The organism is Acinetobacter sp. GW821-FHT01C12 (assembly GCF_059422625.1).
Window position 1 is genome coordinate 95,209 of sequence record NZ_JBWKXD010000007.1, and the last position, 57,671, is coordinate 152,879.

A 57,671-nucleotide genomic window follows, 5' to 3' on the forward strand; every position below is an offset into this window, starting at 1 on the left:
GCGGAGTCTGTCCAATTTTTTAAATAAAAAACTGAATAAAAAAATTTGAGCGGGAAAGGAGACTCGAACTCCCGACCCCAACCTTGGCAAGGTTATGCTCTACCAACTGAGCTATTCCCGCATGCGGTGTATAATACATCAACAGATGGTAGGGTCAAGATTTTTCTGCAAAGGAAAATACTAATTGCATAAAATAAAGACATTTTTATGAAAAAAACTTCAAAATTTAATTTAAAAAATCAAATCGAACAGCAAAAGCTTTGCTGAACACACAGCGATGCTCAAAGAATCCGCTATACTATGTCATTCACCCATTGATCGATCTCTAAGGAATCTGTATGAGTTTAGAACAACAATTGATTGAAAGTTTAAATCAACTTGAGCCATCACATTTAGAAGTGATCAATGAGTCTGCTGGTCATGGCGGGTATTTTCCTGGAAAAGAGTCGCATTTTAAAGTGATCATTGTCAGTGAACAATTTGCAGGGTTACGGTTGGTACAACGCCACCAAAAAGTGTACGCAGAAGCCAAGGCCTTACTCAGCCCTGGAAAAATTCATGCCTTAGCCATCCATGCTTATCTTCCTAGTGAGTGGCAAGGTCAAGCCCCAGCAAGTCCAGACTGCGCTCATGCACCTAAAGTATAAAGTGCAGAGTAATTAAAATGGATACACATTTACTGATCAAAATCATTCATATGACCAGTGTTGGGTTATTAATCCTGGTCTTTGTTTTACGCGCTTCAACATTATTTATTGGAACACACAACCAGCAGCCGAATCCTAAAGGGCGGGTGGCTTTTGTTGCCTTGCAACATCTTTCCCTCACGGTGGTTATATTTACAGGGCTAACTTTATTGATTATGAATGAGTTTAAAGTGCAGCCTTGGTTCTATGCGAAAATTATTTTGTTTATGGTTTTCCTTTCCTCACAAATAAAAGCCTATAAAAAGGATGATACCGTTCTTTTAACACAACGCAGAGCAGGTTTAGTGATTGGTGGAATTGCTTTGTTTGCAACTTTAGTTTTGGTCGTGCTTAAACCAGTTTTTAGTTGATTGTTAGACATGAATTTCACACTTGTATAGCGTCTAGGTTAAACTAGATACAAGTTTAAAAATAATGATAGCTTAGGGAACTTGTATGCTAACTCGTGTGGTATTTAACCAAAAAGGCGGTGTAGGAAAATCAAGTATTACGGTGAATCTTGCTGCGATTAGTGCGTATCAAGGTTTTAAAACATTGGTGATTGATTTAGATCCTCAAGCAAATTCTAGCCAATATCTTTTGGGTGATGACGCCACCTATTCTGCTGAAAAAACTGCATTAGAGCCGAATATTGAAAACTTTTTTAATGACGTACTTGGAAATCATCAACAAAAAGGATTGATTGGCAATGCCATTGGTAGCCTTTTAAAAACAAAAAATAAAGGTTTTGAGCAATATATTCATCGTTCACCTTTTAAAGATTTGGATGTATTACCCGCCAGCCCGAGCTTAGGCGAGTTAGAACATGCGTTAGAATCAAAACATAAAATTTATAAGTTACGTGATGCGATTCAGACCTTAACCAGTCAATATGAGCGTATTTATATTGATACACCGCCAGCATTTAACTTTTTTACCTTATCGGCACTGATCTCAGCGGATCGTGTTCTGATTCCGTTTGATTGTGATGTATTTTCAAAACGTGCATTACAGACGCTTATTCAAAATGTCATTGAAACTCAAGATGATCATAATGATCGACTTGAAATCGAAGGCATTGTGGTCAATCAATATCAAGCTCAGGCAAAATTACCACGCGAAGTGGTCCAACAGCTTAAAGATGAAGGTTTACCAGTTTTAGAAAATATGTTGCCACCTTCTGTATTAATGAAAGAATCGCATCATAAAAATCTGCCATTAATTCATTTGGCTACAGATCATAAATTGACTCAAGCCTATCAATCATTGTTCAATGAGATTGATAAAAAATAATTTCGAGATCGTGATGAAATCATTGAAAATGACTTCTGTTAAATTATCAGTCGTTGCCTTAACGGCGCTTGTCGTATCTGCTTGTACGACGACGGTTAAACCCACTTATGTGTCGCCTACGCAGTATCAGGCGATGAACTGTTTGCAATTGACGACAGAATTTAATCGTATTCAGCAATACATTAATAATGGTGTACAACCTGCGAAACGTACAGGCGTGGGTGTTGGATTAGGTGTTGGTGGTGGTTGGGGCAGCGGTGGCTGGGGTTGGGGGATTGGTCCAAGTATTTCTGTAAACTTAGGGCAATCTTCAAATACCAAAAATACTGAGCTTTCCCGACTGTATGGTGAGCAAGATGCCTTGTCTCAGGCGGCTCAATTTAAAAATTGTCCTTATGTTCCTAAACGTCAGGAAGTCAAAAAATAACGGGTTTTACCCATAAAAAAGCCGATTTTAGAAATCGGCTTTTTTATCATTTTTAAACATGCTGTTTATTGACTGTTTGGCATTTTATTTTTATTAAAAAATTTATGACGTATATAACCAATCACACCAGGTAACACGCTGAGAATAATGATACCGAAAACCAAATGGGTGAAATTATCTTTCACAATTGGCATATTCCCGAATAAATAACCCAAGGTAATAAACGAGCCAACCCAGCAAATTGCACCGACTGCATTATAGGTTAAGAAATATTTATAATTCATGCTTCCTGCACCTGCAACAAAGGGTGCAAAAGTACGGGCAAAAGGGATAAAACGGGCAAAGATAATGGTTTTTCCACCATGCTTTTCAAAAAACTGTGAGGTTTTCAGCAAGTGTTGTTTGTTGATAAATTTAGAATCAATTTCAAAAACACGCGGTCCGACATATTTCCCGATATGATAATTGAGGGTATCGCCGAGCACTGCTGCAATAAATAGCAGAGTGATTAAAACCACAGGATCCATTGCACCCGTCGAAGCAGCTAAAGCGCCGGCAGCAAAAAGTAAGCTATCCCCAGGCAGGAATGGCATCACCACGAGACCTGTTTCAACAAAAATAATCAGGAATAAAATTCCATATACCCAGATACCATAATTTCTAATAAATTCAAACAGGTGTTCGTCTACGTGCAAAATAAAGTCAATCAGATCCATAAGGCAGAAACTATGCGAATTGGTGCACAAATCCTAGCAGTGTGAGTTATGAAAGTCAGTATTAAAAAGTAATTTTTTAAAACTTATTATTGTTCTTAATTTGCAACGATGAGTTTAGTTTTTAAGTATTTAACTTGAAATGTTTAGTGATTAATATATATACATCTTCAGAACGAAATACAAATTAGGTCACACCATGTTTAATCCAAATGTTGTTGTTAAAAATATTGTGAATCAACCCACCGCCAATGCGAGCATAGCATTGATTGCGCGTATTCTTATGGCATATATCTTTCTTGTTGCTGGTTGGGGCAAAATCACGGCTTACAGCGCAACTGTCGGTTATATGGAATCAATGGGTGTACCAGGTGCCATGTTACCTTTAACCATTCTGGTTGAGTTCGGTGGTGGTCTGGCATTGCTATTTGGTTTTCAGGCACGCTTTGCAGCATTTGGTTTGGGCGTATTTAGTTTGATTACTGCATTCCTATTTCATGGTGGTGAAGCAGATGCAATTAACTTTATGAAAAACTTCGCAATGGCAGGTGGTTTATTTTTCTTGATGTTGCATGGTGCAGGGAAATTGAGTCTTGATCATCTAATAGAAAAATAATTTAAACATAAATAAAGCTTTGAAAAGCCAGATCTGTATCTGGCTTTTTTGTGTGTTCATTTAGCACTATTCGAATGGATCAATTGGTTTATGCTATCTAAAAATATTCAATTCAGTTTTAACAATGAAAAAAGAAATTCTAGACAGAATAAAAGCACTGGGCGGAAATATTGATCAAGTCAAAGGTGTGTCATGGGTTGATGATCTATGCGCTATCTCCTTTAATACTGTTTTATATGAACGGCCTCAGGATACACCTTGGGCGGCAGCCGATGATCAAGAACCGATTTATGGCTTGGGTGACTATATTGATCAACATCAAGCCGAGCTAGACCTAAATCCAGATGGATTTTTTAATCAGTTGATTCAAGAGTATTACCAATTAACAGAAGAAGGGCGTGGGCAAACCTTTTGGCAAGCTGTGCGCTTTACTCCATATCAAGCTGGTACAGCTGATTTTGATGAATGGAACCGTGATTTTTTAGAGGATGATATTGATTTCAAAGCAGTGATCCAACTGACCCAAAATCCAAAACCTGATTTTCTACAGTTGTTTTATCGTTATAGTTTCCCTGATCGGTATTATATCTGCTTGTCTGATCCAGACCCTGAAAATCCAACATTATTTGGCACAGATCATGAGGTGTTTTTTACAGAGGTGATCCATGAAGGCTCCTTAGAAGATTTTTTAAATCGTTGTATGACCCCCAATGAACTGATGAGCATCATTAAAGCCAAAATGAACCTATAAGCTGATTATTTAAAATGATTTTTTACAAAGCTAAGGAACTTGATTGAATGGAGTGCGTACGGCTTATAAAAATGATAGAATATGGCGCTTATATTCGTTTGCCTGCATAGTTGTTGACTCATGACTACCAATACTCAAATTACTGAAGATCGTATCCTTATCTTGGATTTCGGTTCTCAATATAGCCAGCTTATTGCACGCCGTGTACGTGAAGCTGGTGTATATTCTGAAATGTATGCTTTTGATATGTCTGAAGAAGACATTCGCGCGTTTAATCCGAACGGTATCATCTTGTCTGGTGGTCCTGAAAGTGTGCATGAGGAAGGTAGTCCACGTGCGCCAGAAGTTGTGTTCAACTTGGGTGTACCTGTATTGGGGATCTGCTATGGTCTGCAAACCATGTCAGAACAACTTGGCGGTAAAGTAGAGCCAGGTACTGTACATGAATTTGGTTATGCAGCAGTTGACGTTTTAGTACGTGATCAATTGCTTGGTGATTTAAATGATGGTGATGACAAACTCAATGTTTGGATGAGCCACGGTGACAAAGTTTCTGCGATTCCAGCAGGTTTTAAAGTGACTGCAAGCACACCAAGCTGCCCATTTGCTGCCGTGAGTGATGAAACGCGCCGTTTCTACGGGGTGCAATTCCACCCAGAAGTGACACATACTGCCAAAGGCGCAGAGTTACTGTCTAACTTCGTTCACAGCATTTGTGGTTGCCGTAATCTTTGGAATTCTGAAAACATTATTGATTTACGTGTTGAACAATTACGTGAACAAATTGGTGATCAAAAAGTTCTTTTAGGTCTTTCAGGTGGTGTTGACTCATCTGTAGTTGCAGCATTGTTGCATAAAGCAATTGGTGACCAACTGACTTGTGTATTCGTAGACAATGGCTTACTTCGTTTAAACGAAGGTGAGCAAGTGATGGATATGTTTGCGAAAAACATGGGGATCCGTGTGATTCGTGCTGATGCAGAAGAGCGTTTCTTATCTGCACTTGCAGGCGAAGTTGATCCTGAGAAAAAACGTAAAATCATTGGTCGTGAATTTATCGAAGTTTTTGCTGAAGAAGCGCGTAAGCTTGATGGCGTAAACTTCCTTGCGCAAGGTACGATTTACCCTGACGTGATTGAGTCTGCGGCAACAAAAAATGGTAAAGCGCATGTGATTAAATCACACCATAACGTGGGTGGTTTACCTGAAGATTTAGCATTTGAATTGGTTGAGCCAATTCGTGACCTATTTAAAGATGAAGTACGTCGTTTAGGTACAACTTTAGGTTTACCACATGAAATGCTTTATCGTCATCCATTCCCTGGTCCAGGTTTGGGCGTACGTATCTTGGGTGAAGTGAAAAAAGAATATGCTGATATTCTTCGTCTTGCTGATGACATCTTTATGCAAGAGCTTCGTGCAAGTGGTTGGTATGACAAAACTGCTCAAGCATTTGCAGTATTCCAACCAGTAAAATCGGTGGGTGTCGTGGGTGATGGCCGTCGTTATGCATGGGTCATTGCACTTCGTGCCGTGGAAACGGTTGACTTTATGACAGCTCGTTTTGCCCATCTTCCATATGAGTTGGTGGATAAAATCTCAACACGTATCATGAATGAAATTAAAGATGTTTCTCGTGTGGTGTATGACGTTTCTTCTAAACCACCAGCAACAATTGAATGGGAGTAATTCAGGGATTTCAAGAAGCGAAGCTTCTTGCCTGAATTACGCCAAGGGCTATGCCCGCGGTAGAATTCGATACATTACTTTTAAAAAGAGCGCTTAGGCGCTCTTTTTCTTTTATACTTGAATTATTTAAAGCAAAAAATATTAAGAGAAATAGAATGTCTTTGCCTAATCATCAGGAATTAATGCTACCACTATTGAAACTCCTCAATACGCAAGGGCAAGCGATCCAAATTAGTCAAGTTGGTAAATTGTTGGCAGAACAATCAAATTTGACTACAGATGAATTAAATCAAATGATTCCGAGTGGGAAAAGAACAGTTTTTTATGATCGTGTGGGATGGGCCAAAACATATTTGGTTAAAGCAGGCTTAGTTAATCAGCCTGATTGGGGGATGTGTGAATTATCTGAAGAAGCGAAAAAATTAGATTTAAATATATTAGATAAAATAGATAATAATTTTTTAATGCGTTATGAAAGTTTTCGTGAGTTCAAGGTTCCAACAAAAATAAGGCAGAATAAAGAAAAGATTATTTGTATTGAAGAAAATGATGATATTGAAACACCTGAGGAATCATTACAAAGAATTAATGAAATGCTACTTACCAATTTAAAAGATGATTTATTGAATTTGATTCAGACAAAAAATCCATATTTTTTTGAAAGATTAGTTGTCGATTTACTGGTTGCTATGGGCTATGGCGGCTCACATCAAGATGCGGCCCAAGCCATTGGTAAAACAAGTGACGGTGGGATTGATGGAATTATTAGTGAAGATCGTTTAGGTCTAGATAAAATTTATATTCAAGCCAAACGTTGGAAAAACACTGTTGGACGACCAGATATTCAACAATTTAAAGGCGCTTTAGCAGATCAAGTCGCAAAAAAAGGGGTGTTTATTACAACCTCAAATTTTAGTAAGGAGGCTGTTGAATCTGCAAAGAAATCGGGAATTGTTTTAATTGATGGAGATAAATTGACTTCTTTAATGATTGAATTTGGTTTAGGTGTTCAGGTTGAAAGAAGCTTTAATATTTATAAGATAGATCAAGATCGGTTTGATGAAGACAATTTTTAGAAGTGTTTAAAAGAATTTTAATATTCTGACATTTACTACAAATTTAATAAAACGTATTTACTTAATCTTAATGATGTATACAGATATAAAAAAGCCAGTCAACTGACTGGCTTTTGTTGCTCCAAAAGAGCGATTGCTAATTGGATTTAAACTTAGAAACGGTATCCTGCACGAACGCCGTAAGTGTTGTAGTCATCACCAAAACCTACACGACCTTCTAAGCTAACGTTTTGATTAAAGAATTTCTTCGCAGAAATACCCCATTCATCACGATCAGTTAAATCATTGTTGTAGTAGTCAGCACCTACACTTAAGGTCTTATCTAAATACAAGTCACCACGTACTTTGTACTCATCCAAGTCGCCGAATGCACCAAAAGCTTCAAAGTTAGCGTCATATTGACCTACTTTGGTTACATATTTAGCACGAACAGTTGGGTCTGCGCCGTCATCACCATTTTTAACATCATAACCCGTTACACCAAGTGCAAGTAATAAACCAGGAGCTGGTAAATAACCTACTTCAGCGCCATAAGTCGTTACTTTATTGTCGATGTTGGTGTTATCAACTTCAAGTTCATCACGACCTACACGACCACTTACATAGAAGTCTGAGTTAGGTACATAGTATTCAAGACCCGCACCATATTGGCTGTCTTTTACACCATCATTCTTGGCATAATTTACATTGGCTTTTACATTACTTGCGCGATCTAAGAACGCAGCCTCATTAAGCGGTGAATTACGAGTTTGTACTGGTTTGAAATAATAAGTACCATCTACACCAAAGCTATGAGTTGCATCAAAATTATCTGGATCATTATATGTATATGAACCACCAACTTCGGCTTGGTAAGCATGTGCAGTGCCAGTTAAAGCGGCTACGGAAAAGATTGCAGATGCGATTGCTAATTTTTTCATGGAATTCGCCCCTATGAAGAATTGATTGATTTATACATGTTTGGTTACAATTTCGAGTCTAGGGCAAATATAAAAATCGTCAACCACGCTATAGTAACTGGAATGTAATATTAGTGAGTTTATGTAAGAATATTAACTTAAGATATTAAAAATAAACAAATAAAACTTATGTGTTGTTTTATTAAGATTGTGTAGATAGTATGGATATTGGTACACTTTGAGTAAGAGCTGGACATAATTTGTAATAAAAAAGGCATTTCAGAAAGGAAATGCCTCAAAGTTTTTTGGCTTTCTAAGTGCTTAAAAACGGAAAGTTCCATTCACATTATAAAGATTCATACCACTGCTAAAACCTGCTTCGGCACCAATAGCAACATTTTCATTCACAAAGTATTTGCTACGGAACCAGAGGAAATTATTATTGCTTTCATCATCATCTTTTAAACTATATGCACTGCCGATACTGAAAGCATGGGTCAAATAGTAATCTGCAGCAAAGATAACATTATTCTCATCGCCAAACACCCCATTCGCTTCAAGATTTAAATAATGTCCATTTTGACCAATTGGCATTACATATTTAATTTTAGCGGCAAAATCCGTTTCATCATCAAGATATTTATCACCACTGAAACCATCGACACCTGCTGCAATGAGCAAATTGCTGATCGGCATATAGCCCACCAATGCGCGATAAGTGGTGACGTTATAATCATTTTTATAACGAACTGAACCATAATTTGAATCTATGTTGCTTTTTATTTTGACTATGCCAAGCCCAATCTCACCATTGAGATAGAATTGTTCATGAAAATATTCTAAGCCACCTGTAAAGTAATGAAGATCTTTTTCATCTTTTGCTCGAGCAAGCTCATAAAATGTGCTTGTAGATAAAGGATCATAGGTTAAGTAGTCCTGACTTTCGATAGTACGATAAGCGTAACCACCATAGACATTGCTATTACGGCCTAAAAATGCTGCCTCATTCAATGGGTTGTTTTTGATTTGTACAGGATCAAAATAGTATTTGCCTTTAATATCGGCTTGATAGTCTTGATCAATGTAATTGTTATCATGATCAAAAGATCTAAACCCAGCATCAAATTGCACATTGTAGGCAAAACTAGAACAGCTGATTGCGGTTAAAGCGAAAAATAAAAGAGATTGTTTCATAAGTATCCTAAATTTTTTTGTGGTGTTGTAAGGTTAGAGCTTTGTTACAAAACAACAACACTGTTCACAAAAACTACACTGTAGTCAATTGTGTTGTCTAAAAAATGCCATATCTCAACTTTTTCCACTCTGTGGTAGAATGCGTTCGAATTAAAAGACGTCAAATGTGAGATTAAAACTCGTGGAAATTAATCCTTATCTAGTTCAGCTAAAAGACTTAAATGACCGTGGTCTAACACTACGGGGGTATCTTTGACTACGATCTAAAGAAAGAGCGTTTAGAAGAGGTTCTCCGCGAGTTAGAAGATCCAGCGATCTGGAATGATCAAAGCCGTGCTCAGGCGATGGCAAAAGAAAAAGGCGAGCTTGAAAACGTGATCAACGTTTTAGAAGGCTTGGCGACACAGCTTGATGATGCACAAGCCATGCTTGATCTTGCTGTTGAAGCAGATGATGAAAGCTTATTGGCAGATGTTCAGTCGGAATTGACTGCAGCGGAAGAAGAGTTAGCAAAACTTGAATTCCGTCGTATGTTTAGTAATCCAATGGACCCAAATCCATGTTATGTGGAAATTCAAGCTGGTTCAGGCGGTACAGAAGCACAAGATTGGGCTTCAATGCTGTTACGTATGTATATGCGTTGGATCGAACGTCATGGCTTTAAAGCAGAATTGATGGAAGAATCAGATGGTGATGTTGCTGGGATTAAATCTGCAACAATCCGTGTTGAAGGCGAGTATGCTTATGGTTGGTTACGTACCGAATCTGGGGTACACCGTTTAGTACGTAAGTCACCATTTGACTCAGGTAATCGCCGTCATACCTCATTCTCGGCAGTATTTGTATCGCCTGAAGTGGACGATAATATTGAAATTGATATTAATCCTGCTGACGTGCGTACAGATACATATCGTGCATCTGGTGCAGGCGGTCAGCATATTAACAAAACCGACTCAGCGGTACGTTTGACTCACGCACCCACTGGGATTGTGGTGGCATGCCAGAACCAGCGTTCACAACATGCAAACCGTGATCATGCTTGGAAACAATTACGTGCAAAATTGTACGAATTGGAAATGAGTAAACGTAATGAAGCTGCTCAAGCACTTGAAGATTCAAAATCGGATATCGGCTGGGGCAGTCAGATTCGTTCATATGTACTGGATGACTCTCGTATTAAAGATTTGCGTACTGGTGTTGAGAACTCGAACACGGGTGCAGTATTGGATGGCGATCTAGATAAATTTATTGAAGCCAGCTTAAAACAAGGTCTTTAATTTAAATTTTTAACAAAAGCAAAGCTTTATCCGTATTTTTGCAATATATCTAAAAAAATCGATATTAAAATCGAAAAAATGCGATATATTGGGTGCAAAGATGCTGAATGGAGCTTTGCTCTGAATTGAATGTGTCTAAGATGGATATTGATTTAATTTCTAAAGCATTAGCGAATCCGACTCGCCGACAGATTTTGGAATGGCTCAAAAAGCCACAACAATATTTGTCGGAAGAGCAGTGCGGTGGCTTTGGTCGTGGTGTGTGTGCAGGGAATATCGAGAAGCTCGGTAATGTCTCTCAATCTACGATGTCAAATCATTTGTCTGTTTTGCAACAGTCAGGATTAATTCAGGCCGAGAAGTATGGTCAATGGTCATATTTCTCGCGTAATGAAGCTTTAATTCAGCAATATATTGATTATCTACAAAACTCGCTTTAACGCCTGATTTCAATCAGAAAGCGAGTGATGAGGCAAATATGGCTGAACTTAACTCTCCCCTTGTACTTGGCGATTTACATTTAAAAAATCGTGTCGTAATGGCGCCTTTAACCCGTAGCCGTGCTACCACTGATCGGGTACCCACGGCAATCATGGCTGAGCACTATGCACAGCGTGCCAGTGCGGGTTTAATCATTACTGAAGCAACAGTGATTTCTGAACAAGCCAATGGTTATTTAAATACACCAGGGCTATTTACTGATGCACAAGTTGAAGGTTGGAAGTCTGTAACCCAAGCGGTTCATGATCAAGGTGGCTTGATTGTGGCGCAGTTATGGCATGTGGGACGTGTCTCTCATCCAGATTTACTCGATGGTGAAACACCTGTATCTGCAAGTGCAATACAACAAGCAGGACAAGTCAGCTTATTACGTCCAAAACGTGACTATGTTGTGCCACGCCCTTTGGAAATTTCTGAAATTCACACCATCACTGAACAGTTTAAACAGGCTGCAATTAAAGCCAAGGCGGCTGGTTTTGATGGTGTTGAATTACATGCTGCCAATGGCTATCTGATTGATCAGTTCTTACAAAGCTCAACTAATCATCGTGAAGACGAATATGGTGGTTCTGTTGAAAACCGTGCACGTCTTTTACTTGAAGTCATGGATGCTTTAATTGAAGTATGGGGCGCAGGCCGTGTGGGCATACATTTAGCGCCTCGTGGCGATGAGCATGATATGGGGGATGCTGATCCACGTGAAACCTTTGGTTATGTCTTGGAACAATTAGGTAAACGTAAAATTGCGTTCTTCTTTACACGTGAATATTTAGCCGATGACAGTATCAGTGAATATATGAAACAACGTTCAAATGGTGTGCCTTATATTGCCAATATGCGTTTAAGCCGTGAAGATGCCATCAAACTCTTGGCATCAGGTCAAGCAGATGCGGTGTCTTTTGGTAAGGCTTATATTGCTAATCCTGATTTGTATGAACGTCTAATTCAAGACGCACCTTTAAATGAATTGGTGTTTGAAAATATGATTGGTTCACAAACTGCGGAAGGCTATATTGATTATCCTGCTTTAGGATAAAACAAAGACTGTATTTTCTCTGGATGTGAATGGAATACTCATTCACATCCACAACTCAGATAAATTTAACCATTTTTCTTTTTGTATCGTTGAATCTTACAAGGCATATCTATTATACGATGGCATGGATATCGCCATTGATTAAGGCGTATAACACTACCTCTTAACCAATAAGCGTTTTTCATCCTTGTGAAGCCAAGCTTTGCCAGTACTGTTGTTGCTGGTTGATGGATCAGATTTGCTCTAGCATGAAGTCGACTACCATACTGACAACAAATCGTTAAATATTATTCATTAACAACTGAATATGGCTCTGTTATATTTGCCCATTCATCTATATTGAGACATTCTGTTTGGCTACTCCTTTTTGGTATAACACAGCACTTAAAATCGTTAAGCCTTTGTATCAATGGCGTATCAAAAAACGTGCGAAAGATAGCGCAGAATATCAACAAGAATGTCTTGAGCGGTTTGGTCCCTTTCAAGATGTAAAGAATCAGCATGCCATTTGGTTTCATTGTGTTTCAGTCGGAGAAACCAATGCGGCTCAGCCTTTAATCGAACATTATTTAAAAGCAGGTCATACTGTTTTAGTCACCAATACGACAAAAACAGGGCAAGCGCGAGCCAAATCATTATTCTTAAAAATACCTTATCAAGCATTATTTCAAGCAGTATATTTGCCTGCTGATCAGTGCTATTTAGTTGCTGATTTTTATCAGAAATACCAACCCAAATTATTGATTTTGGTTGAAACTGAACTATGGCCAAATCTTATTGACCAAGCTAAACAGTTTAAAGTGCCTTGTATTTTAGTGAATGCACGGCTTTCGGAAAAATCTGCCAAAGGCTATGCCAAAGTTCCAAGCCTGACCCGTCCAATGCTACAGAAATTAGATCAGTTATTGGCGCAAGATATTGCAACACAGCAGCGCTTTATTGATCTGGGTATGCCGCAAGATAAAACACAAGTACTTGGAAGTATTAAATTTGATATTTCTGCACCTGAACAATTTATTCATAAAGCACAACAGTTGCAGCAGGACTGGAACTTAGAAAATCGAAAAATCATTACTATCGCCAGTACACACGCACCTGAAGAAGAAAAATTATTTCTCGCATTTAAAACCTATTTAGAACAATATCCAGATTGGTTGTTGATCGTTGTCCCGCGCCATCCTGAACGTTTTGATGAGGTTTTTGCTGCTGCACAAAGTTTAAATTTAACAACACAGCGCCGTAGTTTAGAGCAAGCAATCGAGTCGAATACCCAAGTCTATTTGGCAGACAGTATGGGTGAAATGTGGCTGTGGTATGCATTGAGTCAAGCATGTTTTGTTGGCGGGTCGTTAAATGAACCTGGTGGTGGGCATAATATTTTAGAAGCTATGGTTTTAGATGTACCCACTGTGATTGGACCGCATTATTTTAATTTTCAAGCCATTGTGGATGAGTTCTTACAGGCAGATGCATTAAAAGTAGGGCAAACTGTTGATGAGGTGGTTCAGTTGTTGGTGCGCTGTTTGGAAGATCAAGCTTTTGCCCAGCAATTAAGCCAGCATGCGATTGATGTTTTAAAGCGTAATCAGGGTTCTTTAAACAAACATATTGCAGTGATTGATCAGTATTTATAATTTATACATAGCTGATGAATAAACACCATCAGCTAAAAATAAAACGAACCAGAATTTTTTATGAATATCGTCCTTCTTGATCCTCGTCAAACACAAGCTGAAACTTGGACAATCAGTTCAAAAAGGCAAGTTGAACATTTGCACACGCATCTTGCTGCCAAAGTTGGAGATACGCTTAAGGTTGGCGTTCGGGGTGCCAGTCGTTATTTAACTGAAATTGTTGATATTTCAGAACATACGATTTTACTTCGACCGATTCAAGAAGAGCCTGTTCCTGCAAAATTGCCTGTAACTTTAATTGTGGCATTACCACGTCCCAAAGTGTTACGCCGCTTAATTATGGATGCAGTGACACTGGGGGTCGAAAAATTAATTTTGATTCATAGTTATCGAGTCGATAAAAGTTATTGGCAAAGCCCTTTTTTACAGCAAATTGATCATTACATCACCTTGGGATTAGAACAGGCGGGAGATACCATCGCGCCCCAAATTGAGCTATACAAACGCTTTAAGCCTTTTGTTGAAGATGTCTTACCTAGCTTCATTACGCCACAAAATCCTGCTTATGTGGCGCATCCGTATACTGAACAGAAAATGCCATTTGCTATCGATCATTCATGTACTGTGATCATTGGACCTGAAGGGGGTTTTATACCTTATGAGGTAGATTTACTGATAAAAAACGGCTGCCAAGCAGTGAGCTTAGGCAACCGTATTTTACGTACTGAAACCGCGATCCCTTATGTATTGGGGCGCTTATTTAGCACGAGCTGATTCGATGTCATCTGCTGATGGATCACCGCGGTAAACTTTGACTTCCTGAACAGGATAAGGAATCGAAATATTATTATCCGCAAAGGCTTCTAGCACACGTTCTTGAATTTCACTGATCGAAGCCGCTGTAACCACTTGCGTGGTATCTACCCACCAACGAACGGTTAAATTGACAGAGAAATCCGCCAAAGCAGAAACATTCACAGTAAAGCCCGGCTGGCTTAAAATACGTTGATCTTTATCAAGTAATTTAAGAATAATGTCTTTGGCTTTCTGTACATCGTCTTCATAACCAATCCCAACCACAAACTCACAACGACGGCGTTGGTAAGCGGTATTTACCGTCACGGCGCTGGTATACACAGTTGCATTTGGAATCACGATACGTCGTCCATCAGGGGAACGTAAAAAAGTTGCACGAATTTGAATATCTTCGACAGTACCTTCCATATTGTTGACAATGATGTCATCACCAATTTTGAACGGTTCACCCAAAAGAATCAAAATTCCAGAAAGTAGATTTTGGAAAATATCTTTAAATGCAAAACCAATCGCGACCGAACCAATCCCCAAAGCACTCATCAGTTGAGCAGGAGTAAAGCCTGGAATTGCGATAACCATGGCAATTAAAAAACCAAAAAAGATAATTGCGGTACTGCCGACACGATTCAGTACCAGAACTAAATTTTGGCGCGTATAGGTACGGTTTTCGAGTGTTCTACGGACAAAGAATTTAAAAAGCTTAGACAGCAACCAAAAAATAGTGATGACGATCAGCGCAATACATAAATATGGCATACGCTCCCAAAAACCATCGACAAACTTGTCGATGGTTGAGTATGCGTCTTTATATTTTTCAGTATGTTGAATCACTGTTTGTGCAGTTTTTTCACCTGCAGAATGGATCAATTGAGTCGTGTCTTGTGCAACGGTACTCAATGCATTTGCTTCTTCAGCCACAATCATGTCCAATAAAATAATTGGCATATTTTGCCTGAAATTTCAAAGAAGTTAAGCTTTGATTACAGTTTTTCTTATGACGGACAAATAAAAATAATATTTGTGAATCAATATTCAACTCATGTTAAGGCATCATTAAGGATTAATTCTTCTTAAAAATATTTAGTCCCTTTTTCAATGATTGTTGTTGGATTTTCAATTTCTCCAGTCCCCAGCATAAATGACACTACGCTTATAGAGCTAACTAAGCTGATGATAAAGCCTATTAGCATCAGCCAAGCCATTAATTTTTCAATAAAAGTCGATGGGCGTGGGTGACCAAAACGATTGGCGCGATTACAACCACGTGCAAGGAGTAAATACAGCAGCATCAAGAATTGCACAATGGGAATCAGCAATAACAGAATAAACCAACCAGATTTATTACGATCATGCAGCCTGCGAATAATCACAACCATCATTCCATATAAATAAAGACAGCTGAGTGCGAGGTAAGTGAACTGTCCTAATACTGAAATCGAATTTATCGCATGTTGGCTGAATTGTAGTGAATGTAAATTCACAATGCCAAAGACTAGACCGAGGGCAAGCAATGCAATGGTAAAAATGAGATGCAAAAATCCAAACCAAGCAATATAACTCAAACGATTAAAGCGGCCTTGAGTAGAAAGGGGATGATCTACTGGTGATACTTGATGCTTTGAAAAAAAAGTCGACGATTCTTGTATTTGCATGACGATCGCATCCAGTTGAATGAGTTCGGTAAGGAAATGTTTTTTTCTGAAAAAAACCATATGCACTTCTGAATACAAATTATAAGATCAAAAAAACTCCATAGATATTGAAAATTCGAATATTTTGGCAAATGACTTAAGATTTTCCGATGGTTAAAGTGACCTCCGTGTCTACGACCAAAGCACAATTGTTAACCGAAATGCGCTATCGTAATACTGAACACATGCAGCAAATAAAATCAAGAACGTAGGCATACATCTCGTGATGAGGTGACAAATCAAGGAAGCAGAATATGAATGAAATCTATCCAGTTCCAGAACAATTTGTTAAAACAGCAAGGACCAATGAACAAGAATACTTCGATCGTTATCAACAGTCAGTAGAGCATCCAGATGAGTTTTGGGCAGAAGCTGCAAAGAAATTGGACTGGATTAAGCCATTTACTCAAGTAAAAAACACCAGCTACGACAAAGATAATTTTAAAATTGAATGGTTTGCAGATGGGCAACTGAATGTCAGTGCCAACTGTTTAGATCGTCATTTAAAAGAGCACCCACTGAAACCTGCGATTATTTGGGAGGGGGATCATCCATCTCGCCATAAAATCATTTCTTTTGAAGAACTGCATGATGAAGTATGTCGTTTTGCCAATGTCTTAAAGAAAAATGGAATCGGGAAAGGTGATCGAGTCATTTTGTATATGCCGATGATCCCTGAAGCGGCGATTGCCATGCTGGCCTGTACCCGAATAGGGGCGGTGCATTGTGTGGTATTTGGTGGGTTCTCTCCAGACTCATTGGCAAGTCGGATAGACGACAGTCAAGCCAAATTGGTGATTACCGCTGACCAAGGTATGCGTGGTGGTAAAACGATTCCCTTAAAAGAAAATGTAGATGCAGCATTGGCGCTGGATGGAACCACTTCGGTTGAAAAAATGATTGTGGTGCATCGTACAGGCCATCCAATAACAATGCAGGAGGGGCGTGACCTGTGGTATCACATGGAAATTATGACGGTCACAGATATCTGTCCGCCAGAACCGGTGAATGCCGAAGATCCTTTATTTATTTTGTATACGTCTGGGTCAACCGGAAAGCCTAAGGGGGTGTTACATACCACGGGTGGTTATTTAACCTATGTCAATTCAACTTTCCGTGAAGTTTTTGATATTAAACAAGATGATGTGTTCTGGTGTACTGCAGATGTGGGCTGGATTACGGGGCATTCTTATGTGCTTTATGGACCATTATCCAATGGTACAACCACGGTCATGTCGGAAGGCATCCCACAATATCCAACATGGGCACGCACAGGGCATATTGTAGATAAGCATAATATTACCATTCTCTATACTGCACCAACAGCGATCCGCGCCATGATGCGTGAGGGTGATGCTTTTGTGCGTGAAAGTGACCGTAGCAGTTTGCGTCTATTGGGTACCGTGGGTGAGCCGATTAATCCAGAAGCATGGAATTGGTACTATACCGTTGTGGGTGAAAGCCGTTGTCCAATTGTGGATACATGGTGGCAAACTGAAACAGGCGGTATTTTAATTTCTCCACTGCCGGGTGCAACCCCACTTAAACCGGGTTCGGCCACTCGTCCATTGTTTGGCGTACAACCGGCATTGGTTGATGCTGAGGGTCAAGAACTCGAAGGTGAAGCAGAAGGCAATTTGATTATTAAGAATTCTTGGCCGGGGCAAATGCGGACCATTTGGGGCGATCCTGAGCGATTTATTGAAGCGTATTTCTCAACCTATCCGGGCAGTTATTTTACTGGTGATGGTGCGCGTCGTGATAAAGATGGTTATTACTGGATTACAGGCCGTGTAGATGATGTTCTGAATGTTTCGGGTCACCGTTTGGGCACTGCTGAAATTGAAAGTGCATTAGTTGCGCATGCAAAAGTCGCTGAATCTGCAGTTGTTGGTATGCCACATGAGATTAAAGGGCAAGGCATAGCAGCTTATGTGACCTTGCAGGCCGGTGAAGCTGAAACTGAAGAATTACGTAAAGAATTGGTCAGTTGGGTACGTAAAGTGCTGGGACCTGTGGCAACACCTGATGCAATTTATTGGGCACCTGCTTTGCCAAAAACCCGTTCTGGAAAAATCATGCGGCGCATTTTGAGAAAAATTGCTGCCAATGAGCTAGATAGTTTAGGCGATACTTCTACTTTGGCTGATCCAGGTGTGGTAGATCAGTTAATTACGGAGGTTAAGGCCAATTCTTAATGATTGAAGCCTCTTGATTTTGCTAGCCAAAAGTTGAATACCGTTAGAGAAATTCTAGCGGTATTTTTTTGTTATTGATTTTCAAACCACAGAATAAGTAATGCAGGCATTGAGATAAGGAAATCATACTTGATTTGATAAGCTCAAGGCACTGGAAATAAGAGTAAATATGATGAATGCACCTCAACAGGCGGTAAACCTTTCTGCTTTAGCAACGGCAAAGCAATTGGCAGAACAATTTGCGCAGACTGCTGCTGAGCGTGATAAAGCAGGTGGCAATCCAAAGCTGGAACGGGATTTGATTCGTCAAAGCGGCTTATTGGGACTGTCTATTCCACAACAATATGGCGGGCAAGGAGCGAACTGGAAAACAATTTTCCAGACCATTCAAAGTATTGCACAAGTCGATAGCTCCTTGGCACATGTATATGGCTTTCATCATTTATTAATCGCCACCGTACAGTTATTTGCTCAACCTCAACAATATTCGGCATGGTTTGAACACACTGCCCGCAATAACTTGTTTTGGGGCAATACTTTAAATCCTTTAGATCAGCGCACGAAGGTACAACAACTCACTGAGAATGACTTTATTTTTCATGGTGATAAAAGCTTTTGCTCAGGATCAATAGATTCAGACATACTGCTTTGTTCGGGCTTTAATGATGCTGGAAAATTACTGATAGCTGTGATCCCAACACGTCGAGAAGGGGTCAGTTTTTTAGGCGATTGGAATAATATGGGGCAGCGCCAAACAGATAGCGGTACCAGTCATTTTGAACAGGTCAAAATTCACAAAGATGAATTATTGTTAAATCCAGGACCATTAAGTACACCTTACTCCAGTTTACGACCTTTGATTGCGCAATTAATTTTTGTGCATCTGTTTTTAGGCGTTGCTGAAGGTGCCTTTGACCTTGCAAGACAAACAATACAAAGTCAGAAAGCATGGTCAACGTCTTTGGCTGAAAATGCGGTGAATGATCCATTTACCCAGAAGCACTTTGCTGAGTTTTATGTACAGCTTGAAAGTGTACGTTTACTTGCCGATAAAGCCATTGCAGCATTGCAAACGGCTTGGAATATTGGTGAGCAATTAACAGCAGAACAACGTGGTGAAGTCTCAATTGCCATTGCGACTGCAAAAATTGCTGCAACCAATAGCTCACTGTTTATAACGCAAAATATTTTCCAAGTGATGGGTGCCAGAGCGACAACAGCCAAATTGAATTTAGATCGTTTTTGGCGAAATGTCCGTACTCAGACTTTGCATGATCCGATTGATTATAAGTATCAGGAAGTAGGGGAATGGGTATTGACTGGAAAAGTGCCTGATCCAAGTTTTTATTCTTGAACCTAAGCTGAGCGATGACATTTTATAGAAGTTCATTCTTAGCGCTTTAGTAGTTGGTATTGCCTATCTTAGATTGAAAAAAATCTGTGTTGGATAAGGGGTAGGTCTTATACCCCCTACCAACAGCGACAATTATGTTGCCTTGCAATAGATACAACATGAATGATCTAACAATGCACAAAGTTAAAGCCTGGCCCGATCTGACGTGTTTCAGCATCAAGGATTGGATTTTTGCTTTAAGCTATTGAGCACTTCATACGCTGCCTTAATTCGTTCAGCATTGGGAATTTTTTTATTCATTAACATCACTAAACCAAAATTCTCTTGTGGAATATAAATCACATAGGTCCCAAAACCATTGGTAGAGCCAGTTTTATGAAAGACTCTTGAACCAGTCTTCACGAGGGTTTTTTCAACAGGGTTAGATTGCATCACAACCCGATCAGAGTTGCTTTCTAATAGTGTGTTTAATGTGGTTGGGTAGCTGAATGATTCCCAGCCAAGGGCTTGGGTCATACTACCCATTTTAAAATAACCCGTATGTGTCGCTAGAATTGCAGGTTTAATCACTGCTTTGGCTTGATCTGGATTTAAGTTTAAATTTAAAAAATGTAGCATATCAGGTAGGCTAGATTTCACCCCATAGGCCTGCGCATCAAAAGCGCCAGCAGTGACCCGAAGCGGGTGATTATTTTGATCATAACCAAAAGCATAGTTGCTTTGTTGTGCTTTAGGAACTTGGACATAAGTATGTTGGAGTTCTAGTTTGGGGAAGATCACTTGTTCTAATAAAGCACTAAAAGGCATGTTCATGGCTTTAGCGGTCGCTTCACCGAATAGCCCTATGCTTGGATTAGAGTATTGTCGAAATTGACCAATCGGGTTTTTGACTTTCCAATCTTGAAAATATTGCAGTGTTTGCGCATCTGTTTTTATTTGATCAGGAAATTGCAATGGAAGATTGCCACTGGTATAGGTGGCCAATTCTAAGAGTGTGACTTGATTAATGTCTGAGTTTTTTAATGCAGGTATATATTTACCAGGGTGGTCTTGAAGAGAAGTTTTACCTAAATTTTGTGCATAAGTGCCTGCTGTTGCAGTAAATATCTTACTGACTGAGCCTAATTCAAAAAGGGTATTTTTATTTACGGCTTTCGCATTCGCAAGTGATTGCACGCCGTAGTATTTTTCATAACTTTTCCCGTTATACAAAACACCTATTGCCATACCGGGCACTGCATAAGTTTTCATTAATGGCTGAAATGCAGTATTCATCGCAGTTTCAACTTTTATAGACGTTGCAAGTATGTCGTTGGCGTTGACATAGGTCGTCAAGCTCATACTGCCAATGAGGACACAAAATATCGTTTTTGTTTTATTTAAAACTACCATACCCACTTTTTCCATCTATGCTACAAAAAGGGCGTATTTTAAGGTTGAAAGAAATTTTTTCCAAGATTGTGGTTGTTGAGTATATGTATAGAACAAATACACTCAATAAAATAAAAAGCAAAAGTTGGCTAATTTATATAAGGATAATTGTACTGAATTTATACGATTTTATTTTTATAAATGCTTTTTATTTATTCTAAAAAAAATCCCTCAAGCCGAGTCAAGAGGGAAAGCTGCAAAGCTGTTTTAGTTGTTTATTGTTGTTTTCACAGCACCATCGATGAAGAGATAAACCTTAAGCTGATTTTGCAGTAATTTGATCTTTTTGTGCTTCTTCAATTTGACGAACCAAAGGCAAGACCTTTTCACCGAAATATTCAACTTCTTCAATGAAATGTAAAAAGCCAGATAACACCAGATCTACCCCTACATTTTTGAGTTCAACAATACGTTCAGCAATTTGTTGCGGTGTACCAATCAGATTGGTTTTAAAGCCATCGTTATATTGCACCAAGTCTTCAAAGGTTGATTTTGCCCAGTTACCTTCACCTTCTTTAGATGCTGCACCTGCTTCACGGGTTGCATCACCAAAGGCATTGACCGCTTCAACATTAGCTTGGTCAATAATCTCTTGCAACACCGCTTTTGCTTCTTCTTCAGTATCACGAGCAATGATAAATGCATTGACCCCGATTTTGACTGAGTGATTATTTAGCTTGGCTTTTTCACGAATATCATCGATTTGTTTCTTTAGTTCTTCAGGTGTGTTGCCATTGGTGAAATACCAATCTGAAACACGCGAAGCCATGTCACGTGCAGCACGTGAACTACCCCCTTGGAATACTTCAATATGGGGTTTCTGCAAAGGTTTTGGTTTTAAAGTGTAGTCTTTAAACTGATAATATTTACCATCAAAGCTATAGTTATCCGTTGTCCAAATACCTTTTAACGTACGAATAAACTCTTCTGAGCGAACATAGCGTTCATCATGTTCAGGCCATGGCTCACCAATGGCATCAAACTCGCCACGAAACCAACCACTTACGACATTAATCGCAATACGCCCATTTGTCAGGTAATCAATGGTCGCCAACTGTTTTGCGGCTAAAACAGGTTTCCATGGTCCCGGAAGAATTGCTGCAATCACTTTTAATTTTTCAGTCTTGGCTAAAAGTGCATGACTAAAACTCACAGATTCGTGTTGATTTTCAGCGCCATACCCTGCGGTAAAACGAATTTGGGTGAGGGCATATTCAAAACCACTTTTTTCGGCAGCTTGTGCCAAACGGACATTGTAGTCATAGCTCCAGTCTGTCCGTTGTTCAATATTACTGACCACTAAACCGCCACTGACATTGGGAACCCAATAGGCGAATCGAATTGCTTGGTCATTATTCGATGAAAACTGTGACATATCATAACCCTCAATTTTTATGATTTATTCATAACAAGGTTGCGCTTAAGCAACCTGTGATTGTGGTGTTTTGGATTTTGCATGTAGACGAGACTCTGCCGCATCCAAGTCTGGTATCGCCGCGGAAGGAAGCACATCATCTTGCTCAATCTGTTTGTTGATGCCTAAATTTTGATTGGCTTGTTCTGTTTTGGCTTTTACCACTTCTGCTCGCTGACCTTTTGCAGGCGCCCATTCTAAAATTGGCAATGCACGTGCGACAGCTAAAGTGATACGGTCTTGGATGTGTTCACTTTTAATGGTGTACTCAGGTGTAAAGTCACGATCTGTTGCATAAACACCAATAGGCAGCGTTTGCGCTTGAAAGAAGCTAAATAATGGACGTAACTGATGTTCTAGAACTAAAGCATGACGGTCACTACCACCCGATGCAGCAAGCAATACAGGAACATCGACTAGCGCTGTTTGTTCAACAAAATCAAAGAAATGTTTAAATAAACCAGTAAATGATGCACGATAAACAGGTGTTCCCACGATGAGCGCATCTGCTGCTTCTACGGCAGCTAAGTCATCTTGAACACGTTGTGGCAGTTGGTTGCGATAAATTGCGCCCCCTAACAAATGGCCTATTTCACTGAATTTAATAAAGTGAACATGAATCGGTGTTGCCTGACCCAGCTCATCTAAAATCGCTTGAACCAAACTTTCGGTTTTTGATGGGTTATTTAATCCCCCTGAAACAGCAACAATATTTAATGGTTTTTGTTGAGTATAAATAGACATGTTGGCAACCTAATAAATTGAATCTCGGAATGCCATTCATTAATCTATATTTGGCGAAGCGCTGTAAAATAATGAAAAACAGATTGGTTATCTGTTTTTAAGATAAACCGGAAAGATATGGGATAATGCACGATTTCGTCTTTTAAGTATTTGAAGTTAAATAATATTCTTAAAATGAATAAGTAATTCATTTTTAACTGTTTATTTTATATTTAAAAGTGATATTCAAATCTTAATTTCGATAAATGACCTAAAGAATGTAGGGAATTTTAATTAAAGCCGACAAATTATTCAAAAATTCGTTAATATTTACGTATCCTAAATAGCAATAGTGCGGTTAGAATGAAATAACTGCGCTAGAGATCTCTCGCTTCGCTTATGAATATTTTAATCGTTGATGATCATCCACTGTTTCGCCATGCGTTAATTCAGGCGGTTCGTTATAGTTTGCCACAGGCTCAAATTAGTGAAACTGCGGCTGTTAATGAATTTTATGAGCGTTTGGAAAATGGTCCAGAACCAGATCTCGTCTTGTTGGATTTAAATCTGCCAGGCGCATCGGGTTTCTCTGCATTGGTACATGTTCGTGCACAGTATCCTGCGCTTCCTATTATTGTGGTTTCTGCTCACGAAGATGCGTCCATTATTCAACGTGCAATTGCACATGGCGCAATGGGCTATATTCCTAAATCTGCGCATCCAAGCCATATTGGGGAAGCAATTCGCCAAGTGCTGGATGGTGATATTTGGTTACCGCCAAACTTACCCGCAGCGAATATGAATTTTGACCCGCGTGCCGCAGATGAAACCGCTTTAGCTGAACGTATTCAATCGTTAACACCTCAACAGTTCCGGGTATTGATGATGGTTGCAGAAGGTTTATTGAATAAGCAAATTGCTTATGAACTTGATGTTTCGGAAGCGACCATTAAAGCGCATGTGACGGCAATTTTCCGTAAATTAGGTGTACAGAACCGTACTCAAGCAGTACTTGCAATCAATGCACTCAATATTGAAGAACGAAAAGTTTAAGATTCTTGCTAGTTAAATTTAACCTCAATATATTGAAAAATTACGAGAAGAGTGTATTAAAAAATATGCTCTTTTTTATTTTCTTATTTCTGCATTTCCTCATGTAATTTTATTCTAAATCAAATATTTAAAATTTATATCTAACTTGAATCATCAAGGCATTGTCTGCAATAAAATTTTAGCTTTTATCAAGAGTTAAAAATAGGCGTATACTGAATGGACATGAGGAATAATTATGTCTGAAGCACCTGAATCTACAGCTTATATTGAGTATGGCACTCGGCCTTTTATCGCAATTTTACTTTCATTGTTTTTAGCTGGCTTTGCTGTATTTTCATCGTTGTACTGTGTTCAGCCGATGATGCCGTTTTTGGCAAGTTTTTTTCATGTTACACCAACCCATAGTAGTTTCCCGCTTTCATTTTCCACCATCGCCTTAGCCTTAGGGCTTCTTTTTGCAGGACTGATTTCAGATCGTTATGGTCGTAAGCAGATCATGGCCATTTCTTTATTTTCCACGGCAAGCTTGTTATTGCTGAGTTCATTTTTACCGTATTGGGAGATATTTCTTGCAACACGCATGATGATTGGTTTGGCTGTTAGTGGTGTCGCGTCTGTTGCAATGACCTATATCGGTGAAGAAATTGCACAAAAAGATGTTGGCTTTGCCATGGGACTGTATATTTCAGGTACTGCGATAGGGGGAATGGGCGGGCGTTTGATTGCAGGGGTATTGCTGGATTATATCTCTTGGCAAACTGCGACAATGATTATTGGTCTACTCAATTTATTGATCGCGATTACATTTTACATAGCCTTACCTGCCTCTAAACACTTTAAATCTTATCCCATTCAATTCACACGTTTTATCGAATCCTTTAAGAAAAATCTTTCGGACCCAAAGCTCAGATTATTGTTTGTAGAAGGTTTTATTCTGATGGGATGCTTTGTGACCGTGTTTAATTACATGAGTTATCATCTGTTAGAAAAACCTTTTGAATTATCACAAACATGGATTGGTGTAATTTCGATTGCCTATTTATCAGGCATTTATAGTTCACCTCGTGCAGCCAGTTGGAGTCGTCAATTTGGACGAGGTAAGGTATTGATTGTGATGTTCTCAAGCATGATTCTGGGGTTATGGATGATGCTGATTCCATCACTATGGGGGATCTTGATTGGTCTATTGATTTTTACTTTCTCATTTTTTGCTGCCCATTCCACATCAAGCAGTTGGGTATCGGTACAATCCTTACAATATCGTGCAGTCGGTTCTTCGCTTTATCTATTTTGTTATTATCTTGGTTCAAGTTTCTTGGGCAGCAGTAGTGGTTTAGTCTGGGAAAAATATGGATGGTTTGGCCTAACAGTTACGATGACTTGTGTACTTTGTATCGGGCTCTTGGTGGCTTTAAAACTAAATCAAACGCAGCATAAAGATCAGGCAAAAGTATGAGCGGCTGCATCTAAATAGCGTGAAATAACCTTTTCTATTCAATTTCTCTGCGCTTTTAAACAATGCGCCATAATGAGTAAATTTTCTGTTTTAACGTATGACGAATACCTTTAACATCTTAAAAAGCTATCAATAACAGACTAAATAGAAGACCAAGAAGAAATGTTTACTTTTTAATCAAACAACATGAGTAAAATTCATGGTAAAATGATCAACTTTCATTTTAGATCTCTCCCGATCGCCAACTGCCAATCGAGAAACTCACCATGTCGACCGCTTATACTGCTCAGACAGCGCCTACTGCGTTGTTTGATTATGACAAATATTGGGCATCGTGCTTTGAACCAGCACCATTTTTGCCAATGTCACGCGAGGAGATGGATCAACTCGGTTGGGATAGTTGTGACTTTATCCTCGTATGTGGTGACGCTTATATCGATCATCCATCGTTCTGTTCAGGAATTATTGGCCGAACGCTTGAAGCACAGGGTTTCCGTGTCGGCATTATTGCACAACCAGATTGGACTTCTGCCGAAGCATTTAAAGTATTAGGCAAACCGAATATTGCATGGGGTGTGACTGCGGGTAATATGGATTCTATGATCAACCGCTATACGGCTGACCGTAAAATCCGTTCTGATGATGCATATTCACCAGACAATTTACCCAATAAACGTCCTGACCGTGCTGCAACTGTATATTGTCAGCGTTGTCGTGAAGCATTTCCTGATGTACCCGTATTATTGGGCGGTATCGAAGCATCATTACGCCGTATTGCACATTATGATTACTGGTCAGACAAAGTTCGTCGTTCAGTGTTGATGGATTCCAAAGCGGATTTATTGATGTATGGCAATGGTGAACGGTCTGTTGTTGAAGTTATGCATCGTCTTGCCAAAGGCGAAAAAATTCATGAAATCACTGATGTTCGTGGTACTGCATTTATCGTCAATAAAATTAATCGTGTTTCTAAAGCCAAGTTTGTTGAAATTGCATCGAATGATGTCGATGCGATTGGCCGTGTTGATCCAATCATCAATCCTTATGTGATGACTGAAGATTTAGATGGTTGCGAAATTGAGCAAGGCAAAGGAAATTCTTTAACCCAATACCAAAATTTCCAAAAAGAATTGGTGGCAAATCCTGTTGTTCGTGAAGGTGATCAACTGGATGAAAATACCCAGATTGTACGTTTATTGCCGACATCCAAAGCGATTAAACATAAATTACCGCCGCGTGAATTGGCTGTGATTCGTTTGCCTGCTTTTGAAGAAGTGGCAACGGATCCTGTACTTTATGCACATACCAACCGCATCTTGCATCTTGAAACCAATCCCGGGAATGCTCGTGCATTGGTACAAAAGCATGGTGAACGTGATGTATGGTTAAATGCACCACCGATTCCATTGACCACCGAAGAAATGGATTATGTGTTTGACTTGCCTTATGCGCGTCTACCACATCCAGCTTATGGTGAAGCGCGTTTCCCTGCATTTGATATGATCAAATTCTCTGTAAATATCATGCGTGGTTGTTTTGGTGGTTGTACATTCTGTTCGATTACTGAACATGAAGGTCGTATTATTCAAAACCGTTCAGAAGAATCAATTTTACGTGAAGTTGAAAAAATTCGTGATACAGCCCCAGGGTTTACAGGCATCATTTCAGATTTAGGTGGTCCTACTGCAAACATGTATCGCTTGCAGTGTAAAGATCCTGAGATTGAAAAGAACTGTCGTAAACCTTCTTGTGTGTATCCTGGTGTATGTCAAAATTTACATACTGACCATGCGCCACTTACTCAACTTTATCGCAAAGCACGTTCGCTTAAAGGCATCAAAAAAATTCTGATTGGTTCAGGCTTACGTTATGACCTTGCGGTATTGAACCCTGAATATGTCAAAGAACTGGTTCAACACCATGTTGGCGGTTATTTAAAAATTGCACCAGAGCATACCGAGAAAGGTCCATTGTCGAAGATGATGAAACCGGGAATCGGAACCTATGATCGCTTTAAACAGATGTTTGATCGTTTTAGTAAGGAAGCGGGTAAAGAACAGTATTTAATCCCGTACTTTATCGCAGCGCATCCGGGAACAACGGATTATGACATGATGAATCTTGCGATCTGGCTTAAGAAAAATGGTTTCCGTGCTGATCAGGTGCAAACCTTTTATCCATCACCAATGGCGACAGCGACCACGATGTATCACACGGGGAAAAATCCGTTGGCCAAAGTGGCTCGTTATACCGAAAGTGTGGATATTGTAAAAGGTGAAAAGCGTCGTCGTTTACACAAAGCCTTCTTGCGTTATCATGATCCAAACAACTGGCCATTACTACGTGATGCATTACGTGAAATGGGCCGGGTAGATTTGATTGGTAACTCTAAGCACCATCTGATTCCAACTTATCAACCACAAGGAACAGAAGGGCAATACCAATCTGCGCGTAAGAAAAACTCGACTGTTGATGGTGATTCGCAAAAGCGTACTGGAGATAGTCGTAATTCGCAGGCGAAAACGCAATCGCGCCCTTCCAATACTAAAAAGCGTCCTGAACGTGGTCAAATACTGACGCAACATACAGGTTTACCGCCGCGTGAAACAGGTGATAAAAAACCATTTGCTGGAAATAGCAAAGCAAAGTCTAAGTCAAAAAGTAGAGCTTAGGTACTGTTCAAAATAGTAATAAGAAAGGATGCCTAAGCATCCTTTCTTAAATCAGCAATTGAATAATAAAAATACGCAACTGTGGATAACTCTCTGTAAACTGTTGAAAACTTTAGTGTACTAAAAACACACAATTCTCGAATATCCTTGTCCTACAATAGTACTCAAGATTCATTAAATTCAGTTGTATTCGCATTCAATACACGCTATATATGAGGTGCAATTAAATTCATTTGGTTGAAATACCAAGTGAATAAAACAAATAATAGTTCAATAAATAAGTTAAAAATGTGATTTATTTGATTATTTTGAAAAAGCAAATATGAGAATGCGTCTGGCATATTACAAAATTGAACTGATGAAAAATAGTATCTTTGATACACAAGAACTGGTCGTAGACCAAATTATAATAAAGAATTAGGAAATGAAAAATGGACATGATAATCGTTGCGAGTTTGATATTACTTGCTGTCGTGATTGGTGCTGCTTATAAAGGATTGAAAAATAAGCAACAAGCAGATAGTGCTTTACGAAGAAGAGCAGTATTTAACTCACATGAACAAATTACGTTTACGCGTTTAAAAGAAATTTTACCTGAAGCCAATATCTTGGCTCATGTATCTTTTGATGCCTTGTTAACGACAAAATATTTACATACACGTCGTAAGTATCAGCAAATGTTTGCAAATTTTGTTGTGCTGGACAAAGATTATAAAGTTTTAGCTGTGATTGCTTTAGATGATATCAATGCGATCAAGCGTTCGAATCAAAATACCTATGAAGATGCTTTGTTACAGTCGGCAGGTTATCGCGTGATTCGTTATATGGGAATTCCAGAATATCAGGATTTGCGAGAAGATTTTTTAACAGAATTTTCAGAAATGAGCCATTCGCAAATGTTGGAGGAACATGTACTGGGGAAGTTTGATCTGTACTCAAATCGCGCATATAGTTAATCAAAAAAAATGCATGTTTAAACATGCATTTTTTACGCTTTCCAAAAATTAATAACGAGTTTATTCTGGTTTGACCGCAACAACCGTCATTTCAACTAAAACATCAGGTCGATAAAGTTTTGCTTCTACACAAGTTCTCGGCAGAGCTTGCATATCTGAACACCATGCATCCCAGATTTCGTTCATTCCTGCATAATCATTTTCAATATCTTTTAAAAAAATCATCACAGACATAATATGCTTTTTATCTGTGCCCGCATCTGCAAGAAAACGATCAATGATATCTAAGGTTTGTTGAGTTTGCCCTTTGATATCCAAACTTAAATCCGTAGCCAATTGACCCGCCAAGTGAACTAAATTTCCCGAAATTGCGATTTCAGAAAAGCGTTTTTCTACGTGCAAACGTTGTACAGTCATGATCATTCTCAAAGTTTGTTTATGTTTTAAATTTTACGTCATGATTTACAATCTGCAAATCAACTTTGTTGCTTGTTGGTGAATCTATCTATACGAATGAGAATTTTATACTTAAAAATAATCAAACAGTTATATTCTGGGCAAATAATGAAATTGCCTAAATTTAAAAATTGAATTTGCGCACCACGTAACTGATTTAAACAAAATGCAATTGAACATTGCAGAGGACAAAGTTGTTGCAACTGCTTAAAGTGTTGCTGCTCCTGTGGTATGGAAGTATTCATTGAAATACCTATTATTTAGATTCTATTTTTAAGCCAGTGAATCGCTTTGAGCTATTCACTGTGCCGTTATCAAGCTTGCGGAGGCGTATAGGATTTGAGTTTTTGCTCAGGCTTATTGTTGATTTGATACCAGTCGATATGCCGTGTAATAAACATCACCACAGCAAGTAAAACAAATGAAATGATAGAGCCGATCAGAAAGGTTTTACCTGAAGATTGCAACAGCATATACATTACGGCATAAAGTGAACTCAGAATGATGCTGAATAGGCCAGCGGCTTTAAAACCTTTCATCACATAGTATAGGTACCAACTCATGAGCCCGACACAGGCAATTCCAGCGACGAGGTATGCCCATGCAAAGGCATAGTATTCACTGATTGAAAGTAGTAAGACAAAGAACACTACTTGAGCCATCGCCACCAAAGAATATTGAATGGGGTGAATCCGTAAGCTTTTAAGCACTTCAAAGAGAAAGAAACAAGCAAAGGTGATGATGATAATCACAATACCGTATTTAATCGCACGATCTGTTTGTGTATAGACATTGACTGATTCTAGGAATTCTGTTGATAAACCAATACTTTGAGCAGGTTCACCCATATAAGCTGGCTCTTGGGAAAAATAGCCATTACTAAACTGGCGAATACACTCATTGTTGTCACAATCAATCAATTTACTGATGTTTTGATGACCTAGAGCAATATTTTTCCATTGTGCAGTGAATTGTTGTGGTGTACTGGTTTTTGCAAAGGGTAAGTTTTGTCCTGAATATTTGGTATCCGCCCAATTGCCTTTGGCCTGATAAGTGACACTACGACTGGTTGGGATCAGGGTGAATTTCCCCAGACCCGTAATATTGGCGGTTAAATCAAAAGTGAAACCATTTTGAATGGCATTGATTAATTCAGGATATTTTTTTGCAGAAACATACATAAAGTCAAAACCAGAACTATTACTGCCTTGAGCACTCATTTCAAAAGCATAACTTTTATTGAGCATGTTTAAGTTCGGTTGGGTATCTAAGCCGCGAGGATCATGTACAGGGAAGATAATTTCAGCTCGTTCCCATTGGTAATCTTTCTTTTCAAGTGTTGGTTTTTGGAATACGCCTTTGGCCATGAGATTAGCGGTGTAGCTAATTGCTCGATAGATGGTGCGTTTATAAGTGTTGTCAGAAACATTAAAGTTGGATGACCATTGCGTGCTGTCAGCACTGATATATAGCCATTGTTCCTCAGTACACAAATAGGCCACCTTCTTTTCATCGAGGCAGTTTTTTTGCTCATTGTAGGGTACACGGATATACGGTGAAATCACGGTTTGAGGGCTAATATTGTTTTGTGCAATTTCTTTCAGAAATGCCCGTTGATAATCTTGTCGTTCTGAGACTAGACTGGTAATAAAGAGTAAGCCTATCCAAAATAAGGCAACTAAAATTGCGATTGCAATAATTTTGAATGTAATAAAGTTGGAGCGCATCACTGTTTTCCTTCGCCGTTGTTTTTTGTCAGTGTTGAGTGTGCGAAACAGTAATGTGCTTTGTTTGAGGTGTATCGGTTTTTTATATGAATTTTAAGTGAAGTTTGGCCGTGCTAAGGCAATTGAATTTTTACCAATACACCTTTTTGGTGGGGTTGTAAGATGGTGATTTCATTTCCTTGAATATTGCCAATGTGAATCTGTCCATGGTGTTGTTCAATGACCTGTTTAACAATGCTTAGTCCAATACCAGAACTGCGTTGCTGGCTAATCGGACGAGGCAAGGAAAAATAAGTATCAAACACTTGCGTAAGTGCATAATTTGGAATCCATTCGCCCTCATTAAAAACCTGTAATTCTACTTGCTGGTGTGTTTGACGATGAAGCCGAATCAGGATTTTTGCTGAATCTGCAGAAAAATCCAGCGCATTATCTAAAATATTGGCGAGGGTTTGTTGAATCCAAAACCGATCTGCACCAAGCATACAATTGGCTTCAATATCCAGTAAACACTGGATTTTTTTGGCCTGAATTTGACTGGCATGCTGGTCTAAAGTTTGTTGAATCAGTTCAGATAAATTGAAATTTTGCATTTCAATTTGATGTTTAGATTTTTCCAGACGGGTCAATAAGAGCATCCGATCAATCAGGCTACGTAAGCGCTGGCTTTGTTCATGAATATGCGTGGCAAATTGTTGTTGATCATTTAATGGTAAATCTTCTTTGAGTAGTTCTGCACTGGCTTGAATTGCGGTAAGTGGGCTTTTGAGTTCATGGGTCAGTGTATTGACATAGTGTTCCACATAAGCACGATCTTCGAGTTTTTCTCGCATATTTTCAACTGCTTGAGCAACTTGATTGAGTTCTTTTGCCGAGCGAAAATAGGGGGTTTGATTGACAGGGGCAAGTGCTTGTGCGTATTTACGCACACGGTCAATGCTGTGTTTTAGCCAATAGGCCACCAAACTGGCGAGAAACAGACTGAGTAATGTAATCCAAGCGGCTTGACGGATCAGCTGATTTTCAGCACGCTGAATATAAGGCTGTACTGAAATATTGGGCTTTCCAATACTGACAACACCAATCAATTGCTGTTGTTGACCAACTTGATAATAGATTGGTGCTGCTATAAACATGGTGCTGCTATTGCTGTCCTTTTCATAACTGCGTGTAGAGCGAACGCCGTATTTTCCCTTTAAGGTCAGGTAAACATCATTCCATCGTGAGTAATCTTGTCCTGTAGCGATACCTTGTGAGTCATAAATGACGATACCTTTGTTGTCGGTAATATAGATTTGTTGATTGATCTCATTTTTATTATGTTTCCAGATCGTGGCATTGAGTTTTCGATTCAGCGCTTTTTGAATTTTTTCATCAAACTGAATGGTACTGACTTTATTTTCATAGACATCTTCAGCCACTAACATCGCGATAATATTGGCATTTTCTGCAAGAGTATCTTCTACAACCTGTCGTACATTGGGTTTTACTTGTTGATTGAAGGTATAAGACATAAACCATAACCCCAGCAAGATGATCAATCCAAAGAAGAACCAAATGCGAATAAAAATAGACATGGTTTATCCTTGCCTTTTTAAACTATAGCCAAAGCCTCGATGGGTTTCGATTGGGTCTTGCTCAGGAGAGATCTGCTTGAGTTTATTGCGAATACTTTTGATATGAGTATCGACTGTTCTTTCTAAACTATGTTCAGGGTGTTCCCATACATGATCCATCAATTGTTGACGGCTAAACACCTGTTCAGGGCGTTGAATCAATAATTTAAGTAAGCGATATTCATAGCGAGTCAGCTGCAGTATTGTACCTAAGTAATGGATTTGCAAAGCCTCATCATTGCATTGCCAAACTTTAGCTGGCATTGCAGATAGCTGTGTGTTTGGCTGTGAGGTGTGTTGTAACTGATTCTGTATCTCCATTCTGCGCCAAATGGCTTTAATCCGAGACACAATTTCACGCGAACTAAATGGCTTGGTACAGTAGTCATCTGCGCCAATTTCTAAACCCACAATACGATCTATTTCGTCATCTCGTGCGGTTAAAAATAGCAAGGGTGTGTGATTAAAGAGACGAATTTTTTTACAGACATCAAAACCATTTAAATCTGGTAATCCGACATCTAAAATAATAAAATCAAAGGGTTGCTGTTGAATAAAATCAATGGCTTGCAGACCTGAATTGGCCCAAGTCACTTGCCAGTCTTCTCGTTCAAGTGCGTAACGTAACGGCATAAGAATAGCAGCATCATCTTCTACACATAAAATCTGTTTTTTATTATTCATTGCATTTAAAAACTCATAATCTCAATAGGAGTGTACTCAAATTGAAATACTTAGGCGAATGAATTTTCAGTGAAGTTTAGATGAACTGTTTTATTGTTTGAAATTGGCTGAATGCCTATTGGTGTGGGCTTTTACCCATGTGAATTTCTGAGCGCCCTGTAATCTTCGGATTTGATCGTCACGCCAATCACAGGACAGCAAATCAAAAGTATTGGTGACTTTTGATATCTCGGCAACGACATGGGTAATGTATTGCGGAAAATAGATTACTCTAATTTTGATCAATTTGGGTAAATTTTTATCGAATTATATTTCTTTTGAGTAAAAATTATTCAATTTTCCCACATATCTAAGCAAGGTTAAAAACGATTTTGAAGAATAAAACAGGATGCCAAAGCATCCTGTTTTAACGATTGATTGATCAGGCCATGCCTGAATGGATCAGCGTTTAACTACAATAGAGTCAATACCACTATGTTGTAAGGTTTGTTGGGCAATTACTGCTGCATTTTGTGATTCATAAGGGCCTGAAATCACACGATACCAAGTTTTTCCAGCTTCTGTACTTTGAACCACATCGGCAGATAAACCATTTAAGATAATTTCAGCACGACGTGCATCGGCAGCATCAGGATCATCATAACTACGAACTTGTAAAATATATTCGGGTTGAACAGGTGTTGTACGTTCAGCATTTACACCGACATCAACATTTTCAGATTGAGAAGGCGCTTCAACAATTACTGGTTGTTGTTGATTTCTACTTTCAGGAACAGCTTGTTCAGGAATAGGGGTAACCTGTTGTTGAGGTAACAGATCATAAAAACGATAGTCTTTGTTGGTATCTTCTTGATAATGCTCAGACGTGATTTCGTTTTTGGGTTGGACGGGCGCCCACGGTTTCCAGAGCATCAGTGCGACACCAAAACTTAACACGATTAAAATGACGACAAGCATCCCTAACCATTTAGGAATCAATGGTTGTTTAGGTTTGGTTGGCCTTTCTGAAACACCGCGTTGCGTTTTTCCAAACACGTGGAACCCTCTTATTATGTATTGCTTAGATCGTGTTCAAGCATAGTTTTGCTTGAACACGATGTAAAGTAATGATTTATTACACACTTCAATGCTTACTTTGAGCCAGACCTTGGTCTTGGGAACATGTAAAGCAATTCTTGACTTACATACTTTCAGGTGCAGATACACCCAATAATTCAAGACCATTATGTAAGACTTGTTTGATATTTGCTGAAAGCAATAAACGGGCTTGAGTCAATTCGGCATCATCACCCAATACTTTATTCTCGTTGTACCAACCATGGAATAAAGCAGCAAGTTCTTTCAAATAATTACCAACTTGATGTGGTTCATAATTATTTGCAGCGCGAATAAGGACTTCAGGATAAGCCGCGAGTTTCGCTAAAATTTCAGTTTCAGCATCAAGTTCTAATTTTGCAGCAAATTGACGTGCATTTTCAGTATCAAATTGAATATTTGTTGTTGCTGCTTTTTCTAACATACGGCAAATACGAGCATGTGCATATTGAATATAATACACGGCATTGTCTTTGCTTTGAGATACCGCTAAATCTAAATCGAAATCAATGTGCTGTTCAGATTTACGCATCACATAATAAAAACGTGCTGCATCATTGCCGACTTCTTTACGAAGATCGCGCAATGTCACGAATTGACCTGAACGAGATGACATTTGTACCATCTCACCACCACGCCATAAGCTGACGAACTGTACTAAAAGTACCGTCAATTTAGATGAGTCATAGCCCATCGCATCAATTGCAGCTTTAACACGTGCAATATAGCCATGGTGGTCTGAACCCCAGATATCAACAAGGTCAGTAAAGCCACGTTGTAATTTATTTAAATGATAGGCAATGTCAGAGGCAAAGTACGTGGTTTGTCCATTACGACGTTTGACTACACGGTCTTTTTCATCACCAAATTCAGTTGATTTAAACCAAATGTTGCCATCTTTTTCATAAAGAAAACCACGTTGGTCTAATGTTTGTAAGGCTTCATCAATTTTTTCAGCCAAAGATGCTTCACTAAACCAGTGATTAAACGTTACGCCAAACTCACCAAGGTCATCTTTAATGTCATCTAAAATGGCATGTAAAGCTGCTTGATGGAATACACGATAACCTTCACCCACTAAAGCTTGTGAGTTGTGAATTAAGCCATCAATGTGCTTTTCTTTATCGCCTGAAATAACCACTTTATTGCCATCGGCATCAAGCTCTTCAGCATATTGCACATCTTCTGGAACATCTTTGTAAACATCAGCCACACTACGTACATAAGCATCAGCATGTTTGTCGATGATACCTTGGGCGATTTCTTTAACGTAATCACCTTGATAAGCATTTTTAGGGAAAACTAAAGTTTGGCCGCTTAATTCTAAATAACGTAAATAAGTTGATGTGGCGAGGATGTCCATTTGACGGCCAGCATCATTGACATAATATTCACGTTCAACTTTGGCACCTGTTGCTTCAAGTAAGTTTGCAACAGTCATACCATATGCAGCACCACGACCATGACCTACATGCAGGCTAGAGGTTGGGTTTGCAGAAACGAATTCAACCTGAATTTTCTTGGCTGCATTTGCTTGGGTTTTACCAAATTGTTCTTTTTGTGCTTGGATCTGATCCAACACAGTAAAGCGTTGATCGGCATTTAAAAAGAAGTTGATAAAACCAGGACCCGCAATTTCAGCTTTGGCAATATCAACCACTTCGGGTAAATTTGCCAAAATTTTCTCTGCAAGATCACGTGGTTTCATACCAGCAACTTTAGCGCCCATCATGGCAATGTTTGATGCGAAATCACCGTGGCTTCGGTCTTTAGTTCGCGTTAAAACACTTGTGTTTTTCCAGTCAGATGGAAGAGTCCCTTCAGCTTGTAGGGATTGCACTGCATGATCAAGAGCTGCTTGTATGGCCGTATTCATAATCTATAGAGAAATAAATGTCGCAGAAAAACGCTAAATATAGCAAATTTTGCGCCTTTTAGGTGAATGCATTTGTATAGAATAAAACTTATTCGATAAGAAAAATGGCAGTATGCTCAATTTCACTGTGTATTGGCGTTTAGATTTCAAATGGATTTGACGGATTACACTGCTTTAATCACTGGATAAAAATATGTTTGTGAGTTTTTTAGATCAAATTGATCATGAGAATATAGAAAAAGAACAAGTTATACAGTTATTTGCGAAGATTCAGCCCACAGACTTGGAATATTCAAATTCAGGTTATCTTGCGCTAGATATGCCAAAACAAGGTCAGATCATTTTATTGTTTTGGTGGATAGATACGACTCACTTGATTTTGCGTTACGATAAAAATATCCCTACTGCCCAACAAGGCGAGTCGTGGCTGTCTTGCAATGAAGATCTGAACTTAGCGTTATTTGATGTTGGTGATGACACCTGGCTCCCTTTAAATTCAATTATTTCACTCGATGATGCAATCAATGTGATATCTGAGCTCTATGATCAGCCTTTAAATTTGTCCAATCAAATCAAATGGCAAAATGTGGCCGATGTTATGTGGAAGGATTAATTGTTTCAGGTCTATTAAAAGAATAAAATGTGTCCTGTTGGTAAATTTAGAGCGATATATGTCAAATACTCCTCCCACAATTATTGGCAATATCCCAAAACTCCCTGCAAAATTTGCAGCATGGATTATGCCGTTGTTCTTATCTTGTTTAATGAGTGGCATGGTGTCATTGATTAATATGTTGATCAATGTGGGTTTGATTAACGGATTTTGGGTCAAATGGCTTGCTGCATGGATGGTATCATGGGCTGTGGCATATCCTGTGGTTCTGATTGTTTTACCCTTAGTACGACGTTTAACCGCCGTATTTGTGGATATGCCTAAATAATGGATCTACTCTTTACATGTGACAGGCTTGCTAAGCAATTCAGCATGGCCATTTGTAAAGGTATAAAGTTTGGAATTGTTAAAGATTTTAATCACTTTGGCTTTGCTCAGTGCTGTTTTAAATGTCGGCATTTTTTTCGCATTGACTAAGTCAAATGGATTGCCATAGTTGTTATTGTCGATTAAGAATTGAACTTGACCGGTTTGCGCATCATGTGCTTTAAGCAGCTCTTTGCCATCTTTATCTTCAATCGTAAAACCAGACTTCTGCGAAGGAATCTTACAATTCAAACGCAAATATAGGACGTTTCCATCACTGGATTTGTTCTGTAAGGTGTAAATACCTTGAAGATCATTTTCAATATAGACCCATTGTCCAGTGGGCATATTGATCTTCATTTGTTCTAGTTTTTCGAGGGTGGCTTTACTGACATCAACCACACCTTGTTGATCAACTTCTGGAACTTTGGCTTCGCCTAAGCCCACCATACTTTTGACTTTTTCAGTGGTTTTAGAAACACCAGAAGAGACTTTTTTTGCAGTTTGGCAACCAGTACATGCAATGACTGTGCTAAGAAGGAGTAGAGAGATCTTTGTGTTCATTGTTATTGGTTTAGCTTCATCGTATTTTAAACAAAATAAATCTAAACCGAAAAAAAATCAATGATTGGTCAAAATTGCGTACAAATATGCATTTTAATGGCGGGATCATGACTCATTATTTTATGGAAAAATATTAAATTGCTTAAAAAAGAGAATTTGATCCGCAAAACTGAGAATAATTTATCATTCTGTAAAATACTTTGAATATCATTATCACGTATCTAAATACCCATTTAGTCAAAAATAGGCTTAAGCTTGTATCAGACCAAAGTCGTAGCTTAGCAAAAGATAGAAGCAGGCAGTCTGCTTCAATGAGAATGGAAATGCCAACGGAAACCCTGAAAAAATATCCTCTATATATTCATTATGCAGGTAATGCCTTATTAGAGCTGCCTTTATTAAATAAAGGTTCAGCCTTCACAGAAGAAGAACGAACTCAATTTAACTTACACGGTTTAATTCCTCATGTGATCGAAAGTATCGAGGAACAAAGTCAACGTTCATACCAACAGTTCTGTTCTTTCAGTGAAGCGATCAATAAGCATATTTATTTACGAAATATTCAAGACACCAATGAAACGCTGTTTTACCACCTGATTGAAAATCACTTAAGTGAGATGATGCCGATTATCTATACACCGACAGTGGGTGAAGCATGTCAACGTTTCTCCGATATTTATCGCCGTCATCGTGGAGTATTTCTTTCCTATCCTGACCGTAAATACATTGATGAAATCATTCACAACGTAAACCGTAAAAATGTCAAAGTGATTGTGATCACAGACGGTGAGCGTATTCTTGGTTTAGGCGACCAAGGTATTGGCGGTATGGGAATTCCAATTGGAAAACTGTCTCTTTACACCGCATGTGGTGGTATTAGTCCAGCCTATACATTGCCGATTACCATTGATGTGGGAACCAATAATCAACAATTATTGAATGACCCGATTTATATGGGATGGTCGCAACCTCGTGTCAGTGGGGATGAATACTATGAATTTGTCGATGAAGTGATTGCAGCGGTTAAACGTCGTTGGCCAAAAGCATTGATTCAATTCGAAGATTTTGCGCAAAAAAATGCCATGCCTTTACTTGAAAAATACCGTGATAAGATTTGTTGTTTTAATGACGATATTCAAGGAACAGCGGCAGTTTGTGTCGGTACTTTAATTGCTGCGAGTAGAGCCGCAGGTAAACAGCTCAAAGACCAGAAAATTACCTTCTTAGGGGCTGGTTCAGCAGGTTGCGGTATTGCAGAACAAATTATTGCACAGATGGTTGCTGAAGGGCTGACGGATGCTGAAGCGCGTGCCAAAGTATTTATGGTGGATCGTTTTGGCTTAATCACTGAAAATCAGCCAAACTTATTGGATTTCCAACGTAAACTTGCGCAGAAACCTGAAGATGTTGCACATTGGGGCAATGCTGAGGAAATCATTTCACTGCTTGATGTTGTGAAAAATGCCAAACCAACCGTATTGATTGGGGTATCCGGTCAACCAGGTTTATTTACAGAAGAGATCATTAAAACGATGGCTGAAAACTGTGAATATCCGATTGTATTGCCTTTATCTAACCCAACTTCACGAGTTGAAGCCGTGCCAGCTGATATTATTCAATGGACAGAAGGTAAAGCATTGATTGCGACAGGCAGCCCATTTACCCCAGTGAATTATCATGGTGAAACCTATCAGATTTCACAGTGCAATAACTCTTATATCTTCCCTGGTATTGGTTTGGGTGTGGTTGCAGTTCAAGCAACCCGTGTTACAGACAATATGTTGATGGCTTCAAGTTCAGCTTTGGCCGATTGTTCACCGAAGTTGCAAGATATCCACGCAGATTTATTGCCTGATTTAAATGAATTGCAGCAAGTATCTAAAATTATCGCGTTTAAAGTTGCTAAAGCCGCTATTCAAGATGGTGTAGCACCGATGATCAGTGATGAGCAATTGCTAGAAAGTATTGAACAGAACTTCTGGAAACCAGAATATCGTGATTATAAACGTGTTCCGTTCTAACTTTTATTGATAGGTAATGAAGTTAAAAAGGGAAATTACTAGATAATTTCCCTTTTTTAAAAGAGATATTGATTAAAAAATATAACAATTTATCGGTGTCTTTTTTTGAATTTTTAATTAAAATAAGGACACTTGTAATTAAATATCAATAACTAAAATGCTGAAAAATATTACGACCTTACTTGAAAGCTTTGGCTTGGGACTACAAACACGAGCGATCCACGTTCAATTCTCAAATCAAGCCTTAAACAGCAGTGTATTCTTGCAATGCATTCAGGGGCAACAACAGATAAATCAAGGCTTAAAGGCAGAATTACTCTGCCTTTCAACCAGTGCGCATATTGCTTTAAAACAATTTATCGGGTGTCAGGTTGCAGTTGATCAAGTCACCGATTTTGGTGAATTGTACCGAACCACTGGAATTGTAACAGGAGCAAGCCAAGGGCAGAGTGATGGGGCGTTAAGCGTTTATAAATTAACGCTTGAAGATGCAACCAGTCTTTGGCATAAGCGTCGTAATAGCCGTGTTTTTATGAACAAAAGTGTTCTGGAAATATCAGAAATCTTATTTAAAGAGTGGCAAGCGAAAAGTGCCTTATTTTCTGCCAGTTTAAGTCTGGACAGTAGTGGTTTAAAAAAACAATACGATATCCGTCCTTTTGTAATGCAAGCCAATGAAACGGATTATGAGTTTTTAACTCGCTTGTGGCGCAGTGAAGGTATTAACTGGTTAGTTGATGAATCTGTACGAATTGTGCCTATTTCGGCAACGCAGATTCAGGCACAAAAATTACGTCTCATTGATGACAATACGCAATATGAGGCAATGCCTAGACGAAGTATTCGTTTCCATCGCAGTCATGCAACAGAACGCTTTGACACGATCACCAGCCTCATTGCCCAGCGCTCAATTCAATCAACAGCAATACAAGTACAACGTTGGCAAGCGGATAGCCTTTTACAAGATCAGGGCGATAGCCAGTTAAGTAATCACCAACATAGTGATCAACAAGACAATGAAACTTTAAGCTTAGAGCAGGCTTGGACAATTAGCCCAGCTTGGACCAGTGATCTCAATGGCGAAGACCAAACCACAGTTTCCAGTTCAGCTCAAGTTGATAAATTAAATACCCAACTAACACAATACCAAGAATTACAGTCCAAATATTTTACTGCAACCAGTTCAGTGCGTGATGCGCAAGTTGGCTATTGGTTTGAATTAAGAGAACACCCTGAAATTGATCAACATGATGGTTCGGATCGTGAGTTCTTAATCTTAGGTAAGACTTTTTACAATCAAAATAACTTACCTAAAGAGTTACAAGATCAGTTATCCAAGCTGCTTAATTTAAATTATTGGAACCATTTAATTAAAGACCAGCGTCAAGCCAATGAGTTGTCCTTGGTACGCCGTAGAATCCCGATCGTTCCTGAGTATAACCCTTTAGCACATAGACCTTCTGCATTTCCACAACGTGCCAAAGTGGTTGGCCCGCAAGGCGAAACGATTTATGTCGATCAATGGGGGCGGATCAAAGTTCGTTTCCTCTTCACCCGTACCGATGACAATAGTCATGATGGTGGTGCAGGCTCGAATGACAATGATACAGACTCAGCTTGGGTTGATGTATTGACCTCTTGGGCGGGAGAAGGTTATGGCACAAGATTCCACCCACGAATTGGTGAAATCGTAGTGATTGATTTCTTTGATGGCAATGTCGACCGTCCATTTGTGATGGGACGTTTACATGAAGCAGAACGTCATCAAACCATGTTTGATATCAAAGGCCAGTTGCCTGATACCAAAAAATTAAGCGGTATTCGCTCATCGGAAGTGGGTGGATCAGGTTTTAACCAGCTACGATTTGATGACACCACAGGCCAAATCAGTACGCAGCTACAAAGTAGTCATGCAGCAACACAACTTAACCTTGGGAACTTAAGCCATCCGAAAGATAAGGAAACCAGCAATGGGCGTGGTGAAGGTTTTGAGTTAAGAACCGATGCTTATGGTGCCATGCGTGCAGGTAAAGGCATGCTTATCACGACGTATGCCCAAGAAAATGCGATTGCAGACCACTTAGAAGCAGCACAAGCGCAGTCCTTGTTAAATCAAGGTGCAGAAAGTATGAAAGTACTGAGTGAAATAGCAGTCAAACAACAAACGGATGCCTTGAATGTTGTCAATCGTTTGCCGAAACTGATTAATTCTTTAGAACTAAAAGGTGCAAATCAGGCTTTACAGGCAACCGTAGGTTTATTTAAAAATGCTGTGGGTAGCGATCCAATTTCAGCACTGAAAAACAGTGGTGATTTTATTGAGGACATCCAGAAATTTGGTAAAGACACCAAGAATATTGTAGATGAATTTAAAGACTTTTTTAATGATTCCAAAGAGTCGATTGAGAATTTAAAGAGTTTTATCGAAAATATTGAAGAACATGGTTCGGATGTTTTAAAAGGTAAATTAACCAGTTTAAAAGACAAATTTGATTCAGAACCGTTAAGTGCTTTAAAAGACGTGGGTAAGGTAATTGCCAATGTTGAAATTAAGGATTTTGATTTAACCAGTGTTTGTGGAACTTTTAATAAAGGCAGTAAATTGGATGTGAATCCGATGCAGGCTTTAGGCTCCTTACAGGGCTTTATGGAAAGTTATACAAAAGACTTAGAAAATAGTGCTGATAGTGCCAAACAAGAGCAAGGTAAGATCTTTCGGCAGGCATTGATGTTACTGGCTTCACCTAATGGGATTGCGCTGACAACTCCAGAAGATATCGTGTTACAAGCTTCACAAGATATTGCTGAAAGTGCGCAAGGCTCAATTAATTTGAGTGCACAGAAGAATATTGTCGGTCATGCACAGGATAAGATCAGTTTGTTTGCAGCACAGAAAGGTTTAAGTGCATTTGCTGCAAAGGGTCCGATCAAAGTTCAGGCGCAGGATGACTTGATTGAAATCATTGCGAAGAAAGTGATTAAACTGATTGCGACTGAAGATAAGATTGAGCTAACCAGCTCTAAAGAGATTGATCTAAAAGCGGGTGGTACTCAGTTGGTGGTTAATGGTAGTGGTGTTTTTATCAAGACGGGCGGGAAATTTGAAGTGAAGTCAGGACAACATTTGTTTACCAGTGGGGCAACAGTTAATGCGCAGTTACCGAAAATGCCTGAGAGTGGAATTTTTAGTAAACGTATCGATTTTAAAAATTTAATACCAGAAAATCTTTTAAATACTGAGTTGGCTTATAAGTTTATTAATCGTACAAAAAATCTTGAGTATGTGAGTGAACTTGATGAAGAGTTTAGAACAAACCGTTTATTTTCAGATGAGTCAGATCAAATAGAATTTAAATTTCTGGATGCTCAAAAAAATGATCAAGGGACATTATTCATTAGCCTATGTGAACCTGATGATGATTTATTTGCAAGTTTAGATGAAAGTGAACATGAGCATGTAGGTTGTGATTGTTTTGATGAGGATGAGAATGATGAAATCGTATAAATTTTTGTTATTTCCATTCTTAATTCTACCTATGTACACATTTGCAGCAAATGATGAACAGCGTAATTTATGTCAATTTAAGCAAAAATTTGATGACTCAATTCCAGCAGATAAATCATTTATTCAGTTTGGAAATGATAAAAAATTTAATGAATTTTTTATTAATAAATTATTTCATGAAACGATTATTCATGATTGTTTATATAGTAATAACAAATTCTATGTGTTGTCTCAGACAACCACTACATCGGTTGAATCTTTAGCACAGTCACTTATTTATGTAACTACCTTTGATCAAAAGGGAACTAAACTGAAAGATCAAATTTATAATAAAGATTGGAGTTGTGCTATTAATCAAAAATTTTTGATTAATAATCATCAAAAATATATAGATATGTCATGCACAGAAAAAAATAATCTTGATAATGGTCTAATTATTGATCAGAAAAAATTGAAAAAATATCAAGTCGAGGTTAAATAAAATGGCCTATACCTATGAGGATCAACTGAACTTTGCTGCCAAACTGTATTGCCCAGTTCGAAAAATTGCGTTTCGATATGGTGTACATTGGAAAACGATAATGGCTCAGCTTATTGAAGAAACAGGTTGGGGAAAAAAAGTACTCCCAGGTACAAATAATTTATTCAATATTAAAAAAGCTGGGGGGGGATGGGAAGGTAAGCCCGTCAAACGTTTCACAGTACCTGAAGTTGACGCTAAAACAGGTCAAGTTTATATGGAAGAGGCGGACTTTCGTGTATATGTGGATTATGTAGAATCCTTAGAAGACCGTTTTGTCTGGCTGCTCAATCAATCATTCTATAAAGAATATTTTAGTGATGGTGTTAGAGGAAATCATGAAAAAGAAGTATATGCGTTAGCAAAAAAATTCGCCACTAACCCCAAATATGCTGATAATTTATTGGAAATTCCTCGTGGTCGTACGTTCCGTAGAGCGATAGCACTTGCCGAGTCAGAAGGATATTGCAACATCGTTAATGCAGCAATTTTAGAAGAAAATGGTGATAAATATCGTGATAAAGAAGTGGAAATTTCAGTAGATGGAGAGACTTATTTAAAAAAGAAAACGACTCAAGAAGGGTTGATTGTTGGAATGGTGGTTAAACCACAAGGCAATATTAGCTTCAAAAAAAATAATATTATCGTGCCTGCTCGTATTCCTGTGGTTAAAGGCACAATTAATATTAAAGTACAGCAAAGTGCCACTGTTATTGCAGATCAACTTGAAGAACATCAAGGAAATCCTTCAGTAAATAACGTTAAACAGCAAGAGGTGAATGTTGCTAGTAGTCCGTCACCTGCTCCAACAACTACAGCGACAGCTCAAAGTAATGATGTAAGCTTTAAAATTAAAATTATTGAAGGAGATTCTTCTAAGGCAGTGCCTGATTTAAAATATGCAATTCGTTATAAAAATAATCTAAAAGAACATACGCTTAATGGTCAGGGAGAAGAAAAAATTACAGCAGAGAGGGGGCAGAAGCTTGAAGTTTTTGTAAGTAGTGCTAAGGGGGACTTCTCTCAAAAAGTTACTGAATTTGTAGTCAATAGTGAACAGACTCAAGTGGTGAAATTACCTTTAGTCAAAATTCGAATCAAACTGTTTAATCACGATAAATCTAAAGTTATGTCTAATTATCGTGTGATTTCGCACTATCGTGGGCAACAAAAGCCTAAAGTTACAGATGTGAATGGCTTAATTTCATTGACAGGTCTGGCTGGCTTAAAAATCAAATTAACTCTCCCTCAAGGGAATGTAGTGGTGCCTGATAAGGTGCTTGATTCACAAATACTTGAATATACCTATCTCATAAGAGAAAAATATGAGCGTCAAGATGTGCTTACAGCTTCTACAGCTACGAAAAAACCATCACCTACAACGGAAGAGCAACCTAAAGCCGAACCTAGAACTCAAAAGGTGAGTGAAGATAAAACAGCACCTATTAGTCAAGCTGACATTCGTGGGGGCAATGGTCATCCAATTAAAATGATCAATCGTGATGGTGAGTTTGAAATACATACGATCAATAAAAAGACCAATCAATTGGAGAGTGGTATCTCTTATGTGTTGGAATATGACGGGAAAAAAAGAAATCATACTTCTGGTCAAGATGGTAATGGGATTAAAAAACATAAAGGTCTAATTGGTAAAGAGGTTAATGTCTATAGTCTTGTTTCTGGCACGCAGACGAAGCAAGGTAGTATAGTGATTAGTGAGTCAAAACAGACTCTTGTTTTAAAAATTGATAAACCTTTGCTTGAAGTCAGTGGTGGACATTGGCATGGTCGTTTTTTAAGTAGTACCAGTTTAGATGATTTAGTTGATCCGTTTAAAAGCAATGCTAAGAAGTTTATACAAGCATTAAAAGACGCAGGTATTGGTGTAAGTTTAAGCACAACCTTTCGCCCAGTGGAACGTAGTTATTTAATGTATTACAGCGCGGCTATTATGCGTAAAGAAATTAACCCTGATAAAGTTCCTCCTTGGCCTGGAGTAAATATTGATTGGACGCACGGTGGTAATTATCAGGCTGCTATTGCTGGAGCAACTGAAATGCATCGGCGTTATAAGATTGGCCGTAATCCAGTAGGAAGACCAGAGCGATCAAATCATAATAACCGTATGGCAGTTGATATGACTTTAAGTGGGATTTCAAATAAAACAGTGGTTATTGATGGTGTAAGTACGAAAGTATCGTCAATATCAGATTTGGCTAAATTAGGTAAAAAAATTGGTGTAATATGGTTTGGGAGAGGGGATGTACCTCATTGGTCTCACACAGGTCGTTAAATATGAAAAAACAACTCTCTATTTTCTATACATGTATTTTGCTTATGGGATGTAGTCCTAAAGATATTAAAGTGGAGAAAGAGCCAAAACAAGCAACTAATTCTGTATCGCAAAGTCAAGTTGAACCTGTGGGTAATTTAACGGAAAAAAAAGTTGATTTAAAAGAACAATTAGTGAATGAAATTTATTACCTAGCTACGGAAAGTGGTAGTTGTTTGATCAGTTCTAGTCCTATTCATAATAAAGTTCTGATTGTTTATAAAAATGATTCAGATTCTGAATTTAAGTTTAGCTATATAAAACCTAAGATTTTAGAGTCAAAAAATAGTTGTATAGATGAACTTTCTAGTACTGCCCGTGATTTTAAGTATTTTTATCATGTGGATGAAAATAAAGGTGATTTTTCAACAGGATATGGTTTTGAACTTGAACCAAAGCAAATTATTTATCAAGGTGCCCAAATTAAAGGTATAGATTTACTGGCAAACCAACAACCAAATCAATTAACAGAGTGTTTTTCACGAGAAGGATCTCATTTTAATATTTGGCAAAAACAGGGAAGTGACAGAAAGAAGTTATTACATCGTTATAGTTATTTAGACATGGATATTGAAGCAAACTGTAACCCTAAGGAATATGAATTGGGAATGTTTAATACGGTTTCGTGAACAGATCTATTGTGGTATTGAATTGCTAATGTTAAGGAATAGCCGGATTTGGCTATTCCTTAAATATTTCACCCTTCCAAAATATCTTCCAACACTTCTTCATTTGGTGCAAAGAAATAAGCACCATCCATAGGTGTTACAAAGTGCAGCAAACGGTCATGAATCCCATCGCCTTGAGTACCAAACATATTGACTAGCATACGATCAATACGGGTTAAGTCTTTGGTATAGGCAATAAAAAATAAGCCTTGCTCGCCTTGACCATCGCCATAAGGAAGAGAGTGGCGTAGGATTTCTAATTCTTCGCCTTCATTATCTTCAATGACAACACGAGCAATATGGGCATTTTCAGGTTTGTGTTCATCGTCCATCTCTATACTTTCTAATTTAGAACGACCAATCACATTTTCCTGTGCATCAACTTTTAAACGTTTCCACTTTTCAAGTTCATGTACATAACGTTGTGCAAAAATAAAAGATCCATCTTCAAAAATACCTGAATCTTCACCTAATAACGCAGTCTCAGCACGATCATCAGGGAATTGAGGATTTTCAGTACCATCAATAAAACCAGTCAGGTCACGACCGTCGAGGTAACGGAAGCACACCCGTTCATCCAGAACCTCAACTTGATTTTGGATACCATCAAAAAAGGATTGGCTAAGCGCAAAGCAAATATCTGTACGTGCAGACGCAATATGAATGAGTACATCAGCAGGAACCACTGGCATCTTAAATGCACCTTGAATCGGTTCTAACTGCTTAAACCCTTCAGGAGTTGTATGATAAAGTTTTGTCCAAAGTTCAGGACCAAAAGCGATTGAGGTTTTAATTTCGGCTTCAGGATGTTGAGTGATTAGGCGATCACGTGTACTTAACAACGCATTGAGTTGTTCTTTTAAGCCATCAATAGACAGATTTTTTAAATTTAAAATAATGAAACGAGCATGATTAGAAGGTAAAGGTAGAATTACAGATTGGGCTGTCATATGGTGATGGCTCCTCAATTTTTATTTATCAATCCCCTTATTGTGCATGATCAAGCAACAGCTGAATAGTAAAGTCTTATATTTTTTACCAATTAAATTAATCGAAATGTATGGTTTTAAAACCGCTATAATAGCGTGTTAAAAGTTTTCTATCCTTTTGTTATGTCGTATCAAGTCTGGTTTGCCTATATGTTGGCGTGCTGGGTGATCAGTATTTCACCTGGTGCGGGTGCGATCGCGTCTATGTCGAGCGGTCTAAATTATGGTTTTCGCCGTGGTTATTGGAATGCAATCGGTTTACAACTGGCCTTGTTGGTTCAAATTGCGATTGTCGCAGCAGGGGTTGGGGTATTGTTTGCAACCACACCGCTGGCATTTTTCGTGGTGAAATGGTTTGGGGTTTTATATTTACTGTATTTAGCCTACATACAATGGACGACGAAAACACAGTCGATAGATATCCCAACTGAGCAACCGACAAAATCTATTCCCAAGCTGATCTTATATGGCTTTATTGTCAATATCAGTAATCCAAAAGCTATCGTCTTTTTACTTGCTGTTTTGCCACAATTTCTAGACTTGTCTAAACCACAATGGATTCAATATGTGATTATGGCAGTGACCATGATCACGATTGACTTGATAGTCATGGCTGGTTATACGGGATTGGCAGCCAAAGTGTTAAGACTATTAAAATCACCAAAACAACAAAAATATATGAACCGTACCTTTGCTGTATTGTTTAGTTGTGCCGCTGGCTTATTAAGTCTGGTTCATCAATAAAAACTTAGGCGATTAAGTGCGTTATTCGTTAGAGATTTGACCATATAAATAAGCCATTGTTTCGAGGTTACTTTGAATTATTTAGAATTTTATTTGTATGCCATTAGTGTGATTATCATGATTGCAACGCCTGGTCCAGTCATGATCTTGGTTGCAAGTGCAGGTTTAAAAGGCGGCTACCGACAGTCTTTACTGACTATTGTTGGGACAAATTTGGCTTCTTTGGTACTTATCACAGCCTCTATTTTAATTTTAAAAGGCATGTTTAGTGTCAATGAAACACTTTTCTTGATCATTAAAGTTTTAGGATGTCTTTATATTGCCTATCTAGGTTATGGAATTCTAAAAGAAGTATTATCGCAGCAGGAGCATCAACTCAATACGATGTTGTCGCCTGTGGATGGTGGTCTCAGCAAAGGCTTTTTAGTGGGTATCTCAAATCCTAAAGATATCATTTTCTTTTCATCATTTTTTCCGCAGTTTATACATATTCATGCTGATATAAATACCAGTCTGGTTATCTTAGTTGTGACATGGATTATTTTAGATTTTCTCACGCTATCTTTGGTCTATCTGTCGTTTAATAAGCTTTCTAAAAGTCAAATTTATCCAAAAATATTAGGGCTTTGCGGATTAATTTTGATTGTCATTGCTGTATATGGGTTATATGTTTCGTTAAAAAGCATAGTTTAAATATTGAGTGCGGCTAAAGATGGAATTGATCCATCAAGCCATCTTTTTTACTTTCATTACACAGAAAATCACAGCAAACAGCAAAGACATGGTTAATACGATGCTTAGCCCTGTAGAGATGTTCAGGGCTGCACTTGACCATAACCCCACAGTCACACCAATTTGAGCAATTACAAACGCCCCCATCACCATTTGTTTCGGTGAGTGCGAAATAAGACGCGAAGCCAGTGCTGGAATAACCAATAACGCACCCATCAATAACGAACCAACGGCACGTAAAGCGAGTACGGTGAATAAAGCCAATAACAACATAAAAATTAAGCGCTGCCATTTGGCGTTTACGCCTTCACTTACCGCAATATCTGGATCAATCGCAATTTGAATTTGTGCTTGCCAGTAACGGTAGAGGACAGCTAAAGCAACAATAATCACAGTTGCAAAAATCGGTAGGTCTGACCACTCAATTGTTAATAAATCACCAAATAAATAACTTAATAATTCAGGACGTAAAGCGGGTAAATGTTGAAGTAACAATAGACCAGAACAAAGTAAGGTCGCAGCACATAATGCAAGTAAGGCGTCGTTGGGTAAACGCGGGTCATGTAAAACCCAAAGTACAGCCACCAAGAGGATCGCAGTAAAGGTAACACCGACCCAAAGCGGTAAACTCAAAACAGCAGCTAAAGCGACACCCAGCAAGGTACCATGTGCCATCGTGTCAGCAAAGAACGACATTCTGCGCCATAGCATCAAACAACCTAGCGGAGCTGTTAGAAACACTAAAAGTGTTCCCATAATCCATGCAGGTAACAGTAATTCTAACCATTCCATCATGGTTTAAGCTTCCGGTTCTGGGTGAATGTGTGGATGTGGGCCATGTTCACAAGTTTTGGCGGAGTCACCATGTGCACAATGGTCATGATGGTGTTGGTAAAAAGCGTGGTATTTTCCAAAAGTATCACCAAACAAAGCTTGATACTCTGGATGCTGCTGAATACTGTCAGGTAAACCACTACAGCAAATGTGCTTATTTAAACAGACAACTCGTTGAGTGCCTTGCATTACCCATTGTAAATCATGAGACACAATTAAAATGGCGCAACCATAACGTTGTGGCAGGCTACGCACATATTCATACAGTTCAGCTTCAGATTGGATATCTAAACCTTGCATAGGTTCATCTAAAACTAAAATATCGGGTTGGCGTAATAAAGCACGCGCCAATAAAACCCGCTGACGTTCACCACCTGAAAGTTGTTGTACTTTGGCGTACTCTAATTTGGCAATGCCTGTATCTCGAATGATTTCAGCTTTAATAGCCTTATCACATTTCTCAAGATCCAGTAGATCTTTTACTCTTAAAGGCAGACTATGAGAGGGATTAAATTTTTGTGGTACATACGCCAGTTTAATTTTTTTTGAGCTGATAATTTTGCCCGCATTGGGTTTTAAAATACCCAATAATACTTTGATCAGGGTTGATTTGCCTGCGCCATTGGGACCAATAAGCGTGACAATTTCTTTTTCTTGTAATGAAAAATCTATATTTTTTAGAATGTCACGATCATCAATTCGGACATTAATTTGTTGCAGTTGAACGAGAGGGGAGTTTACGCTTTGTTCGAGCACTGCTGACATATTCCTGAAATCTCAATAATACTGTGATGTGCATTGAAGTGATCTGACGCGGCTAAGTGGTTTAATTCTTGAATCAAACCTTTTGCTGAAGCTTCTTTCACTGTATGACATTCAGTGCAAATTAAAAATGCGGCTTGATGTCCTTCACGTGGGTGACAACAAGGGATATAAGCATTAATAGAGGTTAAACGATGAATAAAACCTTTTTCTAAGAGAAAATCTAAGGTTCTATACACAGTAGGTGGTGCAGCTGGACGTTCTGCAGCACCTTTCATCTTGGCTAAAAGATCATAAGCACCTACAGGACCTGAGGCATTCAAAATTAATTCAAGTACTTCTTTACGCAAAGGGGTAAGACGGGCACCTGAGGTTGCACAAAGGCTTTCTGCTTCTGATAAACGAGCTTCTACATTGAGATGATCGTGTACACCATGCAAAGTATCATGCTGCTCGTGTGAACATAAGCTCATATCAGACCTCAAAACTTGTTATTTGAATGGAAGAGAATCGCAAATATTAACATGAAGCTCTATCAACTTACGAATGGCGTAGGTATTTTTTAACTTCTGTTATACTATAACATAAATTTTTTTTGGTAATACACTCCCATGAATCGCATTATCGCCTTTTGCTTATGTGCATTATTTATTAGTGTCACTTGGGCTCAAGCGCCTTTAGTGGTGTCAACTCATCCTATTTATTTGATTGCAAAAGAAATAACAGAAGGCATAGAAGAGCCTGTTTTACTTTTGGGAAATCAAACGGGGCATGATGTGCAACTTACACCAGATAATCGCAAAACGATTATGGACGCTTCATTGGTGATTTGGCTGGGAAAAGAACATGAAGCGCCTTTGGAAAAGGTTTTAGGTGACAATCCAAAGGCGATTTCAATACTCAATTCAGGCATTATCCAAGCACTTCCTTTAAGAAGTCCAAAAGGTGTTGCACTGAAAGATACGATTGATACACATGTGTGGTTAGATCCAAATAATGCTGTACGTATCGGTTTCTTTATTGCAGCCTTACGTTCACAACAACATCCAGAAAATAAAGCAGCATATTGGAATAATGCGAAGAAGTTTGCCAGTGAAATGCTGCGCGTTTCACAGAAAAGTATCAGTGCAGGTAGCGCACGTCCATACTGGGCTTATCATGATGCTTACCAATATTTAGAGCGTTCATTAAACTTAAAATTTGCAGGTGCGATGACAGATGATCCGCATGTTGCGCCGACTGTGACTCAAATCAAGTTTTTAAATGACACGAGACCTTACAAAAAAATGTGCTTGCTGGCAGAAGGTAGCGCAAGCCCAAGTCAGTACCGAAAATTGGGTGAAATTTCATTTCAAGCGGTAGACGAAACTTTGGCTAAACAACAAGATTTTGTGGTTGCATGGCAGACTTTGGCTCAACAAACACAAGCTTGCGTACTTAATGCACGGAAATGATGCAAAAATTAATCAACAATTGTTCATATGCAAAGCAACCTGTATATCGAAAAAAACACGACTAAGGTCGGGAAAAGATTGCATGTTCAGGGGTGTAACTCTATAATGCCTGCGATTAAAAACGATCATCAGCTAAACTTGTCAAGCATTTATGCTGTGAGTGGATAAAAAATGAGCCAAACTAGTCGCTTGATTGACCGACGATTAGCAAAAGCTTTGGTCTATTTGCAAGCGTTTATGATTCCTGTTTCAGCCTTGGTAGCGTGGGTCTTGAAAGACTCGACTGCGGCTCTGAGTGCAGCGTTAGGTGCACTGATATGTTGGCTTGCCAGTTGTTATTTTTCTTGGCAGTCGTTTCGAGCAGCAGGGGCGCGTGCTTCAAAACAGGTTCTTTCGAACATGTATAGAGGCTTAATGGGCAAATTTGCAATTGTGATCGTTGGTTTCATTTTAATTTTATGCAATGTCAAACCGTTATCTCCGGTGGCATTGTTTTGTGGTTTTATTCTCGTTCAAGCGATGTCGTGGATTGCACCTTTTTGGGTAGCACGACAACAAAAACGAGTATAAGCGCAGCAGAAATTGAAAATTTTTTTGGGGATTAACGAGATATCATGCAGCACGCGATATTCGTTAACTCTATTTATTATTTGACATTGACCAGGTGTGATTTATGGCTGCTGAAGAACATGCCCTGACTTCGACCGAGTATATCAAGCATCACTTGACCAATATGACCTATGGCAAAATGCCAGATGGTACTTGGAAATTGGCTGAAAGTGGTGCAGAAGCTCAACAGATGGGGTTCACTGCTATCCACTTGGATTCAATGGGTTGGTCAATTGGCCTTGGTGTGATTTTCTGTTTGATATTCTGGTGCGTAGCGAAAGCTGCAAACTCTGGTGTTCCTACCAAGTTCCAGTCTGCAATCGAAATGATTATCGAGTTTGTTGACTCAAGTGTTCGTGATACGTTTCATGGTAAATCACGTTTAATTGCGCCTTTAGCCTTGACCATTTTCGTGTGGATTTTCCTCATGAATGCGATGGACTTAATTCCTGTTGACTGGATTCCGTATACAGCTCAATTGATTGGTGCAAACGTATTTGGTATGGACCCTCACCACGTTTACTTCAAGGTTGTTCCATCTACAGACCCTAACATTACCCTTGGTATGTCTTTGTCTGTATTTGCGTTGATCTTGTTCTATAGTATTCGTGAAAAAGGCATCGGCGGTTTCGTTGGTGAATTGGCACTTAACCCATTTAATCCAAGTAACCCAGTTGCAAAAGCGTTATTGATTCCAGTGAACTTAATTCTAGAATTAGTAACATTCCTTGCACGTCCAATTTCATTGGCACTCCGATTATTCGGTAACATGTATGCGGGTGAGTTAATCTTCATTCTTATCGCGTTGTTACCTTTCTGGATCCAGTGGGCGTTGTCTGTGCCTTGGGCTATCTTCCACATTCTTGTTATTACATTGCAAGCCTTCATTTTCATGATGCTAACAATCGTATACTTGAGCATGGCAAGCGAAAAACATTAATGGTATTGCCTAACTGTCATCCGGTGGTTAGGTATAATTTTTTTACTTTAATTTGGTATAAACCTAACCTCTGAGGAATTATCATGGAACTCACTTTAGGTCTAGTTGCAATTGCATCTGCTATCTTGATCGCTTTTGGTGCTTTAGGTACTGCGATTGGTTTTGGTCTTTTAGGCGGCCGTTTCCTTGAAGCTGTTGCTCGTCAACCAGAATTGGCTCCACAACTTCAAACTCGTATGTTCTTAATCGCAGGTCTTCTTGATGCTGTGCCTATGATCGGTGTTGGTATTGGCTTGTTCTTCATCTTCGCTAATCCATTTGTAGGTTAATCAGCTTAATTCCGAAATTCACTATTTGAGGAATTTGCAATGAATATCAACCTCACATTGTTTGGCCAAGCGATTGCATTTGCGATATTTGTCGCATTCTGCATGAAGTTTGTATGGCCACCACTAATCAATGCGATTAGTGAGCGTCAGCGTAAAATCGCTGATGGCTTAAATGCTGCAGAGAAAGCGAAAGCTGATCTTGCTGATGCACAAGCACAAGTTAAGCAAGAAATTGATGCGGCGAAAGCACAAGCGGCTCAATTGATCGAACAAGCGAACCGTCGTGCGGCACAATTGGTCGAAGAAGCGCGTACTCAAGCATCTGCTGAAGGTGAGCGTATTCGTCAACAAGCGAAAGATGCTGTTGACCAAGACATCAATTCTGCTCGTGAAGAATTACGTCAACAAGTTGCTGCTCTTGCAGTTGCTGGTGCAGAGAAAATTCTGAACCAACAAGTTGACGCAGAAGCTCATAATGCCATGCTGAATCAGCTGGCTGCTAAACTTTAAGAGAGGCGAATATGGCTGAATTCTTGACGTTGGCACGCCCATACGCTAAAGCAGCATTTGCTTATGCATCTGAGCAAAATGCAACTGACGCTTGGTCAAATGCATTACAACTGCTCAGTGCTGCGGTGCAAGATGAAGCATTCTCCGCTTATTTAAATCGCCCTGAGTTGACACCTGCAGAGCAGGTTGATCTTTTTGCGAAAGTTTTAGGTAATGAACAAACTGCGGCTGTGTCAAACTTTTTGACACTTCTTGCAGACAATGGCCGTTTAGCATTGTTACCTGAAATTGACACAGAATTTGAGCAACTCAAATCGCAAAATAACAACACTGTAGATGTTGTGATTGAATCCGCTTTTCCATTGGATTCAGTACAAGAACAGAAGTTGGCTCATGCGTTAGAAAAACGCTTGAACAGCGCTGTGAAAGTTACAGTTGAAGTAAATCCAGCATTGATTGCTGGTGTTGTTATTCGTGCAGGCGACCAAGTGATAGATGATTCTGCGCTTAGCAAGCTTGAAAAAATGCGGACTCGTCTTCTAGCGTAATTGTTAAAAATAACTACGTCTAAAGAAGACTGAACTTTAAAAAGATTGAGGTATAGCGCAATGCAACAACTGAATCCATCCGAGATCAGTGCGCTCATTAAACAGCGTATCGGCGATCTGGACACCAGCGCGACCGCTAAGAACGAAGGGACCATTGTTATGGTTTCCGACGGTATTGTGCGTATTCACGGCCTTGCTGATGCAATGTACGGTGAAATGATCGAATTCGACGGCGGCTTATTTGGTATGGCACTGAACCTAGAACAGGATTCAGTGGGTGCCGTTGTCTTAGGTAACTACTTAAGCCTTCAAGAAGGTCAAAAAGCTCGTTGCACAGGTCGTGTATTAGAAGTTCCGGTTGGTCCAGAACTTTTAGGCCGTGTAGTAGATGCTTTGGGTAACCCGATTGATGGTAAAGGCCCTATTGATGCAAAACTTACTGATGCTGTTGAAAAAGTAGCACCAGGTGTAATTTGGCGTCAATCAGTGGATCAACCTGTACAAACTGGTTATAAATCAGTAGATACAATGATCCCTGTTGGTCGTGGTCAGCGTGAGTTGATCATCGGTGACCGTCAAACTGGTAAAACAGCAATGGCGATCGATGCGATCATTGCTCAAAAACAATCAGGCATTAAGTGTGTATACGTTGCGATTGGTCAAAAACAATCAACAATTGCAAACGTAGTACGTAAGCTTGAAGAAACTGGCGCTATGGCGTACACAACTGTTGTAGCAGCTGCTGCAGCTGATCCTGCAGCAATGCAGTATCTTGCTCCATATGCTGGTTGTACAATGGGCGAGTACTTCCGTGACCGCGGTGAAGACGCACTTATCATTTATGATGACTTGTCTAAACAAGCTGTTGCTTACCGTCAAATTTCATTGCTTCTTCGTCGTCCACCAGGTCGTGAAGCTTACCCAGGTGACGTGTTCTATCTTCATTCACGTCTACTTGAACGTGCTTCTCGTGTATCTGCTGACTATGTTGAGAAATTCACTAATGGTGAAGTTAAAGGCCAAACTGGTTCATTAACTGCATTGCCAATTATTGAAACTCAAGCGGGTGACGTATCTGCATTCGTACCGACAAACGTAATTTCGATTACTGATGGTCAGATCTTCTTAGAAACATCATTATTCAACGCAGGTATTCGTCCTGCTGTGAACGCGGGTATTTCTGTATCGCGTGTTGGTGGTTCTGCTCAAACGAAGATCATCAAAAAATTGTCTGGTGGTATCCGTACTGCTTTGGCGCAATACCGTGAATTGGCAGCATTTGCTCAGTTCGCTTCTGACCTTGATGAAGCAACTCGTAAGCAACTTGAACATGGTCAACGTGTAACTGAATTAATGAAGCAAAAACAATATGCTCCATATTCAATTGCTGACCAAGCTGTTTCAATTTATGCATCTAACGAAGGCTACATGGCTGACGTTGAAGTGAAGAAAATCGTAGACTTTGATACTGCGTTAATTTCTTACTTCCGTTCAGAACATGCTGCGTTAATGCAAAACATCGATGAAACTGGTAACTACGACAAAGACATCGAAGCTGCAATCAAAGCAGGTATTGAAAGCTTTAAAGCGACTCAAACTTACTAATTTCAATGTATGTTGT

At 39.0% G+C, this 57,671-nt stretch carries 55 protein-coding genes and 1 tRNA gene; 35 read left to right on the forward strand and 21 right to left on the reverse strand.

The annotated features are described in order from the left end of the window. Positions 1-48: 48 nt before the first annotated feature. A tRNA-Gly gene (locus tag AC07WY_RS15595) sits at positions 49-121 on the reverse strand. A gap of 217 nt (positions 122-338) precedes the next feature. On the opposite strand from AC07WY_RS15595, the gene AC07WY_RS15600 reads away from it, so the two are divergent. The 4 genes from AC07WY_RS15600 (at position 339) to AC07WY_RS15615 (ending at position 2,406) form a co-directional block, all read left to right on the forward strand. After that, entirely contained in the window at positions 339-647 is a 309-nt protein-coding gene (locus tag AC07WY_RS15600) for a BolA family protein (protein ID WP_004723487.1), read from the forward strand. Between the two features lie 17 nt (positions 648-664). Next, positions 665-1,057 (forward strand): SirB2 family protein, encoded by a 393-nt coding sequence (locus tag AC07WY_RS15605; protein ID WP_004823649.1) that lies wholly within the window; start codon positions 665-667, stop codon positions 1,055-1,057. 85 nt (positions 1,058-1,142) lie between these two features. After that, positions 1,143-1,979 carry a ParA family protein gene (locus tag AC07WY_RS15610; RefSeq protein ID WP_004723483.1) on the forward strand — a complete coding sequence of 279 codons (837 nt, stop codon included), beginning with the start codon at positions 1,143-1,145 and terminating at the stop codon, positions 1,977-1,979. A 13-nt stretch (positions 1,980-1,992) separates the two neighbouring features. Continuing rightward, positions 1,993-2,406 carry a hypothetical protein gene (locus AC07WY_RS15615; RefSeq protein ID WP_004823650.1) on the forward strand — a complete coding sequence of 138 codons (414 nt, stop codon included), beginning with the start codon at positions 1,993-1,995 and terminating at the stop codon, positions 2,404-2,406. Between the two features lie 65 nt (positions 2,407-2,471). Here AC07WY_RS15615 and AC07WY_RS15620 read toward each other — a convergent pair whose 3' ends face one another. Then, positions 2,472-3,122: a DedA family protein gene (locus AC07WY_RS15620; protein WP_151956337.1), complete on the reverse strand. Its 651-nt coding sequence runs from the start codon at positions 3,120-3,122 to the stop codon at positions 2,472-2,474. Between the two features lie 196 nt (positions 3,123-3,318). Between AC07WY_RS15620 and AC07WY_RS15625 the strand changes: the two genes are divergently transcribed. The 4 genes from AC07WY_RS15625 to AC07WY_RS15640 all read left to right on the forward strand — a co-directional run bounded on the left by AC07WY_RS15625 (position 3,319) and on the right by AC07WY_RS15640 (position 7,251). After that, a complete protein-coding gene (locus AC07WY_RS15625) occupies positions 3,319-3,735 on the forward strand; it encodes a DoxX family protein (RefSeq protein ID WP_004723480.1) in 417 nt (138 codons plus the stop codon). A 124-nt stretch (positions 3,736-3,859) separates the two neighbouring features. Beyond that, the gene (locus tag AC07WY_RS15630; RefSeq protein WP_494736676.1) at positions 3,860-4,486 is read left to right on the forward strand and encodes a hypothetical protein; all 627 of its coding nucleotides are present in this window, start codon (positions 3,860-3,862) and stop codon (positions 4,484-4,486) included. Positions 4,487-4,606: 120 nt separating this feature from the next. Beyond that, positions 4,607-6,175 carry a glutamine-hydrolyzing GMP synthase gene (gene guaA / locus AC07WY_RS15635; RefSeq protein WP_004823655.1) on the forward strand — a complete coding sequence of 523 codons (1,569 nt, stop codon included), beginning with the start codon at positions 4,607-4,609 and terminating at the stop codon, positions 6,173-6,175. Between the two features lie 155 nt (positions 6,176-6,330). Further along, positions 6,331-7,251, forward strand: coding sequence for a restriction endonuclease (locus AC07WY_RS15640; protein WP_166783560.1), 921 nt, complete (start codon positions 6,331-6,333; stop codon positions 7,249-7,251). 152 nt (positions 7,252-7,403) lie between these two features. Here the strand turns inward: AC07WY_RS15640 and AC07WY_RS15645 are convergent, their stop codons facing one another. Further along, on the reverse strand, positions 7,404-8,171 hold the full coding sequence (locus tag AC07WY_RS15645) for a putative porin (RefSeq protein WP_004723476.1): 768 nt from the start codon (positions 8,169-8,171) through the stop codon (positions 7,404-7,406). Positions 8,172-8,471: 300 nt separating this feature from the next. Further along, complete coding sequence (locus AC07WY_RS15650; protein WP_342590792.1) at positions 8,472-9,350, reverse strand: putative porin; 879 nt, start codon at positions 9,348-9,350, stop codon at positions 8,472-8,474. Between the two features lie 175 nt (positions 9,351-9,525). Between AC07WY_RS15650 and prfB the strand changes: the two genes are divergently transcribed. The 5 genes from prfB (at position 9,526) to AC07WY_RS15675 (ending at position 14,566) form a co-directional block, all read left to right on the forward strand. Then, positions 9,526-10,621, forward strand: a protein-coding gene (gene prfB / locus AC07WY_RS15655; protein WP_096735380.1) for a peptide chain release factor 2 whose coding sequence is annotated in 2 segments (ribosomal slippage) — positions 9,526-9,597 and positions 9,599-10,621 — 1,095 coding nt in all. Because the reading frame shifts where the segments join, the coding sequence is not laid out codon by codon here. A gap of 140 nt (positions 10,622-10,761) precedes the next feature. Then, positions 10,762-11,061 (forward strand): ArsR/SmtB family transcription factor, encoded by a 300-nt coding sequence (locus AC07WY_RS15660; protein WP_034614967.1) that lies wholly within the window; start codon positions 10,762-10,764, stop codon positions 11,059-11,061. Between the two features lie 38 nt (positions 11,062-11,099). After that, on the forward strand, positions 11,100-12,158 hold the full coding sequence (locus AC07WY_RS15665) for an alkene reductase (RefSeq protein WP_494736677.1): 1,059 nt from the start codon (positions 11,100-11,102) through the stop codon (positions 12,156-12,158). Positions 12,159-12,511: 353 nt separating this feature from the next. Next, on the forward strand, positions 12,512-13,792 hold the full coding sequence (locus AC07WY_RS15670) for a 3-deoxy-D-manno-octulosonic acid transferase (RefSeq protein WP_494736678.1): 1,281 nt from the start codon (positions 12,512-12,514) through the stop codon (positions 13,790-13,792). A 60-nt stretch (positions 13,793-13,852) separates the two neighbouring features. Further along, entirely contained in the window at positions 13,853-14,566 is a 714-nt protein-coding gene (locus AC07WY_RS15675) for a 16S rRNA (uracil(1498)-N(3))-methyltransferase (RefSeq protein WP_056518309.1), read from the forward strand. Here AC07WY_RS15675 and AC07WY_RS15680 read toward each other — a convergent pair. Together AC07WY_RS15680 and AC07WY_RS15685 are read right to left on the reverse strand one after the other, a co-directional pair. Continuing rightward, positions 14,549-15,532 (reverse strand): mechanosensitive ion channel family protein, encoded by a 984-nt coding sequence (locus AC07WY_RS15680; protein ID WP_373868811.1) that lies wholly within the window; start codon positions 15,530-15,532, stop codon positions 14,549-14,551. The two genes, AC07WY_RS15675 and AC07WY_RS15680, sit on opposite strands and share 18 nt — an antisense overlap. Before the next feature lie 146 nt (positions 15,533-15,678). Continuing rightward, on the reverse strand, positions 15,679-16,260 hold the full coding sequence (locus AC07WY_RS15685) for a DUF805 domain-containing protein (RefSeq protein WP_151802238.1): 582 nt from the start codon (positions 16,258-16,260) through the stop codon (positions 15,679-15,681). 293 nt (positions 16,261-16,553) lie between these two features. Here AC07WY_RS15685 and acs point away from each other — a divergent pair, with 293 nt between their 5' ends. Both acs and AC07WY_RS15695 read left to right on the forward strand, forming a co-directional pair. Continuing rightward, positions 16,554-18,497, forward strand: coding sequence for an acetate--CoA ligase (acs, locus tag AC07WY_RS15690; protein WP_096735376.1), 1,944 nt, complete (start codon positions 16,554-16,556; stop codon positions 18,495-18,497). Positions 18,498-18,666: 169 nt separating this feature from the next. Then, entirely contained in the window at positions 18,667-19,851 is a 1,185-nt protein-coding gene (locus AC07WY_RS15695) for an acyl-CoA dehydrogenase family protein (RefSeq protein ID WP_494736679.1), read from the forward strand. 216 nt (positions 19,852-20,067) lie between these two features. On the opposite strand, the gene ampC is transcribed toward AC07WY_RS15695, so the two are convergent. The 3 genes from ampC to msuE all read right to left on the reverse strand — a co-directional run bounded on the left by ampC (position 20,068) and on the right by msuE (position 23,440). Continuing rightward, a complete protein-coding gene (gene ampC, locus AC07WY_RS15700) occupies positions 20,068-21,192 on the reverse strand; it encodes a class C beta-lactamase (protein WP_494736703.1) in 1,125 nt (374 codons plus the stop codon). A 346-nt stretch (positions 21,193-21,538) separates the two neighbouring features. Further along, on the reverse strand, positions 21,539-22,657 hold the full coding sequence (gene sfnG / locus AC07WY_RS15705) for a dimethylsulfone monooxygenase SfnG (RefSeq protein ID WP_494736680.1): 1,119 nt from the start codon (positions 22,655-22,657) through the stop codon (positions 21,539-21,541). A gap of 45 nt (positions 22,658-22,702) precedes the next feature. Then, positions 22,703-23,440: an FMN reductase gene (gene msuE / locus AC07WY_RS15710; protein ID WP_004723461.1), complete on the reverse strand. Its 738-nt coding sequence runs from the start codon at positions 23,438-23,440 to the stop codon at positions 22,703-22,705. A 378-nt stretch (positions 23,441-23,818) separates the two neighbouring features. Between msuE and AC07WY_RS15715 the strand changes: the two genes are divergently transcribed. The 4 genes from AC07WY_RS15715 to AC07WY_RS15730 all read left to right on the forward strand — a co-directional run bounded on the left by AC07WY_RS15715 (position 23,819) and on the right by AC07WY_RS15730 (position 29,556). Further along, positions 23,819-24,472, forward strand: coding sequence for a response regulator (locus tag AC07WY_RS15715; protein ID WP_004823671.1), 654 nt, complete (start codon positions 23,819-23,821; stop codon positions 24,470-24,472). Positions 24,473-24,707: 235 nt separating this feature from the next. Beyond that, positions 24,708-25,928, forward strand: coding sequence for an MFS transporter (locus AC07WY_RS15720; protein ID WP_262087324.1), 1,221 nt, complete (start codon positions 24,708-24,710; stop codon positions 25,926-25,928). Between the two features lie 266 nt (positions 25,929-26,194). Beyond that, positions 26,195-28,600, forward strand: coding sequence for a YgiQ family radical SAM protein (locus tag AC07WY_RS15725; protein WP_166782828.1), 2,406 nt, complete (start codon positions 26,195-26,197; stop codon positions 28,598-28,600). Positions 28,601-29,031: 431 nt separating this feature from the next. After that, positions 29,032-29,556 carry a DUF2726 domain-containing protein gene (locus AC07WY_RS15730; protein WP_262087323.1) on the forward strand — a complete coding sequence of 175 codons (525 nt, stop codon included), beginning with the start codon at positions 29,032-29,034 and terminating at the stop codon, positions 29,554-29,556. Positions 29,557-29,616: 60 nt separating this feature from the next. Here the strand turns inward: AC07WY_RS15730 and AC07WY_RS15735 are convergent, their stop codons facing one another. The 7 genes from AC07WY_RS15735 to argS all read right to left on the reverse strand — a co-directional run bounded on the left by AC07WY_RS15735 (position 29,617) and on the right by argS (position 37,010). Continuing rightward, positions 29,617-29,973 carry a RidA family protein gene (locus tag AC07WY_RS15735; protein WP_056518324.1) on the reverse strand — a complete coding sequence of 119 codons (357 nt, stop codon included), beginning with the start codon at positions 29,971-29,973 and terminating at the stop codon, positions 29,617-29,619. 59 nt (positions 29,974-30,032) lie between these two features. Next, positions 30,033-30,257 carry a hypothetical protein gene (locus tag AC07WY_RS15740; protein ID WP_209828918.1) on the reverse strand — a complete coding sequence of 75 codons (225 nt, stop codon included), beginning with the start codon at positions 30,255-30,257 and terminating at the stop codon, positions 30,033-30,035. Between the two features lie 69 nt (positions 30,258-30,326). Continuing rightward, positions 30,327-31,739, reverse strand: a complete 1,413-nt coding sequence (gene creD / locus AC07WY_RS15745) for a cell envelope integrity protein CreD (protein ID WP_494736681.1) — start codon at positions 31,737-31,739, stop codon at positions 30,327-30,329. A gap of 113 nt (positions 31,740-31,852) precedes the next feature. Next, positions 31,853-33,316 (reverse strand): two-component system sensor histidine kinase CreC, encoded by a 1,464-nt coding sequence (gene creC / locus AC07WY_RS15750; RefSeq protein ID WP_262087318.1) that lies wholly within the window; start codon positions 33,314-33,316, stop codon positions 31,853-31,855. Positions 33,317-33,319: 3 nt separating this feature from the next. Next, positions 33,320-34,039, reverse strand: a complete 720-nt coding sequence (gene creB, locus AC07WY_RS15755; RefSeq protein ID WP_494736682.1) for a two-component system response regulator CreB — start codon at positions 34,037-34,039, stop codon at positions 33,320-33,322. Between the two features lie 441 nt (positions 34,040-34,480). Beyond that, positions 34,481-35,074, reverse strand: a complete 594-nt coding sequence (locus AC07WY_RS15760; protein ID WP_004723450.1) for an SPOR domain-containing protein — start codon at positions 35,072-35,074, stop codon at positions 34,481-34,483. A 145-nt stretch (positions 35,075-35,219) separates the two neighbouring features. Further along, complete coding sequence (gene argS, locus AC07WY_RS15765) at positions 35,220-37,010, reverse strand: arginine--tRNA ligase (RefSeq protein WP_004823680.1); 1,791 nt, start codon at positions 37,008-37,010, stop codon at positions 35,220-35,222. 193 nt (positions 37,011-37,203) lie between these two features. Here argS and AC07WY_RS15770 point away from each other — a divergent pair, with 193 nt between their 5' ends. After that, positions 37,204-37,623, forward strand: coding sequence for a hypothetical protein (locus AC07WY_RS15770; protein WP_262087314.1), 420 nt, complete (start codon positions 37,204-37,206; stop codon positions 37,621-37,623). Positions 37,624-37,681: 58 nt separating this feature from the next. Beyond that, complete coding sequence (locus tag AC07WY_RS15775) at positions 37,682-37,951, forward strand: DUF2798 domain-containing protein (RefSeq protein ID WP_004723447.1); 270 nt, start codon at positions 37,682-37,684, stop codon at positions 37,949-37,951. A gap of 5 nt (positions 37,952-37,956) precedes the next feature. Here the strand turns inward: AC07WY_RS15775 and AC07WY_RS15780 are convergent, their stop codons facing one another. Next, positions 37,957-38,553: a YfjT/YkfB family phage-associated protein gene (locus tag AC07WY_RS15780; protein ID WP_244014397.1), complete on the reverse strand. Its 597-nt coding sequence runs from the start codon at positions 38,551-38,553 to the stop codon at positions 37,957-37,959. 323 nt (positions 38,554-38,876) lie between these two features. On the opposite strand from AC07WY_RS15780, the gene AC07WY_RS15785 reads away from it, so the two are divergent. The 5 genes from AC07WY_RS15785 (at position 38,877) to AC07WY_RS15805 (ending at position 47,560) form a co-directional block, all read left to right on the forward strand. Further along, positions 38,877-40,574 carry an NAD-dependent malic enzyme gene (locus tag AC07WY_RS15785; protein ID WP_244014395.1) on the forward strand — a complete coding sequence of 566 codons (1,698 nt, stop codon included), beginning with the start codon at positions 38,877-38,879 and terminating at the stop codon, positions 40,572-40,574. Positions 40,575-40,731: 157 nt separating this feature from the next. Continuing rightward, the gene (locus AC07WY_RS15790; protein ID WP_494736683.1) at positions 40,732-44,079 is read left to right on the forward strand and encodes a type VI secretion system Vgr family protein; all 3,348 of its coding nucleotides are present in this window, start codon (positions 40,732-40,734) and stop codon (positions 44,077-44,079) included. Further along, a complete protein-coding gene (locus tag AC07WY_RS15795) occupies positions 44,066-44,560 on the forward strand; it encodes a hypothetical protein (protein ID WP_494736684.1) in 495 nt (164 codons plus the stop codon). The genes AC07WY_RS15790 and AC07WY_RS15795 overlap by 14 nt, the downstream gene beginning before the upstream one ends. A gap of 1 nt (position 44,561) precedes the next feature. Next, positions 44,562-46,892: a glycoside hydrolase family 73 protein gene (locus AC07WY_RS15800; protein ID WP_494736685.1), complete on the forward strand. Its 2,331-nt coding sequence runs from the start codon at positions 44,562-44,564 to the stop codon at positions 46,890-46,892. Between the two features lie 2 nt (positions 46,893-46,894). Further along, on the forward strand, positions 46,895-47,560 hold the full coding sequence (locus AC07WY_RS15805; RefSeq protein WP_494736686.1) for a hypothetical protein: 666 nt from the start codon (positions 46,895-46,897) through the stop codon (positions 47,558-47,560). 68 nt (positions 47,561-47,628) lie between these two features. On the opposite strand, the gene AC07WY_RS15810 is transcribed toward AC07WY_RS15805, so the two are convergent. Next, positions 47,629-48,549 carry a Dyp-type peroxidase gene (locus tag AC07WY_RS15810; protein WP_494736687.1) on the reverse strand — a complete coding sequence of 307 codons (921 nt, stop codon included), beginning with the start codon at positions 48,547-48,549 and terminating at the stop codon, positions 47,629-47,631. A gap of 162 nt (positions 48,550-48,711) precedes the next feature. Between AC07WY_RS15810 and AC07WY_RS15815 the strand changes: the two genes are divergently transcribed. Next, entirely contained in the window at positions 48,712-49,332 is a 621-nt protein-coding gene (locus AC07WY_RS15815; protein ID WP_004823696.1) for a LysE family transporter, read from the forward strand. 72 nt (positions 49,333-49,404) lie between these two features. After that, the gene (locus AC07WY_RS15820) at positions 49,405-50,025 is read left to right on the forward strand and encodes a LysE family translocator (RefSeq protein WP_494736688.1); all 621 of its coding nucleotides are present in this window, start codon (positions 49,405-49,407) and stop codon (positions 50,023-50,025) included. 33 nt (positions 50,026-50,058) lie between these two features. Here AC07WY_RS15820 and znuB read toward each other — a convergent pair whose 3' ends face one another. The 3 genes from znuB to AC07WY_RS15835 are packed head-to-tail and all read right to left on the reverse strand — an operon-like array spanning position 50,059 to position 52,133. Beyond that, positions 50,059-50,859, reverse strand: a complete 801-nt coding sequence (gene znuB, locus AC07WY_RS15825) for a zinc ABC transporter permease subunit ZnuB (RefSeq protein WP_494736689.1) — start codon at positions 50,857-50,859, stop codon at positions 50,059-50,061. 3 nt (positions 50,860-50,862) lie between these two features. Continuing rightward, positions 50,863-51,663 (reverse strand): zinc ABC transporter ATP-binding protein ZnuC, encoded by an 801-nt coding sequence (gene znuC, locus AC07WY_RS15830; protein ID WP_004723434.1) that lies wholly within the window; start codon positions 51,661-51,663, stop codon positions 50,863-50,865. Continuing rightward, the gene (locus AC07WY_RS15835) at positions 51,636-52,133 is read right to left on the reverse strand and encodes a transcriptional repressor (protein WP_004723431.1); all 498 of its coding nucleotides are present in this window, start codon (positions 52,131-52,133) and stop codon (positions 51,636-51,638) included. Before AC07WY_RS15835 ends, znuC begins: the two co-directional genes overlap by 28 nt. A 138-nt stretch (positions 52,134-52,271) precedes the next feature. On the opposite strand from AC07WY_RS15835, the gene AC07WY_RS15840 reads away from it, so the two are divergent. The 7 genes from AC07WY_RS15840 (at position 52,272) to atpA (ending at position 57,655) form a co-directional block, all read left to right on the forward strand. After that, positions 52,272-53,114 carry a metal ABC transporter substrate-binding protein gene (locus AC07WY_RS15840; RefSeq protein ID WP_151802219.1) on the forward strand — a complete coding sequence of 281 codons (843 nt, stop codon included), beginning with the start codon at positions 52,272-52,274 and terminating at the stop codon, positions 53,112-53,114. Positions 53,115-53,285: 171 nt separating this feature from the next. Continuing rightward, positions 53,286-53,684: an ATP synthase subunit I gene (locus tag AC07WY_RS15845; RefSeq protein WP_004723429.1), complete on the forward strand. Its 399-nt coding sequence runs from the start codon at positions 53,286-53,288 to the stop codon at positions 53,682-53,684. 103 nt (positions 53,685-53,787) lie between these two features. After that, positions 53,788-54,663: a F0F1 ATP synthase subunit A gene (atpB, locus tag AC07WY_RS15850; RefSeq protein ID WP_004723427.1), complete on the forward strand. Its 876-nt coding sequence runs from the start codon at positions 53,788-53,790 to the stop codon at positions 54,661-54,663. A gap of 83 nt (positions 54,664-54,746) precedes the next feature. Next, positions 54,747-54,992, forward strand: coding sequence for a F0F1 ATP synthase subunit C (gene atpE, locus AC07WY_RS15855; protein ID WP_000424060.1), 246 nt, complete (start codon positions 54,747-54,749; stop codon positions 54,990-54,992). Between the two features lie 39 nt (positions 54,993-55,031). Next, the gene (locus AC07WY_RS15860) at positions 55,032-55,502 is read left to right on the forward strand and encodes a F0F1 ATP synthase subunit B (RefSeq protein ID WP_004723424.1); all 471 of its coding nucleotides are present in this window, start codon (positions 55,032-55,034) and stop codon (positions 55,500-55,502) included. Between the two features lie 11 nt (positions 55,503-55,513). Beyond that, positions 55,514-56,050, forward strand: coding sequence for a F0F1 ATP synthase subunit delta (locus AC07WY_RS15865; protein ID WP_004823704.1), 537 nt, complete (start codon positions 55,514-55,516; stop codon positions 56,048-56,050). Between the two features lie 60 nt (positions 56,051-56,110). Beyond that, positions 56,111-57,655 (forward strand): F0F1 ATP synthase subunit alpha, encoded by a 1,545-nt coding sequence (atpA, locus tag AC07WY_RS15870; protein WP_004723422.1) that lies wholly within the window; start codon positions 56,111-56,113, stop codon positions 57,653-57,655. Positions 57,656-57,671: the final 16 nt, after the last annotated feature.

Excerpts from the sequence above, each read along its gene's own strand:
- AC07WY_RS15805 (WP_494736686.1), top strand. The coding sequence starts at position 46,895 with ATGAAAAAACAACTCTCTATTTTCTATACATGTATTTTGCTTATGGGA.
- AC07WY_RS15615 (WP_004823650.1), top strand. The coding sequence starts at position 1,993 with ATGAAATCATTGAAAATGACTTCTGTTAAATTATCAGTCGTTGCCTTA.
- AC07WY_RS15810 (WP_494736687.1), bottom strand. The coding sequence starts at position 48,549 with ATGACAGCCCAATCTGTAATTCTACCTTTACCTTCTAATCATGCTCGT.
- AC07WY_RS15630 (WP_494736676.1), top strand. The coding sequence starts at position 3,860 with ATGAAAAAAGAAATTCTAGACAGAATAAAAGCACTGGGCGGAAATATT.
- AC07WY_RS15725 (WP_166782828.1), top strand. The coding sequence starts at position 26,195 with ATGTCGACCGCTTATACTGCTCAGACAGCGCCTACTGCGTTGTTTGAT.
- AC07WY_RS15860 (WP_004723424.1), top strand. The coding sequence starts at position 55,032 with ATGAATATCAACCTCACATTGTTTGGCCAAGCGATTGCATTTGCGATA.
- AC07WY_RS15660 (WP_034614967.1), top strand. The coding sequence starts at position 10,762 with ATGGATATTGATTTAATTTCTAAAGCATTAGCGAATCCGACTCGCCGA.
- AC07WY_RS15600 (WP_004723487.1), top strand. The coding sequence starts at position 339 with ATGAGTTTAGAACAACAATTGATTGAAAGTTTAAATCAACTTGAGCCA.
- creB (WP_494736682.1), bottom strand. The coding sequence starts at position 34,039 with ATGAATAATAAAAAACAGATTTTATGTGTAGAAGATGATGCTGCTATT.
- AC07WY_RS15840 (WP_151802219.1), top strand. The coding sequence starts at position 52,272 with ATGAATCGCATTATCGCCTTTTGCTTATGTGCATTATTTATTAGTGTC.
- acs (WP_096735376.1), top strand. The coding sequence starts at position 16,554 with ATGAATGAAATCTATCCAGTTCCAGAACAATTTGTTAAAACAGCAAGG.
- AC07WY_RS15685 (WP_151802238.1), bottom strand. The coding sequence starts at position 16,260 with ATGCAAATACAAGAATCGTCGACTTTTTTTTCAAAGCATCAAGTATCA.
- AC07WY_RS15605 (WP_004823649.1), top strand. The coding sequence starts at position 665 with ATGGATACACATTTACTGATCAAAATCATTCATATGACCAGTGTTGGG.
- msuE (WP_004723461.1), bottom strand. The coding sequence starts at position 23,440 with ATGTCTATTTATACTCAACAAAAACCATTAAATATTGTTGCTGTTTCA.
- AC07WY_RS15715 (WP_004823671.1), top strand. The coding sequence starts at position 23,819 with ATGAATATTTTAATCGTTGATGATCATCCACTGTTTCGCCATGCGTTA.
- AC07WY_RS15680 (WP_373868811.1), bottom strand. The coding sequence starts at position 15,532 with ATGATTGTGGCTGAAGAAGCAAATGCATTGAGTACCGTTGCACAAGAC.
- AC07WY_RS15770 (WP_262087314.1), top strand. The coding sequence starts at position 37,204 with ATGTTTGTGAGTTTTTTAGATCAAATTGATCATGAGAATATAGAAAAA.
- creD (WP_494736681.1), bottom strand. The coding sequence starts at position 31,739 with ATGCGCTCCAACTTTATTACATTCAAAATTATTGCAATCGCAATTTTA.
- AC07WY_RS15775 (WP_004723447.1), top strand. The coding sequence starts at position 37,682 with ATGTCAAATACTCCTCCCACAATTATTGGCAATATCCCAAAACTCCCT.
- atpE (WP_000424060.1), top strand. The coding sequence starts at position 54,747 with ATGGAACTCACTTTAGGTCTAGTTGCAATTGCATCTGCTATCTTGATC.
- sfnG (WP_494736680.1), bottom strand. The coding sequence starts at position 22,657 with ATGTCACAGTTTTCATCGAATAATGACCAAGCAATTCGATTCGCCTAT.
- AC07WY_RS15620 (WP_151956337.1), bottom strand. The coding sequence starts at position 3,122 with ATGGATCTGATTGACTTTATTTTGCACGTAGACGAACACCTGTTTGAA.
- AC07WY_RS15795 (WP_494736684.1), top strand. The coding sequence starts at position 44,066 with ATGAAATCGTATAAATTTTTGTTATTTCCATTCTTAATTCTACCTATG.
- znuB (WP_494736689.1), bottom strand. The coding sequence starts at position 50,859 with ATGATGGAATGGTTAGAATTACTGTTACCTGCATGGATTATGGGAACA.
- AC07WY_RS15835 (WP_004723431.1), bottom strand. The coding sequence starts at position 52,133 with ATGAGCTTATGTTCACACGAGCAGCATGATACTTTGCATGGTGTACAC.
- creC (WP_262087318.1), bottom strand. The coding sequence starts at position 33,316 with ATGTCTATTTTTATTCGCATTTGGTTCTTCTTTGGATTGATCATCTTG.
- AC07WY_RS15845 (WP_004723429.1), top strand. The coding sequence starts at position 53,286 with ATGAGCCAAACTAGTCGCTTGATTGACCGACGATTAGCAAAAGCTTTG.
- AC07WY_RS15610 (WP_004723483.1), top strand. The coding sequence starts at position 1,143 with ATGCTAACTCGTGTGGTATTTAACCAAAAAGGCGGTGTAGGAAAATCA.
- AC07WY_RS15720 (WP_262087324.1), top strand. The coding sequence starts at position 24,708 with ATGTCTGAAGCACCTGAATCTACAGCTTATATTGAGTATGGCACTCGG.
- argS (WP_004823680.1), bottom strand. The coding sequence starts at position 37,010 with ATGAATACGGCCATACAAGCAGCTCTTGATCATGCAGTGCAATCCCTA.
- znuC (WP_004723434.1), bottom strand. The coding sequence starts at position 51,663 with ATGTCAGCAGTGCTCGAACAAAGCGTAAACTCCCCTCTCGTTCAACTG.
- AC07WY_RS15695 (WP_494736679.1), top strand. The coding sequence starts at position 18,667 with ATGATGAATGCACCTCAACAGGCGGTAAACCTTTCTGCTTTAGCAACG.
- AC07WY_RS15800 (WP_494736685.1), top strand. The coding sequence starts at position 44,562 with ATGGCCTATACCTATGAGGATCAACTGAACTTTGCTGCCAAACTGTAT.
- AC07WY_RS15780 (WP_244014397.1), bottom strand. The coding sequence starts at position 38,553 with ATGAACACAAAGATCTCTCTACTCCTTCTTAGCACAGTCATTGCATGT.
- AC07WY_RS15645 (WP_004723476.1), bottom strand. The coding sequence starts at position 8,171 with ATGAAAAAATTAGCAATCGCATCTGCAATCTTTTCCGTAGCCGCTTTA.
- AC07WY_RS15640 (WP_166783560.1), top strand. The coding sequence starts at position 6,331 with ATGTCTTTGCCTAATCATCAGGAATTAATGCTACCACTATTGAAACTC.
- guaA (WP_004823655.1), top strand. The coding sequence starts at position 4,607 with ATGACTACCAATACTCAAATTACTGAAGATCGTATCCTTATCTTGGAT.
- AC07WY_RS15740 (WP_209828918.1), bottom strand. The coding sequence starts at position 30,257 with ATGAATACTTCCATACCACAGGAGCAGCAACACTTTAAGCAGTTGCAA.
- ampC (WP_494736703.1), bottom strand. The coding sequence starts at position 21,192 with ATGAGCTTGACGACCTATGTCAACGCCAACGACATACTTGCAACGTCT.
- AC07WY_RS15735 (WP_056518324.1), bottom strand. The coding sequence starts at position 29,973 with ATGACTGTACAACGTTTGCACGTAGAAAAACGCTTTTCTGAAATCGCA.
- AC07WY_RS15865 (WP_004823704.1), top strand. The coding sequence starts at position 55,514 with ATGGCTGAATTCTTGACGTTGGCACGCCCATACGCTAAAGCAGCATTT.
- AC07WY_RS15625 (WP_004723480.1), top strand. The coding sequence starts at position 3,319 with ATGTTTAATCCAAATGTTGTTGTTAAAAATATTGTGAATCAACCCACC.
- atpB (WP_004723427.1), top strand. The coding sequence starts at position 53,788 with ATGGCTGCTGAAGAACATGCCCTGACTTCGACCGAGTATATCAAGCAT.
- AC07WY_RS15675 (WP_056518309.1), top strand. The coding sequence starts at position 13,853 with ATGAATATCGTCCTTCTTGATCCTCGTCAAACACAAGCTGAAACTTGG.
- AC07WY_RS15790 (WP_494736683.1), top strand. The coding sequence starts at position 40,732 with ATGCTGAAAAATATTACGACCTTACTTGAAAGCTTTGGCTTGGGACTA.
- AC07WY_RS15730 (WP_262087323.1), top strand. The coding sequence starts at position 29,032 with ATGGACATGATAATCGTTGCGAGTTTGATATTACTTGCTGTCGTGATT.
- AC07WY_RS15665 (WP_494736677.1), top strand. The coding sequence starts at position 11,100 with ATGGCTGAACTTAACTCTCCCCTTGTACTTGGCGATTTACATTTAAAA.
- AC07WY_RS15785 (WP_244014395.1), top strand. The coding sequence starts at position 38,877 with ATGCCAACGGAAACCCTGAAAAAATATCCTCTATATATTCATTATGCA.
- AC07WY_RS15815 (WP_004823696.1), top strand. The coding sequence starts at position 48,712 with ATGTCGTATCAAGTCTGGTTTGCCTATATGTTGGCGTGCTGGGTGATC.
- atpA (WP_004723422.1), top strand. The coding sequence starts at position 56,111 with ATGCAACAACTGAATCCATCCGAGATCAGTGCGCTCATTAAACAGCGT.